This is a genomic window from Noviluteimonas lactosilytica, assembly GCF_020866925.1.
In the GTDB taxonomy this organism is placed as follows: Bacteria; Pseudomonadota; Gammaproteobacteria; order Xanthomonadales; family Xanthomonadaceae; genus Noviluteimonas; species Noviluteimonas lactosilytica.
The window spans coordinates 673,162-730,832 of the sequence record NZ_JAJGAK010000001.1; the positions used below are offsets into that span (position 1 = coordinate 673,162).

The following is a 57,671-nucleotide window of genomic DNA, read 5'->3' on the forward strand; positions in this document are numbered from 1 at the left end:
CGCGTCATCGTGGCGGCGGAATGGATGAGCATGGCGGCGTGGAGTTCGACCAGTTCCTGATCGGCAGCTGGTCGCACGGCCGCTTCCTCGAACTGCGCGAACGCAGCGTCGAAGGCAAGGGCCCGGGACGGCTGCTGTCGGTCGCGATCACCGACGTCGTCGAGAACGCGTTGTCCGCCGTGTACACGTTCTTCGAACCCGACCTCCCCGAACGCGGCCTCGGCACACTGTCGCTGCTCAAGCAGATCGAGTGGGCGAAACGCGACCACCGCGCGCACCTGTACCTCGGGTACTGGATCGAAGGCCACGACAAGATGGACTACAAGCGGCGCTTCCGGCCGCTGGAGGCCTTCGACGGGCGCGGGTGGCGCGCCATGCCCGTTTGAGGTCTGCGCGGAAGCGGGATAAAAAGCAAGAACAGGGGTCAGAGCACTATTTCGCGCACGAAATAGTGCTCTGACCCCTGTTTCTCCGCTCAGCCTTCGGGCGGCAGGTCGGTTCGCTCGGCTTTCTCGACCGCGGGCGCTTCGCCCGACTGCGGCACCGCCTGCGTCGGCGTCTGCGGCGCGGGCGCGCTGCCCGCGACAGGCGGCAGCACGGCCATCAACGCGGGAGCGACGCGCGGCGCGAAGCCGAACGACGCGTCGCTGCGCGCCGACACGACCATCTTGACCATGCTCTGCGGGAACATCAGCTCGAGCGCGACCGTGCGTCCGTCCTGCGTCTGTGCCTGGATCGTCAGCTCGATCAGCGAACCGGCCGTGTCGATCTCGTTGCACAGCAGGTGCGGGCCGCCCGGCCCTTCGCGCAGGTAGGGCTTGATCGCGTCGCCCAGCGCTTCGAGCGCCTGGTCGAACAGGTAGACGACGTAGCCTTCGGATTCGTTCATCGACTCATTCTTCCAGACGGACCGTGATCGCTGCAGCGGCATCGCGTGCGCGGATGCGCGCATCGTCGAGGTCGCGCCCGCGTGCGAGCGTCACCGCGACGCGGCGATGGCCCGCCACGCGCGGCTTGCCGAACAGGCGCAGCGCCGTGTCGGGTTCGCGCAACGCGTTGCCGACGTTCCCGAACACCGGCACGCCGTGGCCTTCGGCGACGATCGCGCACGACGCGGTCGGACCGAGTTGGCGAATGGCGGGGATCGGCAGGCCGAGGATCGCGCGCGCGTGCAGCGCGAACTCGCTCAGATCCTGCGAGGCGAGCGTCACCAGGCCGGTGTCGTGCGGGCGCGGCGAGACTTCGGAGAACCACACTTCGTCGCCCTTCACGAACAACTCGACGCCGAACACGCCCCATCCGCCGAGATCGTCCGTCACCGCCTTCGCGATCTCCTGCGAGCGCTGCAACGCTTTCGTCGACATCGGTTGCGGCTGCCAGCTTTCGCGATAGTCGCCGTCGCGCTGCAGGTGGCCGATGGGATCGCAGAAGCTCGTGCCGTCGACGTGGCGCACGGTGAGCAGCGTGATTTCGTATTCGAAGTCGACGAAGCCTTCGACGATCACGCGGCCCGCGCCGGCGCGGCCGCCGGTCTGCGCGTACTCCCACGCGCGGTCGATGTCGTCCTCGGTGCGCAGCGTGCTCTGGCCGTGGCCCGAGGAAGACATCACCGGCTTCACCACGCACGGCAATCCGATTTCGCGCACGGCGGCGCGATAGTCGTCGAGCGTGTCGACGAACTGGTACGGCGACGTCGGCAGTTGCAGCGTTTCCGCGGCGAGGCGGCGGATGCCTTCGCGATCCATCGTCAGGCGCGCGGCGCGCGCGGTCGGGATCACGCGCAGGCCGCCGTGCGCACCGGCGCGTGCTTCGTCTTCGATCGCGACCAGCGTGGGCGTGTGGATCGCTTCGATCTCCGGCACGACGATGTGCGGGCGTTCGCGTTCGATCAGCGCGCGGATCGCGGCGCCGTCGAGCATGTCGAGCACGTGGCTGCGATGCGCGACCTGCATCGCGGGTGCGTTCGCGTAGCGATCGGCGGCGATGACTTCCACGCCGAAACGCTGCAGTTCGAGCGCGACTTCCTTGCCGAGTTCGCCCGAGCCGAGCAGGAGCACGCGCGTGGCGTGCGGGGACAACGGGGTGCCGATCATGGGCATCGGACGCAGGTCTCGCTGGCGGGCGCACAGTGTACCCGCGGGGCCGCGCGGGCCGCTTTCGACATGTGCGAAGCTGCGCGCCCATGCGCCTGCGCACCGCCCTCGCCGCCCTCGGCCTGTCCTGCCTGCTCGCCGCGTGCGGCGGCGGCGACGAGCGCCCGCGACCGCGCCTGGCCGGCCTGATCCTCGACGGCGCGCTCGACGAAACGAGCGGCCTCGCCGCATCGCCGACCCATCGCGACACCTTGTGGCTGTTGCAGGACGGCGGCAACGGCCCCTACGTGCATGCAATCTCGAAGCGTGGTTCGCGCATCGCGACATTGCGCGTGGAAGGCGTGCGCAACACCGACTGGGAAGACCTCGACGCATTCGCATGGCGCGACGGACGCTGGCTGCTCATCGCCGACACCGGCGACAACGGCGGCCTGCGTCGCACGCTGCAATTGCACGTCGTGCCCGAGCCGGAGAAGCTCGCCGATGGCGCCACGTTGCGGCCCGCGTGGTCGATCGCGTTCCGCTGGCCCGACGGCCCGCGCGATTGCGAAGCCGTCGCGGTCGACCCGAACGCCAACGAAGTGCTGCTGATCTCGAAGAAGCGAAATCCCGCGCAGTTGTTCTCGGTGCCGTTGCGGCCCACGCGCGGCGTGGCGACCGCACGATTGCTCGCGACGCTCGCGCCGCCGGCCGACGCGACTCCGACATCGACCCAGGCCGACGCGCGTCGCGACGCACTGGGCCGACAGGTGACGTCGGCCGGACTTTCGCCCGACGGCCGCACGCTCGCGGTGCTCACCTACGACCGACTGTTGCTGTATCCGCGCAGCGAAGGCGAATCGTGGGCGCGAGCGGTGTCGCGTCCGCCACGCACGCAAGCGCTACCGTGGCTCCACCAGGCCGAAGGTCTCGCGTGGATGCCCGACGGCAAGGGGCTGATCGCGACCGGCGAGTTCAGTCCCGCGCCGCTGGTCTGGTTGCCCGCCAACCCCTGAGCCCGCGACCCCCCACTTCGGGGACGACGCGCCGTTCGTCGCCTGTCGCTTGCGGCGACTGATATCACAGTGATATCACTTACTGGCACCCCAATCCCGGGGTCCAGCGAGGCCTTTGATGAAAGAGAACCCCATCCGTTCCGCCGCCGGCATCCCCATGTTGCTTGCCCTGCTGGTGGCGCTGCTCATCGGCGCATACCTGTGCTTCAACGGGGTCCGCACCGACGCGCCGGCATGGATCGTGGCCGGCCTGCTCGTCAACGTCGTCGCCTTCGTCTGCCTGTTCGGCCTGTACATGGTCGAGCCCAACCAGGCGGCGGTGGTGAGCCTGTTCGGCAAGTACGTCGGCACCGTCAAGGAAAACGGCCTGCGCTGGAACAACCCCTTCTATTCCAAGCGCAAGGTCAGCCAGCGCGTGCGCAACTTCGAGAGCGGCAAGCTCAAGGTCAACGAACTCGACGGCAGCCCGATCGAGATCGCCGCGGTGATCGTGTGGCAGGTCGTGGATTCGGCCGAAGCCGTGTTCAACGTCGACGACTACGAGAGCTTCGTGCACATCCAGTCCGAGTCGGCGCTGCGCGGCATGGCGACCAGCTTCCCGTACGACCAGCACGAGGAAGGCCAGTTGTCGCTGCGCAGCCATGCCGCCGAAATCAGCTCGCACCTGCAGCAGGAGTTGTCCGATCGCCTGGCCGACGCCGGCGTGCAGGTGCTCGACGCGCGCATCAGCCACCTCGCCTACGCCCCGGAAATCGCGCAGGCGATGCTGCAGCGCCAGCAGGCCAACGCGATCATCGCCGCGCGCACGCGCATCGTCGCCGGCGCCGTGAGCATGGTCGAAATGGCCCTGGCCGAGTTGCAGAAGAACGATGTCGTGAAGCTCGACGAAGAGCGCAAGGCGCAGATGGTCAGCAACCTGTTGGTCGTGTTGTGCGGCGAGCGCGGTACGCAGCCGATCGTCAACACGGGCACGCTGTACTGATGGCCGAGAAGAAGGCCTATCCGCTGCGCATCAACGCCGACGTGCTCGGCGCCGCGCAGCGATGGGCCGACGACGAACTGCGATCGCTGAACGCGCAGATCGAGTACGTGTTGCGCGACGCGCTGCGCAAGGCGGGGCGCCTCCCGGCGCCGCCGCCGTCGAAGGACGAGGAGGAAGACAATGGCCGCGGGTGATCGCTGGAACTACGTGGTGGAAGTGAAGCCGGGCTTCATGGGGCTGTCCCGGGAGGCCGTGCAGGAAAAGCTGGTGCAACTCGGCCTGCAGGGCTGGGAACTCGTGAGCGTGGTGCAATCGCATCCGTTCAAGGCCGTGCAGCTCTACCTCAAGAAGCCCATCTGAACAGGAGGCGCGCAGTGAACGCTGCATCGCATCGTCCCTTCACCACCGTCGCGGCGGCGGTCTTCACCATCGTCGCGCTGCTGCAAGCCTGGCGAGCGTTCGCCGGCATCCCGCTGGACATCGGCGGCACGGCGATTCCCGTCGCCGCATCGTGGGTGGCGGCCATCGTCGCTGGCGCCCTCGCCTTCTGGGGCTGGCGCACGCGCTGAGCGCGTCGGTACCCTTGGCGGATGCGCAACGTCGCCAGGGTACTGCTCAACACGCCGGACATCGAAGTGTGGCCCGGCGGCCTGCTGCGCGCGCGCAGCAACCATGACGCACGCGTGCTCTCGCGCGCCACGCGCGTGCTGCGCCGCAAGCGCGACGGCCGCTATCTCGCCGCGGAGTTGCCCGAAGGCCTGATGCCGATCGTGGAGCGGCTGACGCGCGAGGACGGCATCGACGCCGCGCTCGACGCGCTCGAGGCCTTCGCCCCGCACGAACGCGCCGGGCTCGAACGCGTCCGCGATCTCCCCCTCACCCGCCTGCGCGAACGCCTCGACCTGCTCGGCATCGACGACGACTACGCGCAGCGCACCGGCCTGCCGCTGGTCGCCGAACCCGATCGCCTCGACTTCGCGGGGTTCGATCGATTCCGCCGCCCGCTGTGGCTGCTGCCGGGTGCCGCACGCGCCTGGCTGCACATGCAGGCCGAGGCGATGCGCGACGGCGTCGTGCTCGAATCGATCAGCGGCTATCGCTCGCACGATTACCAACTCGGCATCTTCGAACGCAAGCTCGCGCGCGGGCTCACCGTCGACGAGATCCTCCAGGTCAACGCCGCGCCGGGCTACAGCGAACACCACGGCGGTCGCGCGCTCGACATCGGCACGCCCGACGAACCGCCGGCGGAGGAATCGTTCGAACAGACCGCGGCGTTCGAGTGGTTGCAGCGCAACGCCGAGGGACACGGCTTCGTGCTGAGCTACCCGCGCGACAACCCGCACGGCATCGTCTACGAACCCTGGCACTGGTGCTGGCGTGGCTGAAGTCGCGGGGCCGCGCACCATCGCGCACGCCTGGGACTCCGGGCGCAACCACTTCAACATCCTTCGACTGGTCGCCGCGTGGCTGGTCATCTACGGGCATGCGTGGCCGATCACCGGATCCCCGGGCGGCGACCTGATCGGCAAGTTCACGACGATCAAGTTCGCCGGCGCGGTCGCCGTCGACGTGTTCTTCGTCGTCAGCGGGTTCCTCATCGCGGCGAGCCTGCAACGCAACAGCGTGCGCGGCTACCTCGCCTCGCGCGCGTTGCGCATCGTGCCCGCGCTGGTGGTGTGCGTCGCGCTGACGGTGTTCGTGCTCGGGCCGTTGTTGACGACTTCGCCCGACTACTGGCGCGCGCCGGAAACGTGGCGCTACCTGTGGTCGAACGCGACGCTGTGGCGCGCGGAATTCTTCCTGCCCGGCGTGTTCTCGACGCTGCCGCAGACCGCGGCGAACGGCTCGTTGTGGACGCTGCCGATCGAAGCGCGCCTGTACATCCTGCTGCTCATCGCCTCGATGCTCGGCGCGCTGACGACGAAGCGCTATCTCGTGCCGTGGCTGCTCGCGTTGTTCGGCGCAGCGGTCTTCGCCTGGTGGCGCGCGCCGCTGCCGGACTGGGTCGAGAACGACATCTGGTGCGCCGCGTTCTTCATCACCGGCACGGCGTTGTGGCTGTATCGCGACCATGTGCGGCTGTCGTGGATACCGGTCGCGGTGTTGTTCGTGCTGGCGGCGCTGACGCGCGGTACGCCGTGGTTCGTGGCGCCCTACTTCATGCTCGTGTGCTACGGGACGCTGTGGATCGCATTCTCGAAGGCGCCCGCGCGCATGGCGCACCACGACTTGTCGTATGGGCTCTACTTGTATGGATGGCCCGTCGCGCAGGTCGTGCAGACCTTCTCGCCGGGCGGTCCGTTGCACAACGTGTTGTGGACGACGCTGATCGCGCTCGCGCTCGCGGCGATGTCGTGGTTCCTCGTCGAGCGGCCCGCGTTGCGGGCGAAGCGGCGCTTCGGCACGCGTACGCCGCAGGCATCGCCGGCGAAGGCTGGGTAGCCCGCTTGGTTGCGCTACGCCTTCCTGGTGTAACCGCCCGCAACCAGCACATGGCTTCCGCGACTACCCCTGCGACCGCTTCACCGGCTTCGCGGTCGGATCGCGTTTGGCTTCCGTCGCCGCATCGGCAATACGCCACAGATAGAGGCTCGCATACGTGCGATACGGCCCCCACTTCTCGCCGCGCGCGAGCAACACCTTCGGCGTCGGAACTTCTTCGAGCTTGTCCACGATCTGCGCGCCCTTGCGCACGCCGAGGTCGTCGACGGGCAGCACGTCGGGGCGGCCGAGGCGGAACATCAGCATCATCTCCACCGTCCAGCGACCGATGCCGCGGATCGGCACGAGCGCGTCGATGATCGCGTTCTCGTCCATCGTCGCCATCTGCCGCAGCGTGGGAATCTCGCCGCGTTCTTCGCGCGCCGCGAGATCGCGCAGCGCGAGCGTCTTGTTGCCCGACACGCCGCACGCGCGCAGCGCAGGGTCGTCGACGCGCGCGAGCGTGTCGCAGTGGAAGCGGTTGTTGTCGATCGCGACTTCCACGCGGCCGACGATCGTCGCCGCGGCCTTGCCGCTCAACTGCTGGTAGAGGATCGCGCGCGCGAGTGCATCGACCGGATCGAAGGGCTTGCGCCAGCGCGGATCGGGCTCGATCGGGCCGATGCGTTCCATCCACTTGCCGAGCTTGCGGTCGCGTTTGGCCAGATGCGCCCACGCCGCTTCGGTATCGAAACCACGAGAGACCCGCGCCATCGCGCCTCCTTCAGCGTCGCAGCGAATAGAGGGCAAGCATCAGCCAGCCGGCGATCGCGAGCATGCCACCGATCGGCGCCAGCGCGGTCGAGGCATGCGCGAACACGGCGCCGACTAGGCTGCCCGCGAACAGCAGCGTGCCCGCCATCAACGCGATCAGCGAGAGGCCGCCGAACCAATGCGCGCCGTGGCGTGCGAGCGCCGCGAGCGCAAGGCCGTGGCCGAAGGCGAACAGCGTCGCAGTGATCAAGCGTTCGCGCGCCTGCGGTTCGAGCACCGCGTGCGCGGCGTAAGCCGACAGCGCGACCGCGGCGGCTGCGAACAACGCGCCCGCGAATCCCGCGAGGCGAATGGTGGCGTTGCGTTCTCCGGTGCGCATGCGTGTCCTCCGTTTGCGTCCCCCTGAAACGACGAACGCCGCATGGGCGGCGTTCGTCTTGCAACTTGCAGCTTGTCGCGAAAGCTTACTTCAGCTGCCACATGAGCTGGTAGGTGCCTTCGTCGGTGAAGCCCGAATCGACGCCGTTGGTCCAGATTTCGAACGGACGGCCCGTGGTCTCGTAACCGCGCGTCATCGTCCAGGCGCGCAGCGAATCGCGGATCTTCGCCAGGTTGATCATGTGGCCGGTGAAGCCGGCGGTGGCGAAGCGCGCGGGCTGCGTGCGCACGAACTGCACCTGCTGCTCGAGCTTCGGCGCCGGGATCTCCGTGGCCGGGCCCGTCTCGCCCTTCTTGCGCACCGGCAACGCGGTGTCGAAGGAGTAGGCGTCGGCGGCGAATTCGGTGGTGATCACGCGCACGGGGCCGGCGGCTTCGAGGCCGTTGGCGTCCATGACCTTCTTGATCCACTGCAGGTTGGCGTTCATCGCCTGCTGGATCTTGTCGGGGTCGCGTTCGACGGTGGCCGGGGCGAACAGCAGGTTCTCGGCCGGCAGTTCGACGACCTTCGGCAGGTTCGCCGGATCCTTGCGGCCGAAGTCGGAGGCGTAGTCGTAGTTCGGGATGCCGGCGAGGTTGTTCACCAGCTTGCCGAGGCCGAGCTTGATGTCGTCGCCGACGGAGTGGATGTACAGGCCCTTGTAGCGGCCCATCAGATCCCAGCCGTAATCGACGTCATACGTCTGCGTGATTTCGACGTTGCGGTTGTTGCGACCGGTCGGCTTCAGGGTGAAGACCGCCTTCTTGTTGGTGCCGCGCGTTTCGTCGGTGATGTCGTATTCGAGGCGATTGCCTTCCGCCTTCGTCAACGTCCACTTCCCGGTGCCGACCTGCTTGTCGTTCGACGCGTATTGGAAGCCGGCGCCCTGGCCCGAATCGGGGCCGAAGAACGTCCACTCCATGCGCGGGTCCTTCAGCGCAAGGACGTTCCAATCCTTGAAACGGCGCGGGCTGCTCAGCGTGTCGCGCACGATCGTCATCTTGCGATTCGTTTCGACGCTTTCCTGCACGTGACGCGAGGACGGCAGCACGATGCCGATGATGACGAACAGCGCGGCGACGATCGCCAGGGAAATCAGGATCTCGATCAAACGGGTCATTCGGTAACTCTCCAGACCGGGCCGCCACCGGGCGGGCCGCACAGACCGGCGATGCTAGCAGCCGGCGGGCCTTCCCTGCCAGCGGCCGCTTGGCAAAAAGATGGGCTTGCGAAGCGGGGATTCAGACGAGCTGCAGCTCGAAGGCCTTCAGCACGGCACGCGTGCGATCGCGCACGCCGAGCTTCGACAGGATGTTGGACACATGGTTCTTGATCGTGCCCTCGGCCACGCCAAGCGAATTGGCGATCTCCTTGTTGGAGAAGCCGCTGGCCATCAGGCGCAGGATCTCGGTTTCGCGGTCGGTGAGCGGGTCCGGACGGTCGAGGCTCACGAAATCGTTGCGCATGTGTTCCAGGCCCGACAGCAGGCGCTGGGTCACGGCCGGCTGCACCAGCGAGCCGCCGGCGGCGACGGTCTGGATGGCGCCGACGAGTTGTTCGAGCGTCACGTCCTTCAGCAGGTAACCCTTCGCGCCGGCCTTGAGGCCGGCAAGGACGAGCTGGTCGTCGTCGAAAGTCGTGAGGATGATGGTTGGCGGCAGGGTATTCGTGCGGCCCAGCGCCTGCAGCGCCTCCAGGCCCGACATCACCGGCATGCGCATGTCCATGAGGACCACGTCGGGCTGGACCTGCGGAATCATCTCGACGGCCTGCTTGCCGTCGCCGGCCTCGGCGACGACTTCCATGCCCGGGGCGAGGGCCAGCAGCGAACGGATGCCCTGCCGCACGAGGGTCTGGTCGTCGACCAGGCAGATGCGGATGGTGCCGGTGCTGTTCATGACGCGGTGGCTCCTTCGGGGGTGGTTTCGCCGCCTTCGGGCGGGTTCGAGGGGTTGGACAGCGGCGCGTTCGCGCCGTTCGGGATCGTTCCGCCCAGGGCGATGGGGGAAATGGTGGTCGGTACCGCCAGGCGAAGGCGGAAGCCCGCGCCGGGCCGGCAATCGACCTGCAGTTCGCCGCCGTGCTGGGCCAGGCGCTCGCGCATGCCGCGCAGGCCGTTGCCGGGGATGAGCGCTTCGGCGCCCGCGCCGTCGTCGCGCGCTTCGATGACGATGCCGCCGTCGATGCGCCGCGCGTCGATCCACAGGTTGTGCGCGCCGGCGTGGCGCACGGCGTTGGTGATGATTTCCTGCGTGCAGCGCAGCAGCACGTGCGCGCGCTCGGGATCCTCGAGGGTCAGCGGCTCCTCGATGTCCATGTGGATCGCGAGCGAAGGCACGTTCTCGGCGAGCGGACGCAATGCGGCGCCGAGGTCGATCGATCCGCCCTCGCGCAGCTGGCTCACCGCTTCGCGCACGTCGGTCAGCAACAGGCGCGCGAGCGTATGCGCCTGCTGCACGTGTTCCTTGACGCGGCCTTCGGAGAGATGGCCGGCGACTTCGAGGTTCAGGCTCAGTGCGGTGAGGTGATGGCCGAGCAGGTCGTGCAGTTCGCGCGAGATGCGCGTGCGCTCGTTGACGCGTGCGCTTTCGGCGAGCAGCGCACGCGTCGCGCGAAGTTCGGAGTTCAGGCGGCGTTGTTCCTCGCGCGCTTGCGCCTGCTGCCGCGCGACCAGGCTGGTGACGAACACGAATCCGGAGAAACCTGCATACAACACGGATTGCATGAGCGCTTCGAGCAGCGGGAAGTTCAACCCGTGCACGAACACCGGCACGACGGCGAGCTGGCTGAGGACCAGCCACGCCACGCCCAGCGGGAGCGGGAGCAGCCACGGCAGCACGCACGCGGCCACCATCAGCAGCACGCTGCCCAGGCCGCTCTCGTTCCAGTAGCTCACGCCCACCGCGGCGAGCGTGAGGATGAGCAGGAGTGCGAAGTCGCCCACGGTCCGGCGCCGCACCCCCAAACCGCGCGTCAGCCAGGCGTAACTGACCCCGAACGCGAAGTACGACACCCACCCCTGCCAGGGCATCGGGCGCAGGGCGAGCGCTTCCTCCGCCCCCTCGCCGAACAAGGGGACGAGCCACGAATACAACAGGGGCAGGCTGACGACGGCCCAGGTGAACAGGCCGGCATAGCGGAGCAGGCGGTCGTGGCCGAATCTGGCGAACATGCCCAATCCTAGCCCTCTTCACCACCCACGGCGGGGAGCCGAAAGTCATGCCCCCGGCACGTCGGTGCGTGCGATAATCCGCGCCAGCGCCGGGGGGCAGCGCTCCCCCGCCCTTTGCAGAGCAGAAGAAAGACCGGAGTCTTCAATGTCGATTGTTGTCCGCGACGTGCGCGAGCACGAGCTGGATTCCGTCCTTGCCCTCAACAACGCCGCTGGCCCCGCGATCCTGCCGCTCGATGCGGCAAAACTCCGCAGCTTCTTCGATTCCGCCGAATATTTCCGCGTCGCCGAGCGCGACGGAACGATCGCCGGCTTCCTCGTCGGCTTCGGATCGGATGCGGCGCACGACAGCGACAACTTCGCGTGGTTCCGCGGGCGCAGTGCGTCGTTCTTCTACATCGACCGCATCGTGGTCGCGAGCCGCCGTCGTGGCGGCGGCGTCGGCCGCGCGTTGTACGCCGATGTGCAGAGCTACGCCGAACTGCGCTTCCCGCAGCTCGCGTGCGAAGTGCTGCTCGAGGAAGGCACCGACCACGCGCTGCTGTTCCATGGCTCGTTCGGCTTCCGCGAAGTCGGCCAGAACGTCATGCACAACGGCCACCGCGCCTCGATGCTGATGAAGGACCTGTGCTCCTACGCCTGGGTGCGCGACACCTACGGCGACGCCCTCCCCACCGCGTCCTGGATGCCGATGCCGCGCCCGCAATCGCGCGCCGTCCCGCATCGCCCGACCGGGACCTGCGCGTGAGCTCGGCCATTGATTACGAACAGGCAGGCGAACTCAAGATCGGCCAGGTCGGCATCGCCAACCTGCGCGTGCGCACGCTCGACGTCGCGCAGCTCGCCGCCGAAATGCGCGACCGCGTGCAGCGCGCGCCGAAGCTGTTCGAACGCGCCGCGGTGATCCTCGACTTCGGCGGGCTCACGAAGACCCCCGACGCCGCCACCGCGCGCAAGCTCGTCGAAGGCCTGCGCGAAGCGGGCGTGCTGCCCGTCGCGCTGGCCTACGGCACGCGCGAGATCGAGGAACTCTCGGTCGCGATCGGCCTGCCGCTGCTCGCGAAATTCCGCGCGCAATACGAACGCACCGGCGATGCGCCCGTCGAACAGGCGCCGCCGCCGCAACGCGTCGCCGCGAAGGCGGCCGCACCTGAACCTCCGCCCGCGCCCGCCGCATCGCAGCAAGCTTCCGCGCCCGGCATGATGCAAGCTTCGCCGGTTCGCAGCGGGCAGCAGGTGTACGCGGAGAACAGCGACCTCACCGTGCTCGCCACCGTCGGCGCAGGCGCGGAAGTGATCGCCGACGGCTCCATCCACATCTACGGTGCGCTGCGCGGTCGTGCCCTCGCCGGTGCGCAAGGCAACGAGAAGGCGCGGATCTTCTGCCGCGAATTCCACGCCGAGCTGGTCGCCGTCGCGGGTCACTACAAGGTGCTGGAAGACATTCCGAAGGACCTGCGCGGCAAGGCCGTGCAGGTGTGGCTCGACCAGGGGCAGCTCCGCATCGCGGCGCTGGACTGATACAACAACAAGAATTAGAACCTCGGAGGACATCACTTGGCCGAAATCATCGTAGTCACCAGCGGCAAGGGCGGCGTGGGCAAGACCACGACCAGCGCGAGCCTGGCCTGCGGCCTGGCGCGCCACGGCAAGAAAGTTGCCGTCATCGACTTCGACGTCGGCCTGCGCAACCTCGACCTGATCATGGGATGCGAGCGCCGCGTGGTGTACGACTTCGTCAACGTGATCCACGGCGAAGCCTCGCTCAAGCAGGCGCTGATCAAGGACAAGCGCTTCGACACCCTCCACGTGCTGGCCGCTTCGCAGACGCGCGACAAGGACGCGCTCGCGAAGGAAGGCGTCGAGAAGGTGTTGAAGGAACTCGCCGACGAAGGTTTCGACTACATCGTGTGCGACTCGCCGGCCGGCATCGAGAAAGGTGCGTTCCTCGCGATGTATTTCGCCGACCAGGCGATCGTCGTGGTGAATCCGGAAGTGAGCTCGGTGCGCGACTCCGACCGCATCCTCGGCCTGCTCGCGTCGAAGACGCGCAAGGCGGAGAACGGCGAGCGCGTGAAGGAATTCCTGCTGCTCACGCGCTACAGCCCCGGCCGCGTGGAAAATGGCGAAATGCTTTCGATCACCGACGTCGAGGAAGTCCTCGGCCTCAAGACCATCGGCGTCATCCCCGAATCCGGCGACGTGCTCAACGCGTCGAACAAGGGCGAGCCGGTGATCCTCGACATGGAATCCAACGCAGGCCAGGCCTACGACGATGCCGTCGCGCGCCTGATGGGCGAGGAACGCCCGATGCGCTTCACCCAGGCCGAGAAGAAGGGATTCTTCAGCAAGCTGTTCGGAGGTTGACGCATGTCCATCTTCGACTTCCTCAAGCCCAAGAAGAACACCGCCGCGGTCGCCAAGGATCGCCTGCGCATCATCATCGCGCAGGAACGCAGCGCACACGGTGGTCCCGATTACTTGCCCCTCCTCCGTCGCGAGTTGCTGGAGGTGATCCGCAAGTACGTCAACGTCGACGCGGAAGCAGTGAAGGTCGACGTGGTCAAGGACGGCGAACACGACGTGCTGGACATCTCGGTGGCCCTGCCGGAGGAACGCGCGGCGGTGGGCTGACGCCGTGTCGGTCCTGACGCTGGGCGACATCGAGCGCAGCGAAGTGGCTGCGCTGCTCGGTGCGTACGGGTTGCAACTGGTGCACGTCGACGACGGCGCACCGATTCCAGGCAGCTACTGGGGCGAGCCCGAAGCCGGGCTCGTCGGCGCGACCGTGTACGCGCGCGACGACACCCCGATGCATTCGTTGCTGCACGAAGCGGCACACCTGATCGTGCTGCCGCCGGAAAAGCGCGCGGCGGTGCATACCGATGCAACGGACTCCATCGCCGAAGAAGATGCGGTGTGCGTGCTGCAGTCACTGCTGGGGGATGCGATCCCCGGCGTCGGCGCAGCGCGCGTGTTCGCGGACATGGATGCGTGGGGTTACACGTTCCGCCTCGGCTCCGCGCGCGCGTACGTCGAGCAGGATGCGACCGAGGCGTGGGAATGGCTCGCCGAGCGCGGGTTGATCGACCTTCGGTCGAAGTCGCTGACGATGCCCCAGGTCTGCGCGTAGGAGCAAAACAAGGGCCAGCAAAAACAGGGGTCAGAGCGCTATTTCGCTGAAATAGTGCTCTGACCCCTGTTTTTGCCTGTTTTGCTGCCCCATCCGCGTTGCGAGTAGTCACGGTGACGTTCGTCACTTCGCGGGCTCGACGCGTTCGCCCCATCTTGGCGGCATGCAACTGACCCTCCGCGACATCTGCAAGACCTATCCGAACGGCGTGCAGGCGTTGACGAATGTCAGCCTGACGATCCCGGTCGGCATGTACGGCCTGCTGGGACCCAACGGCGCCGGCAAGTCGACGTTGATGCGCACGCTGGCGACGCTGCAGGAAGCCGACAGCGGCACTGCCATGCTCGGCGACATCGACGTGTTGCAGTGCAAGGACGACGTGCGCAGGACGCTGGGCTACCTGCCGCAGGAGTTCGGCGTGTATCCGCATGCCAGCGCCCTCTCGCTGCTCGATTACTTCGCGGTGTTGAAGGGCATCGGCGGTCGTGGTGCGCGTCGCGACGTGGTCGAGTCGCTGCTGCACCAGGTGAACCTGTGGGACGTGCGCCATCAAAAGCTGCGCGGCTACTCCGGCGGCATGCGGCAGCGCTTCGGCGTGGCCGTCGCGCTGCTGGGCAATCCGAAACTGCTGATCGTCGACGAGCCCACCGCGGGGCTCGATCCGGCCGAGCGCGTGCGCTTCCTCAACCTGCTGAGCGCGCTCGGCGAAACCAGCGTCGTCATCCTCTCCACGCACATCGTCGAGGACGTCTCGGAGTTGTGCACGCGCATGGCGATCATCGATCGCGGCCGCATCCTGCTCGAGGCCGAGCCGCTGCAGGCGGTGACGGACATCCGCGGTCGCATCTGGCGTCGCGTGGTCGCGCGGGATGAACTGCCCGCCGTGCAACGCGACCACGGTGTGATTTCGACGACGCTGCTCGGCGGACGCACCGTCGTGCACGTGTACGACCAGGCGTTGCCCGGCGCCGGCTTCGAAGCCGTCGAACCCGACCTGACCGACGTGTACTTCAGCACCATGGCCGGGCACATCGGCCAGCATCGCGCGCTCGCATGAAGCTCGGCACGATCTTCCGGTTCGAACTCGCCTACCAATTGCGTCGCGTTGCCACGTGGCTGTATTTCGTCGCGCTGTTCTGGGTGGCGTGGAGCATCATCCAGGGCAACTACGTCGACGACGCGCGCAACGGGTGGATGTTCCTCAATTCGCCGTTGGTGATCGCGTCGACGACGGTGGTGTGTTGCTTGTTGTGGTTGTTCGTCGGTGCGTCGGTCGCCGGTGACGCCGCGTCGCGCGACATCGAATCGGGCATGCATCCGCTCGCCTACACCGCGCCGGCCAGCAAGTTCGAATACCTGGCCGGGCATTTCCTGGCCGCCTTCGCGCTCAATGCGCTGATCCTGCTGGCGGTGCCGGCAGGGATGTTGCTCGGCATGCATTGGCCCGACGTGGAGCCGGAAATCCTGGGCGAATGGCGGCCCGCCGCGTTCGTGCTCGCGTACCTGGCGATCGCGCTGCCGAACGTGTTCATCGCCACGGCGGTGCAGTTCGCGTTCGCGGCGCTCGGTCGTCGCGCGATCGTCGCTTACTTCGGCAGCGTGGTGGTGTTCTTCGCATCGATGGGCCTGGCGACGTTCGTCGCGACGGTGCTGCACCAGCAGGACCTCGCGCGATGGCTCGACCCGATCGGCATGAAGACGATCCTCAGCGATCTCTCGGACACGTGGACCACGACCGAGGTGAACACGCGCCTCGTCGGCTTGCAGCCCGTCTTGATCGTCAACCGCCTGGTGTGGCTGTGCGTGGGCGCCGCGGTGCTCGCGTGGACGTATCGACGCTTCCGCCTCGCGCATCCGGCGGAGGGTCGCCGCGCGCGTCGGCGCAAGGCACGGGCTGCGCTGCAGGAACAGACGACGGCGACTTCGATGGTCTCGCGACCGATCGAGATGTTCTCGCTCGCCGTCGATCGTCGCTTCGGCATGGCGACGCACCTGCGCCAGTTGCGCGCCGTCACCTCGCGATCGTTGCGCACGCTCGCGAAGGGTTGGACCGTGTTCGCGCCGCTGATCGCGATCGCCTTGCTCACCTGCGTCGCGGTGCCTGCGCGCATGGAGTTCGTCGGCGTCCCGTTGCTGCCGCGCACCGAACATGTGCTGACCTTCCTGACGGCCGCGCTCGCCAATCCCGCCAACCGCGTCTGGATGATCGTGCCGTTGCTGATCCTCTTCTACGCCGGCGAACTCGTGTGGGGCGAACGCGATGCGCGCATGGGCGAGATCAGCGGCGCCGCGCCGGTGCCGGACTGGGTGTACTTCCTCGGGAAGTTCCTCGCGCTCGCGTTGCTGCTCGTCGCGTGGATGGTCGTGCTGGGCGTTGCGGGAATCATCGGCCAGGCCGTGTTGGGCTACACGCACTTCGAGATCGGCGTCTACGCCCGGGTGCTGCTCGGACTGCAACTGACCGACTACCTGCTGTTCGCGCTGCTCGCGCTGACGGTGCACGTGGTGGTGAACCAGAAACACCTCGGCACGCTGGCGGCGCTCGCGTTGTATGCGCTGATCGCGTTCGCGCCGCTGCTCGGCATCGAGCACAAGCTGCTGGTGTTCGGCGCCAGCCCGGACTGGTCGTACTCGGACATCCGCGGTTTCGGTGCATCGCTGCTGCCGTGGCTGATGTTCAAGGCCTGGTGGATCGCGTGGGCGGTGCTGCTGGCAGTGCTTGCGCGGCTTGCCTGGGTGCGCGGCCGCGAGTGGGACGTCGGTGCGCGACTGAAGCTCGCGCGCACGCGCCTGACGCGACCGACCGCGACCGTCGCCGCGTTGGCAGGGATCGCGGCGCTGGGTCTCGGTGCGAGCCTCTTCTACAACACCAACGTGCTCAACCAATACGAGTCGCAGGATGCGCGTCTTGGTAACAGGGCCGCGTACGAACGTCTCTACGCGCGCTACGCGGACGTGCCGCAGCCGCGCGTGGTGGCATCGCGGATGCAGGTCGAACTTCATCCGCAACGACGCGCCGCGGAATTTCGCGGCACTTATCGGCTGGACAATCCGACCACGCAAGCAATCGATGCCGTGCACGTCGCGACCGCGACGGGCGATGGCATCGCCACGCGCAGCGTCGTCTTCGACCGGCCCGCAACGACGCTGCTGGACGACGCCCTGCTCGGCCATCGCATCTACAAGCTCGCCACGCCGCTGCAGCCGGGCGAATCCATGCAACTCGATTTCGACGTCGACTTCGCGCCGCGCGGTTTCGGCAATCGCGGCGCGGACGACACCGTCGTCGGCAACGGCAGCTGGATCGACACCGCGAACTTCCTGCCGACCATCGGCTACCAGCCCACGCGCGAATTGCGCGAAGCCGGCGACCGGCTCACGCAGGGCCTGCCCGCGCGTCCGCTGGTGCCGGTGCTGGAAGACATGCGGGCACGCAACGAAGCGCCCGGCGACATCGGCATCCAGTTCGACGCCATCGTCGGCACCGACGACGACCAGGTCGCGATCGCGCCGGGCGCATTGCGCCGCAGCTGGAGCGACAACGGTCGCCGCTACTTCCACTACGCCAGCAACGCGCCGATCCGCGAACACGTTCGGTTCTTCTCGGGCCGTTACGCGGTGCGTCGCGCGCAATGCCACGGCGTGGCCGTCGAAGTGTTCCACCACCCGACGCACGACAGCATCGTCGGGGACATGGCGCGCAGCGCATGCGCTTCGCTCGCGCTCTACACGCGGCTTTTCGGCCCTTACCCGCATCGCACGATGCGCCTGGTCGAGAACGCCATGGGCGACATCGGCGCGCACGCCGAGCCCAGCCTCGTGGATTACGGCGACGGCTTCTCGTTGCTGGATCCGGCGCGCGAATCCGGCGGCCTCGACCTGGTGTTCGTCGTCACCGCGCATGAAGTCGCGCACCAGTGGTGGGGCCAGAAGCTCGCGCCGGCACGCGTGGAAGGCGCCGGCCTGCTCGTCGAAAGCCTCGCGACGTATTCGGCCACGCAGGTCGTCGAACAGTCGCTCGGCCCCGACCAGTTGCAGGCCTACCTGGACATGATGCGCCGCGAATTCCAGGTGCCGCGTTCGCGCGCATCGCCGCCGCTGCTGCGTGCCTTCGACCAGTTCCTGAACTACCGCAAGGGCCCGTTGGCGATGTATGCGCTGAGCCAGTATGTCGGCCGCGACAACATCAATCTCGCGCTGCGCCGCCTGCTCGAAGCGCATCCGCCCGGCCACACGCCGCGCGCGACGACGCTCGACTTGTATCGCGAACTGAAGGCGGTCACGCCCACGCGTTATCGACCGGTGCTGCACGATCTGTTCGCCGCCAACACCTACTGGGAGTTCTCGGCCTCGCAAGCGCGCGCGGTCAAGACAGCCGACGGCCGTTGGCAAGTCACGCTGGATGCGCGCGCGCGCAAGCTTGTCGTCGACGATACCGGCGCGGAGATCGAGCGGCCGCTCGACGAATGGGTCGAGATCGGCGTGTTCACCGGCCCGGCGCGCAGGGAGAACGGCGAGGTGATCCCCGGCAAGCCGATCTACCTTGCGAAGCATCGGATCCACCAGGCAAACCAGGCGATCGTCGTGACGGTCCCGGAAGCGCCGGGTCACGTCGGCATCGATCCCCGCGCGCTGCTGGTCGACGTGAAGCCGCGCGACAACTTCGCGGACATCCGCTGACCGCGTGAAAGCAGGGGCGCCGAAGCGCCCCTGCCTGCCACCCGATGCGAAACACCGGTTCCTCAGTCGAGGAACTCACAGCGCCCGAATTTCGCACCCGCGGCGACCTTGCTCTGCAACCCGCCCGGGAAGCCCGTCAGCACGGACTTGCCCTTTTCGCAGACATAGACCTGGTCGGCTTCGATCATCCAGGAGAACTGCGCGCCGGCGATGCCGCCGACGATCTCGCTGCCCGATGCACTGACCGCCAGCGGATTGTCGAACGGCACGTCCTGCGCTTCGACCACGCCCTGCTTGCGCAGGAACTCGGACATCGTCATCCAGCCCAGGCCTTCGATCCAGATGCCGCCCGAGAAGCCGGTGAAGAAGCTGCCCGCGCGACCGAGGACGATGTCGCCCTTGTCGGTCACCGCCGCGATGGTCATCGGCGCGGTGCCCAGTTCTTCGTACAGGAACTCCTCGGTGTACAGCGCGCAAAGGTCGTCGCCGAAGGACGACGTGAACGGCACATCGCGGCAGTAGCGCAGCCCATCGATGTTGGTGAACGCGTTCTGGCCCGTGCCGCGCATCGCATTCCACAACACCATCTGCTTGCGCGTGCTGCTGTACATCGGCACGCGCGTGCCGTCGTAGTTGGACGCGTACAGATCATCGGCGCCGATCACCTGCTGCAGGTCGATCATCTTGCCTTCGTCGACCCACGCGACCGCCGCCTGGAAGTTCGCGGTGCCGACGATCACGCGGCCGTTGCCGGAGATCCCCGCAGCGCGGGTCCACGGTGGCGCATTGGCGAAGTCGACGTTCAACTCGCGCACGCCGCGCCTGGCATCCCAGACGAACGGCACGGTCTCGCTGTCGCCGAACCCGCATTGCCCGTCGCCATTGCGGTCGACGTAGGCAAAGCCCACCGCCTTGCTCGCCGAGTCGTCGATGTCCCAACCGCTGGCGTTGATGCCGTCGATGTTGCACTTGCCGCCGCTGAGGTCGCCCAGCATCGTCAGGCCGCCGGGCCCGAGGATCGCGGGCGTCCCGACGCCATCACCGTCGGGATCGGCCGACACCAGCGTGCGCTGGCCGTTGCGATCCATCGCGCCGTGGCTGGCGAGGATGCCTTCGGGGAGCAGTTCGAAGCCCTTGTTCCTGTCCCAGAAGAAGCCGGTGTCGATGCCGACCATGCCGGATGCCTTGTGCCCGCTCTTCGACAGCTGCAACAGGTTCGCGGCCACGATCGGCGTGAACTGCACGCCTTTCAGGTAACCGTTGTACGTGATGTCGGCGGTCTTGGTGACGCCGGCCTGCGCCACGATCGGCGTGGCATCGCACGCGACATCGGTCGCCGGATCGTTGCTTTCGGCCGCGTTCCAGTACTCACCCTGCGACATCATCATCTGCGGCGTCGTCGGATAGCCGCCCGACGTGATCTCCTCGATGTGCACGACGTACTGCTGGCCCGGCGTCAGGTTGTGGATCGTGTATCGGCCATCGGGACCGACCATGCCCTGCGTCTGATCGCCCGTCATCGCCGACACCGCATCGCCCATCAGGTTGTTGACGTTGCGCGCGACGACGTTGATGCCGCTGTACTCCGTCGCGCCGTCCTTGAGGTGCAACACGCCAGTGATCGAACCGCGGCTGCTCGCGTAGTCGGCGGTCGGATACAGGTTGGAGATCGCGGCGATGTCGTCGGCGTTGTCCACCGTCGACTGCTCCTGCGCAGCGTCGCCCCATGTGTCGATGAAGGGGAACATCGTCTCCAGCGTCGCCGGATCGGCGGGCGTGGCGCCGAGGCCATCCGGATAGTCGTAGCGATGCACGGGCGCCACGCAGCCTTTGACGCCCGGCTGATACGGCGCGTACGTGTAGCTCTGGTAGATCATCGGACCGTTGACCTGCGAGTGCGACAGGTTCACCGCGTGGCCGAATTCGTGGGTGAACACGCCGGCGATGCGGTTGCCTTCGGTGTCGTCGACCTGCACGGCCCAACCGTTCATCACGGCGGTGGCTTCGATGATGTGGCCCTGGTCGTCGGCCCACTCGGGGAACGCGATGCCGAGCACCGCATCGCGCGGGACGCCGAAGTACTCCTCGAGGATGCTGCCGTCGGTGTCGTACAGCACCCAGAAGCCGTAGCCGTTCTCGACGTTGTAGACCTCGCCCGCGTTGGCGGCGGTCACGTCGGCGATGCCGGTGCGATCGGCGATGGTGCCGGCGATCTGCGCGCGGAAGGTCGACGTCGGCACGCTGCTCCACTGATCGAACGCGAATGCGGTGATCTCGTTCGCGCGCTCGATGGTGATGAACGGCGTGGTGCCGTCGAAGTCGTAAGTGAAGGCGCCACCGCCATCCACGTACACCGGGATGGGGCCTTTGCTGGTGTCCCAGACCAGCGGACGCAATTGGCCCGAGTCCGTCGACAGGTACAGCGGGCCGGCCGCATTGGCGGCGCCGGCAGCGGCGAGCGACAAACCGAGCAACAGGGAAAGTTTCGTCGTGCGCATCACTTCATCTCCCCGTTCTCGATCCAGCGCTTCTCGATCGTGCGACCGACCAGGCCCATGAAGGTGCGCATGTCGACCGGACCGGCCGAGCGGAGCATCGCCTGCTCCTCGCGCGTGAGCAGCTTCGCGTCGATGTCGACGCCTTCGAACAGGCCGGCGTTGTTGAAGTCGTTGACCATGCGTTCGTTGGCCAGCGAGAACTTGCCCTGCGCAAGGCCGACCGTCGTCTGCAGGCCGGTGCGCGACGCGGGGCGGAACAGGAAGGCGACCACGTACTCGCCCTTGCGCCAGGTCGGGAAGGCTTCCGGCGTCATGGCCAGCAACTTGTGGCCGTTGGGATACGCGCGCGGCTCGAGCAGGCCGAACTGGCGGAAGGTGTAATCCTTCTGCGTCTTGATCGTGCCCTTCGCGCTGGCACCGACGGCGATGGTGATCTCGGTGTACGGGACGCCCTTGTCGTCGATCCCGTCGCTGACGTTCTTCACCGTGCCGGCGATGATGCTGTCGGACTGCGAGATCAGGTCGATCAGGTTCTGCTTCTTCAGCTTGGTGGCGTGGGCCACGGGCAATGCCAGCGCCAGCGTCGCGAACGCCAGCACCGCGGCGCGCGAAACGCGCCGGGCCAGAGGGAACAACTTCATCGTCGGTACTCCCTTGCGGAGATGGATGGGTTGTCGCCCCCTGTAGCGACGACGCAACCGTAGGGCGGCACCGGCCACGGAGGCACCGGGCCGGGCCGCAGGAGCCCCTAAGGGTTTCCCTGAGTCAGCGCGATTCGTGACTCAGGTCGACTCGGCCGACACCAGCCCCACCCGGATCGCGAAACGCACCAGCCCCGGCACGTCGTGGATGTCGAGGCGGTCCATCAGCTGCGCGCGATGGCTTTCCACGGTCTTGCCGCTCAGCCCCAGTCGCTGGGCGATGTCGCGCGTGCTGTGGCCTTCGGCGACCAGTTGCAGGATCTCGCGCTGGCGCGGCGTCAGCGGATCCAGCGAGGCGCGATCGGGCGGAGGGCCGCCGGTGCGCAGGTAACCCTGCAGCACCGACTGCGAAATCGCGGGACTCAGGTAAGGCCGGCCCGCGCGGATCGAATCGAGCGCCACGCGCAGTTCGTCGACCGCCGAATCCTTCACCAGGTAGCCTGCCACGCCCGCGCGCAACGCCTGCCCGACGTATTCGGCGCCGGTGTGCATCGACAGGATCAGCACGCGCGTGTGCGGGCTCAGCTTGGGCACGCGCCGCGCGACGTCGAGACCGTTGAGGCCGGGCAGCGTGATGTCGAGCAGCAACACGTCCGGTTGCGTGCGATCGACCAGCGCGAGTGCTTCGTGCCCGTCGCCGCATTCGGCCAGCACCTGCACGTCGACGAAGGTCTGCAGCAATGCGCGCAACCCGGCGCGTACGAGTTGATGATCGTCAGCCAGCAACACGCGCATGGCATTCCCCTTGTTCGATCGGAATGAGTGCGGAGACGTGCGTGCCCTGCCCCGGCGCACTGTCGAGGAAGAACCCGCCGCCCAGTTCGTGCACGCGCTCGCGCATGCCGAACAGGCCGAAGCCGCCGTCGTTGGCGCGCGGCACCGTTGCATCGAAGCCGCGACCGTCGTCGCGCACGTTGATCGCGATGCCGTCGGGCGTGACGGCCACCGCGACCTCGAGCTGCGAAGCCGCGGCGTGACGCAACGCATTGGTGACCGCTTCCTGCACGATGCGGAACACCATGATTTCGCGTTCGATGCCGAGCGCCGGCAAGTCCGGCGCGATCGCGACGCGAATCGGTACGCCGCTGCGGTGCGCGACGGCGTTGAGGTGGCCTTCGAGCGCGGGCGCCAGGCCCATTTCGTCCAGCAGCGGCGGGCGCAGATCGAGCGACAACGCGCGCACTTGCGAGATCAGGCCGTCGACCAGTTGCACGGTGTCGGCGATGCGCGCGTCGGCGCCCTGCGCGGCCGGATCGACGAGCGCGAGTTGCAGGTTGATCTTCGCCGCGGTCAGCGCCTGGCCGAACTCGTCGTGCAGTTCGCGCGCGAGGTGCTTGCGTTCCTCTTCCTTCGCTGCCTCGAGGCGCATGGTCAGCCTGCGCAACTCGCGGTTGTGCCGGCGCAGACCGCGCACGCGCCAACCGAACGCGGCCAACAACGCCAACAGCAAGAGCAACAGCGCCACGGCCTGCACTGCGGACTGCCGCCACCACGGCGGCACGATCGACAACTGCAACGGCGCTGCGCTCGTCCACGCACTGCCGGCGCGACGACCGCGCACCTGCAAGTCGTAACGCCCGGGTGCGAGCGCGTGCAGCGTGAGCTGGCCGCGATCGTCGAGTCCGGTCCACGCAGCGTCTTCGCCCAGGCGATATTGGTATTCGGGATCGCCGCCGTCGTAGCCGAGCACCGCGAACTCGAGCGAGAACGGTTGTCCGAGCGGCACGTCGAGCGCGCGCGTGTTCCATGCGGGCGTTGCGGGTTGTCGATCGATCGGCAGGCCGTCGATCGACGCGATCACGGTGGGCGGCGCTGCATGGCGCGGCGGGCGCACGCCGGGATCGAATGCGAGCACACCTTGCTGCGTGCCCCAATACAGTCGACCGTCGATGGTCGTGACCGCCTTCGGGTTGAACACGGTGGTGGGCAGGCCGTCGACCGGGCCGTAGTTGTCGATGCGCTTGCCCTTGCCTTCGATGCGCGAGAAGCCGCCGCGCGTGGACACCCACAACGCGCCGTCTGGCGCATACGCAAGGGCCATCACCATGTCGTCCATCAGCCCGTCGCTGCGCGAGATGCGCGCGACACCGGAGACGTTGCCGTCGGCGTCCAACATCAATCGATCGAGCCCGCCGCCCGCGGTACCGACCAGCACCGAACCATCCGGCGCTTCGAGCAACGCGCTGACGTGATCGTGGCTCAACGCATGCCCCTCGCCCCGCGCCGCGACGCGCTCGCAGTCCAGGCGCCTGTCGCGCAGCGTGCACACGTTCGCGCCGCCCGAACGCGTGCCCACCCACAACCGCCCACGACGGTCTTCCATCAGCACGGTGACGAAGTCGCTCGACAACGAACGCGCGTTGCCGGGATCGGGACGGAACTGCGCGAACTCGTCGGGCTCCGGGCGATGCAGCATCAAGCCACCGCCGCCGGTACCGACCCACAATCGGCCGCCGCGATCGCGCAGCATCGAGTAGCTGTAGTTCGTCGCTGCTTCGGGGTGCAGGTAGTGGCGGAACGCGCCGGTGCGCGGATTGAATCGATAGACGCCGCCCGACGTCGCGACCCACAGCGTGCCGTCCGCTTCCGCGCGCAGATCCAGCACGCCGTTGATCACGCCGGCTTCGACGCCTTCCGGCAACGGCAGCGGCACGACCTTCCCCGACGGCAACAGATGATCGACGCCGCCGCCGAACGAACCGAGCCACGCACCGCCCGCGCCATCGGGCGCGACCACGTACACGTCCTCGCTGGCCAGGCGCTCGCCTTCCGCGCCCTGCTCGTTCCATTGCCTGATCGCCAGCGACGGCGAACGCATGCGCAGCAACCCGCCGCCGAACGTGCCGACGAACAACCCGCCGTGCGCATCCAGCGCCATCGCGCCTTGATCGACGTGCTGGCCGTCGGGGCCGTCGATGCCGAGCGGCGTGTAGGCGATCTTCCGCCGCGTCGGATCGACCCGATACAACCCGACGCCGAAGGTGCCGACCCACAGCCCGCCATCGGGCGTCGGTTCGATCTCGGTGACGTTGGTCAGCGTGTCGCCCGTGGCGCCGGGGGTGAGTGTCGACGCCTGCAACTCGCGGCCATCGGCGGACAACTGCATCAACCCTTCACGTGTACCGACCCAGATGCGGCCATCGGCATCCTCGGCGACGGTGAACACATCGTCCGGCTCGACGCCGCCGCCCGCGCGCGGAATGCGCTGGAACGATCGCCCCTGGTCGTCGCTGCGATACAGGCCGAGGCCGAGCGTCGCCACCCACAACCGATCGCGACGATCGCGGTAAAGCGCCATGACGAACTCGCCGCCCTTGTTCAACGGCACCGCACGGAAACGCCCCGTCGAAGGGTCGAACAAGTCGAGCCCCGCCTGCGTGCCGACCCACAAGCGACCGCCATCCGCTTCGGCCAGCGCGAACACACCATCGTGGCTCGGTCCGCGATCACCGGCGCCGGTGCGCCAATGCGCGAAGCGCCAATGCGCGCGGTCGAGCAGGTTCAGCCCGCCGGTGATCGTGGCCACCCACAGCCGGCCCTGCCCGTCCTCGAGCAACGAACGGATGCCGTTGCTCGACAACGAGCCGTCGTCCTGGACGCTGTGTTCGAACTTGCGGAAGCGCTGGCCGTCGTGGAGGAACAGGCCTTCGCGCGTGCCGATCCAGAGAAAACCGACGCGATCGCGCAGCACCTCGGTGACGACTTCACTCTGGAAGCTGCGCGCCAACCCGAGCTGGCGGAACTCCATGGCCGACGCCGCGTCGCTCGCGGGCGCGGCAGGCGGTACCTCCGCGCGCGCGGAGGCGCCCGCCAGCAGGAGCAGGCAGCACGCCACCCGACAAGGAAGGGATCCGCGCATGGGCACCGATGTAACCACGAACCCGCGCCTGGTGCAGCGACTACTCCGACGAAAGCAACCAGGCCAGCGCCGGCGCCTCGTCCCCGAAATGCTTCACCCGCATGTTGCGCACGACGCCCGCGAGTTCGGCCGCGCGCGCGTGATCCGGCGGCAGCCCGATCAGCGCGACGTCGGCTTCCTCCAGGCTCGCGGCGGCGATCGCCTTCGACAGGTAGTCCTGCCGACCGGCGCTGTCGCCCGCGTCGCCGAGCGTCGCCTGCGTGTAGTTGGCCAGGATGCGGCGGACGCCGCTGTCGTTGACCGCGGACGCCATGTCGTCGAGCGCGGCCATGCGCGCGGCGTAATCGACCACGCCGGTGTAGCGCAATTCGATCCAGCCTTCGCGGACCGCGATGGTGTGGGTCACCCCATTCCCCTGATGCGTGTCCCCACACGCGTGGGGAGGATCATGCCCGTTTGCGGGGGCGGTGCGATAGGCGTGGCGCGGGTGCGGCCTCCTGCGCCGCCCAATTCCGTCAACCCAATGGAACCCGATGAGGCCTGCCATGAAAAAGCACACGGTCAAGGACATCTCGCTGATCGCATCGATCGCGAGTTGCTTTACCCAGATCGGCGCGCAACTGTTCGCCATCCTCGTCATCGTGCGCACCGCCATTGCAGCCCCGCCCCGCTCCCTCGCGATGTTCGAAGGCGAGTACGGCTACGACAGCAGCCTCTTCTGGCAGACGGTGCCGAACATCACCCTCGCGCTGCTCGTCGTGGCGATCATCGCCAACTGGCGGACCACGCGTCGCAACCTGCTGCTCCTGTCGCTCGCGCTCTTCCTCGCCGGCTCCGCCGTTGCGGCACTCGTCGTGCAGCCTGGTTTCGGGAAGCTGTTGGCCAATGGCTACAGCAACGTCGTCGACGCCACGCTCCAGGGGCATGCAGCCACGTTGTACACGTACGAATGGGGACTCTGGTTCATCGCACTGGCGGCGGGCATGACGCTGCTGGTTGCGCTGTCAAGACCGGTCGCAGCTCGATGAGCAGCGCAGTCGTACTCGTCAGCTATCGTGCGCGCCCGGAATGCACGGAACTCGCCAGGCGCGAAATCGCAAGCCTCATCGCCGCCGTCCAGGCCGTCGAGCCGGATTGCGGCGGCATCACCCTGCTCCAGGATGCAGGCGACCCGACACGCTTCATGCTGATCGAGCATTGGCCGAGCCGGGAGATTTTTTTGGGGCCGCACATGCAGCAACCGCACATCCAATCCTTCATCCAGGGCGCCGGCGCTTTTCTCGAAGGGCCACCGGAGATCTCGTTCTGGCATCCCGTCGGCGCCTGACGACTTATTGCAAAGGAGAGAGCATGTACCTGCCGAAATGGCTTGTTGTGCTGGCGTGTCTATTGATCGTGGCGCTTGCAGCGTGGACCTACCTGTTGGCGTCCGAGCGCAATCCACTCCCGTTCCCAGACCGTGGATCGCGCATTTTCAGCACACCTTCGCCTGAGGCAAAGGAGGCGGTGGTAGCGCTCCTTTCCCGTTATGGCGTCAAGGAGCGGTTCCAGGCCGATAGCAGCGGAATACGCCGTTCGATCATGTGGGACGGGACAATCATCAACCATGCCCCGCCGGACGTTCTGCAAAAGCTCGGTCATGCCTCGGCAAGCATCGGACTCGTCGTGGACGACCCCATTGCAAGCGCCAACGATGCGGCTGAGTTTTTGCGGGCTCGCGGCTTTGAAGCCAAGGTTGTCCTGGACGTTGAACCAGACCTCCCCATCGCGTTCGTCGTGACCAACGCGACATCAAGCACTGTATTGAACTTCCGCAAGCATTTGATTCATTTTCCCAAGCCCACCCCTGTCGAAACACAGCGCGGGTGACGTCAAAGATTGCTTGACCTCAGAGTTCCAGCAGTCGAACACGAAACCGTTTTGCCTTGATGCGGCCTTGCTGGAGCCGCGCCAAGGCGCGTCCGGCGTGGGCGCGCTGGATGGCGACATAGCTGCGCGTGGCGAAGACGTCGATCTTGCCGATCGCATCGCTGGTGAGGCCCGCCTCGCCGGTGAGTGCGCCGACGATATCGCCCGGGCGCAGCTTGTCGGTGCGGCCTGCGTCGATGCGCAGGGTCGCCATCGGGGCGCGGGTCGCGACGTTCTTGCGCAGCAGCGCCAACGGTGGACGGCGCAGGTCGATGCGCAGGCCGAGCGTGTCCCGGATCGCGTTCAGACGCGGTAGTTCGCGGCTCGTGCACAGGGTGGCCGCCACGCCGCCGCGACCGGCGCGGCCGGTGCGGCCGATGCGATGGAGGTACGTGTCGGGGTCGTTCGGGACATCGTGGTTGACCACGGCCCCCAGGTCCTCGATGTCGAGGCCACGCGCCGCCACGTCGCTCGCCACCAGCACGTTGCAGCTGCGATTCGCGAATTGCACCAACACTTCCTCGCGATCGCGCTGCTCCATCTCGCCGTGCAGCGCGAGCGCGGAGAATCCGAGGTGCAACAGCGACGAGACGACCTCCTCCGTATCCCTGCGCATGTTGCAGAACACCAGCGCGTGGTTGGCGCCGTGTTCGATCAGCACACCGGCGAGGGCTGCAGGCTTCTGCGCGGCATCGACCTCGTAGAAGTGCTGCTCGATGGGCGTCGCATCCGCGTGCGCCTCCACGCTGACTTCCCGTGCGTCGCGCATAGTTGCGCGCGCCACGTTTCGCACCGGCTCGGGAAACGTGGCCGAGAACAGCAACGTCTGTCGATCCTTGGGCGCCGCCTTGGCGATTTCGCGAATGGGTTCCTCGAACCCCATGTCGAGCAAACGATCGGCCTCGTCGAGGACCAGCACCCGGACATCGCGCAGGTTCAATGCCTTCTTGCGAAGCAGTTCCTGCACGCGGCCCGGCGTGCCGACCACGACGTGGGGCGCGTGCGTCTCCAGCGAGGCGAGCTGCGGACCGAGCGCAACACCGCCCGTCAGCGTCAGGAGTTTGAGGTTGGGCATGCCCGTGCCGAGCTTGCGGATCTGCTTGGCGACCTGGTCGGCCAACTCGCGCGTCGGACACAGCACGAGCGCCTGCGTGCGAAACAGGCCGAGCTCGACGCGATGCAAGAGCGCGAGACCGAACGCAGCCGTCTTGCCGCTGCCGGTCGGCGCCTGCGCGATCAGGTCATGGCCCGCGAGCAGCAGCGGCAAGCTGCGCGCCTGGATCGGCGTCATGCGCACGTGACCCAGGGCGTCGAGCCCCTGCAGCAGCATGGGTTCGATCGGAAGATCGGTGAATTCGACTGCGTCGTTCATGCGTCACGGGGTGGCGGCGGCCGGGCGGCGAGGATACCAAGGGGCCTGTGGGTGGAGTCCCGGTCATGGCAAAAACAAGCAAGCCCCCAACATTCTTGTCATCTGGGGAGATGACATCGGCGTACACAACATCAGCCCCGGCGTGATCCCTGCATGACCTGCCGTCCGGCATGCTGGCGGCTCGCTTCTGGCCGACGTTCATTCAAGCCGGCGTACACCAAGGCCGCAGGAGTTGGCCCAAATGAAGAAGTTCTTCGTTGCTTGTTGTCTGTTCCTGTGCGTCGCATCCGCCGCCTCCTTGGAACGACAACGACGAGGCATGGATGGTGGTCAGGTCACCCCCATGTCCGAGAACGTATTGCGCAGACAGCTAATCAACGGTTAGTGGGCCGAACTTCGGTGTGCATCGTCGTCGACTGGTACAGCATGGGGGAAAGTCCATTGGCCATCCAGCACGGCTTGGCGCGCGCGATAAAGGCGGACGATGTAGTTCCAGCCAGGAAAGATGGCGAGAAAATTCGAAGCCTTCTCATCGCCGCCGAAATGAATCGTGTAGGTTCCGTCGGCGTCCTTCTTGCCAGTGATGTTGTTGAGCGAAACGGCGTTGGACACTGACTTCTCCATGTAACCGTCACTGTTGTAGATCGTGATCGACCAACACCCATCGACTGGGACGTCCTTGACTTTCAGGACGTACGGCGTCTTTCCGTCGTTCGATGCGGGCGTGACGTTGATGTAGTAGGCCGCGGATTGCGGGCCGCCTGCCCACCCCCCTGCAGTTCCAATGAGATGACGCACAGGGTCGATGTCGTTTTTTGATCCGAACATCTTCGCGCTATCTGGAACAAAAGGTCCCAGGCCGAGGATCGCCTTGCGAATTTCCGCGAGTTGCCGTTGATCCCAATCGGGCAATTCCAACTTTCCTGCAGCGCTCTGCAGCCAACGAATCTGGTCCTGCAGCGCATGTGCTGTTGCAAGGTCATTTGGATCGTCTGGGTTCACCAGCGTGCGAACCGCCAGATACAGATACCGCGTGCCAACGGCGTCCTGCGTAAAGACGTGGTCGCCCTCACTGTAGGTATTGCTGACGATGTAATGGTCCTGGTTGATCGCCCTGAGCGATTGGAACCGTCCTTTCGCATCGGGCATGGTGACAGTCACCGGCGTGGTCAGGTCGAAGACGGCATAGGAAAGCAGGAAGTCACGACTGACGCGCACGACCGGCTGGTTGTCGACGCTGACGGGCTCACGGATGTGCTGGATTCGCCCGTAGAAGCCGTTGTCGGCTCGGAGCTGCAAATAGTGGTCGGTTTCGGCGCGCACGAAATTATCGATGTTGACGGGGGTCGGCATACGAGGCTCCGATGCTTGTGACAAATTTGCCGGCGTCCGCGCTCATCCCATCGGCTGCGGTTCGGGGAACCGCCACGAACCTTCGACAACATCTTTGCGCGGGCGATACATTCGCCATGAGGATTCTCGAACATGTACCCGTCAGCGTCGTAGACGGTGATCGACCAGAACCCATCGACCGGTACGTCCTTGACCCTCAATGTGTGTACGGTTCGCCCGTCGTTCGCGCTCGGAAAGACGGTCTCGTAGATCGCCGCTTCCTCAGCCTCCCGCAACTAACTGGTCGGGTGTAGCGACTCCAACTCCTTCAAGCGCTTCATCGCGTCGGTCTGTTTGATCAGCCCATAGTTGATCGATCCGGCGTTGAGCGAGCTGCCCGCTTGGTATGGGTAATCCATGAAGTCGGAGAAGAACGCCTTGATGGCACCCATCACCGGGACGATCAGCCACATTTGACGTGCGAGGAAATCGATCGCACCGCCGCCATCCTCGAGCCCGCGTTCGTAGGGGTCCATGCGCAGGTTGGCGATCCCTGCCCAGTTCGTGACCGTGCGCGAGCCCGTCGCGATGTTGCCGTGTGCCTGCACGGCGAAGCTCAGCTTCCAGTCCTGGAAGCGCACGGCGTTGAGGTTGCCGCCCTGGTCGAAGTAGAAGATCGAATCGCGCGGGCCCTTCTTCTCCTTGCCCTGGAAGTAGGGCATGAAGTTGAAGCCGTCCAGCTTCACCTTGAACTCCTTCTTCCCGAGCTTGGTCCCCTTCGCGAGTTGCGCTTTGATGTCAGGCGCGCCCGCGGCTGCGCACAATGTCGGGAACATGTCGAGGAGCGAGATCGGATCGTTGTACACGGTGCCCGGCTTGATGACGCCAGGCCAGCGAATTGCCATTGGGATGCGGAAACCGCCTTCCCACGTCGAACCCTTCTCGCCGCGGAACATCGTCATCGCACCATCGGGCCACAATGCGATCTCCGCGCCGTTGTCGGTGGTGTAGACAACGATGGTGTCGTCGTCGATCTTCAACTCGTCGAGCAGCGCGAGCAGTTGGCCCACGTGGCCGTCGTGTTCGACCATGCCGTCGGCATGCAGCCCCTTGCCCGTGACGCCCACCGATTCCTTCTTCAAGTGGGTGAACACGTGCATGCGGGTGGTGTTGAACCAACAGAAAAATGGCGTATCGGCCTTGACGGCGCCCTGGATGAAACTCTTCGCGGCGCCGAGGAATTCCTCGTCGACGGTCGGCATGCGCGCGATGTTGAGCGGGCCGGTGTCCTCGATCTTGCCGCCGGCATGCGAATGGATGACGCCCCGCGGACCGAATTTCTTCTTGAACGCCGGGTCCTTCGGATAGAAGTAGCCCTCCGGCTCCTCCTCTGCATTGAGGTGGTAAAGGTTGCCGAAGAATTCGTCGAAACCGTGGTTGGTGGGCAGGTGTTGATCCTGGTCCCCAAGATGGTTCTTACCGAATTGTCCTGTGGCATAGCCCTGCGATTTCATGGCATCGGCGATGGTGGGCATCCAGTCGGTGATGCCGTGCGGATCGCCGGGCATGCCGATGGTCAGCAATCCGGTACGGAAGGGCTCCTGCCCGAGGATGAAAGACGCCCGACCGGCCGTACAGCTCTGCTGACCGTAGGAGTCGGTAAACAGCGCGCCTTCTTTGGCGATTCGGTCGATGTTCGGAGTTTCGTAGCCCATCAATCCGCGCGTATAGGCGCTGATTTGCGGGATTCCGATGTCGTCGCCGAAGATCACCAGGATATTCGGCTTCTTCTCTGAATTGGCCATGGCGCTAGCTCGCAAGGTAGAACGTTGATGCTCTCCTTCATTGCGCGAGACCGCGACGGAAAAACAACTGGCCTGCAGTCCGTAAATCTACGTAGGTCGCCGGTTAGGCCAAGTGTCCGCTCTGTCGTAAGCGGACATTAGGCATCCCCGTCCAACTGCCGAGGTGACAGCCGGTCACTGAGTGACGGCGGGGCTTGTGCTCGCTCCGGGACATGGCCCAACGCGGCACCCGCGGGAATCAATGGCTCGCGGGCGACGCTGTCATGGAAGTCGCGCAGGAGTCGACCGAAGTGCGCCATCGTCCATGAGTGCAGGTAGACGGGATTGAATGGCTCGCGTTCCTTGGGATCGACGATCAGGTTGATGACGTGCGGCGAGTTGAGTGGCAACGCGGGATCGGTTGCGTACTTCTGGTCAACCAGCACCATCTTGAAGTTCTGCCACTTGACGCCGTACATCCGTTCGCCGTTCCAGAAGATGAAGCCATCGCGGTTCGAGTGTTCCTGTTCTCCGCGCAGGAATGGCGCCTGGTCTTTCCCGTCGATTTCGCGATCGCCCGGCGCCGCGATACCGGCGAGGTTGAGCAGCGTGGTGAACCAGTCGGTGATATGGACGATCTCGTTGCTGGTCCGATTCACCGCGATGCGTCCGGGCCAACGCACGATGCAAGGCGTGCGCAGCGATGCTTCCCTTCCAGTGAAATAAGACCCGTCGAAATAACCGCCCGTGCCGCGGTTCAGCAACATCTCCTCGTTGCCGTTGTCGCCGGCGAATACGACGATCGCATCGTCGCGGAGGCCGAGCGCATCAATCTTGTCCAGGAGGTCGCCGAAGTCGCCATCCAGTTGCATCAGGCTGTCGGCCCAATCGCCGTTGCCGCTTCGGCCGCGGTATTCGTCGCGCGGCACGACCGGCATGTGCATCAGCGAGTGGTTGAAGTAGAGCAGGAAGGGACGCGACGCGCGCGCAGCCGCTTCCATGAAGGCAAACGCCCGGCGCTTGTACTCCACGTCGACATTGCGCTTGAGATCCCAGGTCAGGCGATCCGCTTTCCTTGTCTTCTCACCCTTGCGGCCTTCCATCATGTACGACACAGGGTCGCGCTCTGGGTCGTACCAGGGATCGGTCTCCCAAAACGCTTCGTCGTAGGAATGCGGCGGTCCGTACCACTCGTCGAACCCATGGTCGGTGGGCCAGCGCCCGTCGCTGTCGCCGATGTGCCATTTCCCCATGCACATGGTTGCATAGCCGGCTTCGGAGAACAGATCGCCTAGCGTGCGCTCCCACGCGACGATGCCCGCTTCCGTGCCGGCCAGCGCCACCGTGTGATTGCCGGTGCGAATGGCATATCGCCCCGTCATCAACGCCGTACGCGACGGCGTGCATTGCGCCTCGGGCGCGTAATTCGTGAGTCGAAAGCCTTCCGTCGCGAAGCTGTCGATGCGCGGCGTTGCCGCGCCCCGAAGGATGCCGCCGCCGTAGCATCCCAACTCGCCATAGCCGAGGTTGTCGACATGGAAATAGACGACGTTGGGAGGACGGAGCGACGCCATGGTCCAGCACCGGGGAGGGACACGCCCAGTGGACTCGTTGGCGCAATCCCGGGAAACCGAAAAACCAAGGGCCGGGGTTCAGTAGAACTACTGATCGGTTCAACTTGAGATGGTGAATGGATGTCCAGGCGACCATGGTTATGGCTGGGATGTCCGCTTTTGGCCGATAGCGGACATTGGATCCGCGTAATCGCCGCCAAATCTTCGTCCCGATGCAAAACCGAACCTGTCGTCGGCCCGCTGTATAGCGTTCCCATCTCGCCGGAAGGCGTTGCAAACCCCTTCGGAGTCCTTGCGAACCTCTCCGGAGTCATCGCGGACCTCTCCGTAGTCGTCGCGAACCTCTCCATCGATGCGTCATCGCCCGTCGCCCGCGTCGTCCTGCCTCGTGTACTCGCGCACCTGCCCACCGGCATCGACGAGGCGCATGCGCTCCGGGTCCAGCGCCATCGTGTAGCGCTCCTCGAAGTCCAGCGTGGCGCCATTGCCGAGCGATTTGCCCGTCAGCACGAGCGCATCGCCTTCGAGGCGCCAGCGCTCGTGCTGCAGCGTGGCGGTGTTGATCGACTCGGCCGTGCCGTCGTCGCGCAGGGTGAACCCTTGCACTTCGCCCGGCAGGCCGGGGATGGGCTCGATCCAGGTGCCGACGGGCGCGTCGGGTGCGATGGCAGGCTCGCTGCTGCAGCCGGCGATGAGGGCGAGTGCGAGCAGCGAGGCCGCCGCAAGGGAATGTCGCGCGTTCATGAATGCTCCGCAGATTGGGTGCGCCGATGCTTCCGTTTGTGCGCAGAGCGCTCAAGACGAGCTTTCCCGCGCACGCACCGCCCGTCTCCTTCCCGCCCACACGGCCGCTTTGCTAGCCTCCCCCGGTCGCGCCTTCGGGCGCCCGCACCCAGGATCGTCCCGTGAAGCCACGTCATCTCCTGCTCGCCGTCGCCGTGACCGCGGCCGTCCTCGCGATCGCCGGCTGCAAGAAGCAGCCCGCCGAACCGGCGCAGCCCGGCGTGACCGCGGCGCCGGAAGGCGAGACCGCGGACGAGTTCGTCGCGCGCGTCAACGACGAGATCCGCAAGGGCTACCCCGAACTGACTTCCGCGCAGTGGTTGTCGTCGACGTTCATCAACGACGACAGCGAGCGCGTGTCGGCCAAGGCGAACGAACGCTTCCTCACGCAGCTGCGCGGATGGATCGAGCAGTCGCGCAAGTACGAAGGCCAGGAGCTGAAGCCCGACACCGCGCGCGCGATCCTGTTGCTCAAGCAGCAGGCCGCGATGCCGCCGCCGAAGGATCCGGCGAAGCTGGAAGAGCTCACGACGCTCGCCACGCGCATGGAAGGCATGTTCGGCAAGGGCGAGTATTGCCACGGCGAAGGCACCGCGCGCCAATGTTCCAAGCTCGGCGACCTCGAAGACATCCTGCGTAGCAATCGCGACTACGACGCGCAGCTCGATGCGTGGAAGGGCTGGCACACGATCGCGCAGCCGATGCGCAAGGACTACGTGCGTTTCGTCGAACTGGTGAACACCGGCGCGCGCGACATGGGTTACGCCGACACGGGTGAACTGTGGCGTTCGGGCTACGACATGACGCCGGCGGAGATCGCAGCGGAAACCGATCGCCTGTGGGGCCAGGTCAAACCGTTGTACGAACAGCTGCATTGCTACGCGCGCACGCAGTTGCAGGCGAAGTACGGCGACCGCGGCACGGTGCCCGGCGCCATGCTGCCCGCGCACCTGCTCGGCAACATGTGGCAGCAGGACTGGAGCAATTTGTGGGACATGATGGCGCCGTATCCGAATGCCGGCGACCTCAACGTCAGCGCGAAACTCAACGACCTCGCGACGCAGGACTACAACCTCGCGCTCGCGCAGCATGACGGCTCGCCGACGGCCGAAGACCTCGCCGACATGCGCCAGGCCGGCCGCCTCGCCACCGCGAAGCACATGACCGAACGCGCGCAGGACTTCTACACGTCGCTCGGCATGCAGAAGCTGCCCGCGAGCTACTGGGACCGCACGCAGTTCATCCAGCCGCGCGATCGCGACGTCGTGTGCCACGCCAGTGCGTGGGACATGGACATGGCCGGCGACGTGCGCACGAAGATGTGCATCAAGCCGAACGAGGAAGACTTCACGACCATCTACCACGAGCTCGGCCACGTCTATTACTACCTGGCGTACAACAAGCTGCCGCCGCTGTTCCAGACCGGCGCGCACGATGGCTTCCACGAAGCGATCGGCGACACCATCGTGCTCGCGATGACGCCGCAGTACCTGCAGTCGATCGGCCTGATGGGGGAACAGCAGCAGAGCGAACAGGCGCTGATCAATTCGCAGATGCGCATGGCGCTGGCGAAGGTGTCGTTCCTGCCGTTCGGCTTGATGATCGACCGCTGGCGCTGGGGCGTGTTCGACGGTTCGATCAAGCCGGAGAACTACAACCAGGCGTGGTGGGAACTGAAGGCGAAGTACCAGGGCGTCGCGCCGACCACCGCGCGCGGCGAGGAGTTCTTCGATCCGGGCGCGAAGTACCACGTGCCGGCCAACACGCCGTACACGCGCTACTTCCTCTCGCACATCCTGCAGTTCCAGTTCTACAAGGCGCTGTGCGACACGGCCGGCTTCAAGGGCCCGCTGCACGAGTGCAGCTTCTACGGCAACAAGGAAGCCGGCGCGAAGTTCCAGGCGATGCTCGCGCGCGGCGCGAGCCAGCCGTGGCAGGCGACGCTGAAGGAAATGACCGGCAGCGACAAGATGGACGGCGCCCCGGTGCTCGAATACTTCGCGCCGCTGCAGGACTGGCTCAAGAAGCAGAACGAAGGCAAGACGTGCGGGTGGAATGCGCGGCCGATGGCCGCGGCGCCGGCCGCTGCCTCGACGAAGTAAGAAAGGGGGTCAGAGCACTATTTCGAAAAGGTGCTCTGACCCCTGTTTCCAGTCGTCAGCATCCGCTGCTGCGCGTCGTCCCATCGGCTTCGAGTGCCTTCGCGAGATCCTGCGCGACGGCTGTGGCGGTCTTCGCGTCCGACGAGCCGAGGCTGATGTGGCCCCTGATGTCGAACTTCAGGTTGACCACGTCGTCCTTGAACTTGATCGCGCCTTTCACGCCCGCGAAGTCGCCGGTGCCGTCCACGACTGCGTGTTCGCATCGACCATGGATCTCCTCCGTGAACGTTGCATCCGTGTACTTGCCGGTGAACGTGTAGGTCGTCTCGAACGTGCCGCAGGTCGTGCCGTTGAGGCAGCCGACGAAAAGCTCGGTCCCCTGTTCGATGTACGTGCCGCTCGGGTTCAACCTCGACGCGGAGACGTACGTGTACCAGCAACCGACGAGGCTCCCGGACAGATCGATCGGCGGGTAATCGCCGAGGTTGGCGGGCGGCGTGCCGATGGGCGGTTGGCACGCGTCGTTGAAGACGCCGACGGCGGAGATCTGCGTGGTGCCCGCAGTGGTTGGCATCGCGAGGATGGCAAACGTCAACGCAGTCAACGCAGCCGTGATCGATGCGACTCGGTGCGCTCTCATGTCGCTTCTCCTGGTGGATGGGGTCGCGCGAACGCGCGACGCCGCGATTCTCCCGGCCGCCTGGCGATGCGTCGTTCCCCAAGGCGGGGGGAGGCCCGAAAGGGGCACGCGCAAAAAACAGGAGCAAAAACAGGGGTCAGAGCACTATTTCGTTGAAATAGTGCTCTGACCCCTGTTTTTTCTCTCTGTTTTTGCTCTCCTGTTTTTGCTCTCACAGCCCGAAGGGATAGGTATCGGGCACCGCGCCTTCGCGCGACGCCGCAGGCATCGCCTCGACGGCGCGCGTTTCGTCGAACCACACGTACGCATCGAACTGTGCGGGCATCACCGCCTGCGCGTAGTGGCTGTAGCGCTCGGTTTCGGGGCGATACACGACACCGATGAAACGTTCGAGGCGCGGCGTCGACAACGCTTCGCGCAACTTCTCGTGGTGGCCTTCGCGCAGGTCGAGCAGGTAACGCGACACGCGCGCACCTTCGTGGCCCGCTTCGTGGCACTGGCGCTCGTAGCTGTCGGGCAACGACGGGCGCACCGCCATCACGTCCATCGGTGCATCCCAATCCGACGCGGCGGCCACTGTGCCTTGATGCGTGCCGAAGCCGATGGTCGCAGCCTCGCTACCCCACCGCTCCTTGCACAACTGCCCGAGGTTGAGTTCGCCGCGCATCCCCATCTCGGTATGGCGCGCGTCGCCGATGTGCGAGTTGTGCGCCCACACCACCGCGCGCGCGTGCGGGCCGCCAGCGCCGAGCAATTGTTGCAGCGTCTCGAACATGTGGCGGTCGCGCTGGTTCCAGGACTCGGCGGCGCCTTCGTACATCGTGCGGTAGTACTTCTCCGCGTTGCGCACGAGGCGGGCGTTCTGGGTGGCGTCCAGCCAGCTCGTGGCGTCGTCGCCGGCCTCGTCGCCGTCGTCTTCGGCGAGATACGCCTGCCGCTTCTGCAACAAATCGATCAACATCTCCACCGCCGCCTTCTCGCACAACGCATGCCCCGCGTGCACCGACATGCGTCCGTACTCCGCGGGATCGCGCACCCATGGCACGAGGCATGAATAACGATGGCGCGCGACACGCGCTGCTTCCGGATCGACCGAGTCAAGGTAGTCGATCACCGCGCGCATCGACGCGCCAAGGCTGTACAGGTCGAGGCCGAACAGGCCCGCGCGATCGTCCGCGGGACGCCCGTCGTTGTACGCATGCAGCCACTGCACCAGGGCCTCGAACTCGCGATTGCGCCACATCCATGTCGGGAAGCGCTGGAACGGCGCCTCCGCACCTGCGCGCGGTGGGCGATGGCGCACGAATCGATCCAGCGCCGCCATGTCCGGCCAGTCCGCTTCCGCTGCGACGATGCGGAAACCATGCGCCTGCACGAGACGCCGCGTGATCGCATCGCGCGCACGATAGAACTCCGACGTGCCGTGGCTCGCTTCGCCGAGCAGCACGACGCGCGCGTTCGCGAAGCGATCGAACAGTTCCCCGAATCGCGCGTCGCCGAAATCGGGCAGCGCTTCCGCAGCCGCGGCGATCCTCGAAGGCAACGATGTCACCGGCGCATGATCTCGATCGTGCACCACCGGCATCGGCCGCGAGCCATCCTCTGCCCAGCCGTACGTCCCGATCAACGGGACGAACGCGACGGCGTCGAGATCCTGCTGCTCGAAGCGGAACTCGTCGACGCGCGTGACGCGCACGAGCCGCTGGTGATGCAACGACTCCCCCACCGGCATGACGAGTCGCCCGCCAAGTGCAAGTTGCTCCTTCAGCACATCGGGCACATCGGGTCCGCCGGCCGCCGCGAGGATCGCGTCGAACGGCGCAGCCTCCGGCCAACCGCGCGTGCCATCGCCGGTGCGCACTTCGATGTTGGTGTAGCCGAGTTCGCGGAAGCGGCCGCGCGCGAGTTCGCTCAACGGGTCGAGACGCTCGATCGTGAACACGTCATCGGCGATCTGCGCCATCACCGCCGCCGCATACCCGGAGCCCGTGCCGATCTCCAGCACCCGATCGCCGGGCGCTATGCGCGCAAGTTCGATCATGCGCGCGACGATGTACGGCTGCGAGATGGTCTGCCCCGACGCGATCGGCAGCGGCGCGTCTTCGTACGCGTACTCCTGCATCGCGTCGTCGACGAAGCGTTCGCGCGGGACCCGGCGCATGGCGTCCAGGACGTGCGGCTCGTCCACGCCACGCGCGGCGATCTGCCTGCGCACCATCTGTTCGCGTTGGGGGCCGAAATCCTGCATGGCGTCTCGTTCCACGGGCACCTTAACCAACGCGGAGTGGAAGCCCCGTGACCCGGCCGCGCGCGCAGGCCGCGCCGGGTTCATACTCGGCGGCATGAACGAAACGAAGTCCTTCGCTGCCGTGCCGGCGCCGCCGTCCGATCTCGCCCCGCAGCCGCTCGAACACGCGACCGCCCTGCCCGCGCGCTTCTACGCCGATCCCGCGTTCGTCGCGGTGGATCGCGCGCTGATCTTCGATCGCGGCTGGCAACTCGTCGCGCACGTGTGCCAGTTGCGCAACGCGGGCGACCACGCGATCGCGGATTTCGCCGGCTTGCCGGTGATCGCGGTGCGTGGCGCGGACGACGTTATTCGCGTCTTCCACAACGTGTGCCGCCATCGCGCCGGTCCGCTCGCGCAATGCGACGGCCTGGGTGCGAAGGCGTTGCGTTGCCGCTATCACGGCTGGACGTACACGCTCGACGGCACGCTGCGCTCCGCGCCGGAGATGGCGAGCGCGCCCGACTTCAACGTGTCCGACGTGAAGCTGCCGCAACTCGCCGTGCGCGTGTGGCAAGCCATGGTGTTCGCCTGCGTCGACGAATCGCACGCGCCCGCGTTCGATGCGTTCGTCGAAGGCATCGACGCGCGCATCGGTCCGGATCGCAAGCTCGAGGACTACGGCCACCACCATCGCGTCGGTTACGACGTGCCGTGCAACTGGAAGGTGTACGTCGACAACTACCTCGAGGGCTACCACGTCCCGCACATCCATCCGGGGCTCAACCGCCTGCTCGACTACCGCAGCTACGTCACCGAGACGCACCAGTGGTATTCGCACCAGTGGAGCCCGCTGGAAAGCGACGAAACGCTCTACGGCGGCGGCGACGCGCTGTACTACTGGATGTGGCCGAACACGATGCTCAACATCGTCCCCGGCCGCATGCAGACCAACAAGATCATCCCGAAGGGCGCCGACCTGTGCCGCGTGGAGTTCGACTTCTACTACGCGATGGACGAAAGCGACGCCGGCAAGGCACGCCGCGCCGCGGACCTGACGTTCAGCGACGAGGTGCAGGTCGAGGACCTGACGATCTGCGCGGACGTGCAGCGCGGGCTGTCGTCGGGGTCCTACGTCCCGGGGCGCCTGAATCCGTTGCGCGAGAACGCCGTCCACCATTTCCACGAACTGCTGCGAGCGGTCTACCGCGGGGGCAAGTAAGCTCGTTCATGCGGGGGAACCCGCCTCCTCCGTAGAATCCCCGCTTCGTCCCACACCTCCAGGAGCGATCGCCATGCGCATTGCCCCCATTGCCCTCGCCCTCTCCGCGGTCCTGTTCGCCGCGTCCGCGCACGCGCAGGACGGACGCAAGACCTTCACCGGCAGCGGCGCCTCCGAGAAGGCCGCATGCGATGCGGCCAACAAGGCCGCGCGCGACTGGGTGAAGCAAGGCAAGTCCGCGGGTCGCGCGCGCGAACTGCTCGAAGACGCGCAGTGCGCGTGCACCGGGTCGGGCGGCGCGCAGTCGTGCAAGCTCGATGTCGCCGTGCGCGACGAGCAGCACGAGGAAGAAGAGGAACGCTGAGCGTGGACGCGCCAAGGAAGGCTGCCTCCCACATCTCGCTTCGCCGCCTCGCCCTGCTGCTGGGCGGGCTGGCGATGTTCGGCCCGTTCTCGATCGACACGATCTTCCCCGCGTTCCCGCAGATGGGTGCGCAGTTGTCGGCCGACAAACTCGCGATGCAGCAGACGATCAGCGTCTACCTGGTCGCGTATGCGTTGATGAGCGTCGTGCACGGGCCGTTGTCCGATGCGATCGGACGGCGGCGCGTGATCCTCGGCGGGCTGTTCGTGTTCACGCTCGCGTCGGTCGGTTGCGCATTGGCGCGCGACCTGCCCACGTTGCTGTGGTTCCGCGCGTTGCAGGGACTGAGCGCGGGCGTCGGCCTGATCGTCGGTCGCGCGGTGATCCGCGACGTGCTGCATGGCGACGACGCGCAACGCCTGATGAGCCACGTGTCGATGATCTTCGGCATCGCGCCGGCGATCGCGCCGGTGATCGGCGGCTGGATCCTCGGTTGGGCGGCGTGGCCGGTGATCTTCTGGTTCCTGGTCGCCTTCTCGATCCTGCTGTGGTTCGCGACGTTCTTCGGCCTGCCGGAAACGCATCCGAAACCCGCGCGCCTGCCGTTGCGCGCCAAGCCCCTGCTGCGCGACTACGTTGCGATCTTCCTCAACCCGCGCTTCCAGCGCCTCGCGGCCGCGGGCACGTTCAACTTCGGTGCGCTGTTCCTGTACATCGCGTCGGCGCCCGCGTTCGTGCTCGACCTGCTGAAGCTCGACGAGCGCAGCTTCGCGTGGTTCTTCGTGCCGATGATCGGCGGCATGATGTTCGGCGCGTATCTCTCGGGCCGCATCGCCGGGAAGATCAAGGGCATGACCCAGGTGTGGATCGGCTTCGCCTGCTGCGGGCTCGCGGTCGCAATGAACGTCGCCTACAACCTGCTCGTCGCCGAACCGAGCGTGCCGTGGGCCGTGCTGCCGATGATGCTGAACTCGTTCGGCATCGCGCTGGTGTTCCCGATCCTCACGCTCGCGATCCTCGACATGTATCCGCGCCAGCGCGGCAGCGCGTCGTCGTTGCAGGCGTTCACCGGCCTGGTGTCGAACGCGGTGATCGCCGGCGTGCTGTCGCCGTTACTCAGCCACGCCGGCATCCACCTCGCCCTCGGCGCCGCGACGTTCACCTTCCTCGGGTGGGCGTTCTGGCGCTGGGAGATGCATGTCAATGCGCGATTGCCGAAGTGCCCGCCGGGTGAAGCGGCGGCGCTGGAGCCGACGGAGCGGTTGTGAAGTAAGGCCGGGAAACGGGAAACGAAACGCGGGAAACGGGAGATGAACCCCGCTTCGGCTCGGAGGTCTGTCGGCCGAAGTGAATGCGTCCCTCCCGTTTCCCGGGTTTCCCGCTTCTCGTTTCCCGATGCATCAGGCCGGCTGCAACCCCGCGTCAATCGCCTCCCCCCGCACGATCGCCGGCGAATCGCGCCGCACCCGATACGCCCACGCATACAACGTCGGCAGCACGATCAGCGTCAGCAGCGTCGCCACCGACAGGCCGCCCATGATCGCCCACGCCATCGGGCCCCAGAAGGTCGAGCGCGTCAGCGGGATCATCGCGAGGATCGCGGCGAGCGCGGTCAGCACGATCGGGCGGAAGCGGCGCAGCGTGGAGCCGACGATCGCTTCCCACGGCGCGATGCCCTGCGCGAGGTCCTGGTCGATCTGGTCGATGAGGATCACCGAGTTGCGCATGATCATGCCGGCGAGCGCGATCGTGCCGAGCAGCGCGACGAAGCCGAACGGCACGCGGAAGATCGCGAGGATCAGCGACACGCCGATCATGCCGAGCGGCGCCGTGGCCACCCCCAGCGCGGTCTTCTTCATGTCCTGCAACTGCATCATGAGCAGCACGAGGATGATGCCGATCGCGAGCGGCACCACCGCGCCGATCGACTGTTGCGACTTCGCGCTCGACTCCGACGCGCCACCGACTTCGATGCGATAGCCGAGCGGCAAGTCGTCGACGATCTTCTGGATGTCGGGCCACACGCGCGCGGTGACGTCCGGTCCTTCCGCGCCGACGACGTCCGCACGCACGGTGACCGTCGGCACGCGGTTGCGGCGCCACAGGATGCTCGACTCGCTGCCGAGTTCGATGCGCGCGACTTGCGACAGCGCCACGTACTTGCCGTCGCGCGTGTACAGGCGCACGTCCTTGATGTTGTCGAGGTCGGTGCGTTCGCCGATTTCCAGGCGCGTGACGACATCGATCAGCTGGTCGTCTTCGCGGTATTGCGTGCTCGCATGGCCGGAGAGCGAGTTTTGCGTGGTGTCGGCGATCTGCTTCGACGACACGCCGAGCGCGCGCGCCTTGTCCTGGTCGACGATCAGGCGCACGGTCTGCAGGCGTTCGCCGAGATCCGAATTGACGTCGCGCGTGGCCGGGTCCTTGCGCAGCACGGCTTGCACTTGCTCGACGATGGCCGCGAGTTTTTCGGTGTCCGGCCCGCTGATGCGCAGGCGCACCGGATAGCCGACCGCGGGGCCATTCTCGAGGCGCCCCACGCGACCGCGGAGGTTCGGGAAGTCTTCGCGCATCATCTTCTCGATGCGCGCGTACACGCGCTCGCGCCCTTCCTCGCCGTCCTTCGTCATCACCATGACCTGGCCGAAGTTGGTGTTCGGCAGCTGCACGTCGAGCGGCAGGTAGAAGCGCGGGCTGCCCATGCCGATGTAACCGGTGACGGCTTCGACGTCGGGATCCTTGCGCAGCTTTTCTTCCAGGCGCGTGACGGCGCCTTCGGTGGCTGCGATGCTCGCCGCTTCCGGCAGCCACAGGTCGACCATCAGTTCGGGGCGGCTCGACGCCGGGAAGAACTGCTGCGGCACGGCCTGGAAGAGCGCGAGCGCACCGACGAACATCGCCGCCGTCCAGCCGAGCACGAGACCGCGACGCTTCAGGCAGGCTTCGAGCAGGCGGCGGAACATGCCGTAGAACCCGCGATGCGTGTCGATCGCATGGTCGTGCGCGTGCGCGCCCTGCTTGTTCGCATTCTTCTTGTGTTCGGGCAGGAGCTTGTAACCGAGGTACGGCGTGAACAACACCGCGACGAGCCACGACAGGATCAGCGCGATGCCGACGACCTGGAAGATGGAGATCGTGTATTCGCCCGCGCTCGACTTCGCAAGGCCGACCGGCAGGAAGCCGACGGCCGTGATCAGCGTGCCGGTGAGCATCGGGAACGCGGTGGCGGTGTAGGCGAAGCTCGCCGCGCGTACGCGGTCCCAGCCCTGTTCGAGTTTCAGCGCCATCATCTCGACCGCGATGATCGCGTCGTCGACGAGCAGGCCGAGTGCGATGATCAGCGCGCCGAGCGAGATGCGCTGCAGATCGATGCCGAGTGCGTACATGACGAGGAACGTCATCGCCAGCACGAGCGGGATCGACAACGCGACCACGATGCCCGTGCGCCAGCCGAGCGAGAGGAAACTCACCGCGAGCACGATGACGATCGCTTCGGCGAGGCTCTTGGTGAACTCGTGCACCGAGTCCTGCACGACCTTCGGCTGGTTCGACACGGCGTGGATCTCGACGCCGACCGGCATCGCGGCCTGCACGCGCGCCACCGCCGCGTCGAGGTCGCGGCCCATGCGGATGACGTCGCCGCCTTCGCGCATCGCGATGGCGAGGCCGATCGCGTCCTTGCCGTCGAAGTGCATCTTGCTTTCGACCGGATCGGTGTAGCCGCGATAGATGCGCGCGACGTCGCCCAGGCGCACGCTGCGCCCGTTGGCCTGCAGGCCGATGTCGGCGATGGCTTCGACCGAATCGAACTCGCCGGTGATCTTCAGCGCGACGCGCTGCGGGCCTGCCTGCACGATGCCGGCCGGCGCCATCGCGTTGGTTTCGCGCAGCGTATCCTCGACGATGCGCGGGTCGAGGCCCAGCGAGGCAAGCTTCGCGGACGACGTCTCGACGAAGATCTTCTCTTCCTGCATGCCGATGTACTGCACCTTGCTGACATCGGGCACGCGCAGGAATTCATCGCGCGCCTGATCGACGAACTTGCGCAGCTCCGCGTACGAGAACCCATCGCTCGTGAACGCGTACAGGTTGCCGAAGGTGTCGCCGAATTCATCGTTGAACGCAGGACCCTGCACGCCCTCGGGCAACTCGCCCTTCGCGTCGCCGAGCTTCTTGCGGATCTGGTACCACACGTCCGCGACGCGCTCGGGCGGCACTTCTTCGCGCAGGCTGACGGTGATCTGCGAGTAACCTGGCTTGGAGAAGCTCGACAGGTAATCGACTTCGGCGACTTCCTGCAGCTTGCGTTCGATGCGGTCGGTGACCTGCTGCGCGACCGCATCCGCGTTCGCACCCGGCCACTTGGTCTGCACGACCATCGCCTTGACCGTGAAGCTCGGGTCTTCCGCCTGGCCAAGATGGTGCCACGCGAAGAGGCCGCCCGCGCCGAACAACAGCATCAGGAACAACACGAATTGCGGATGGGCGATCGCCCACCGCGAGAGGTTGAAGGACTTGAGCATTACGTGCGCTCCGGCTGGCGCTTCGGCGCGATGTCCGTGCGCACCTTCTGGTTCGGATGCAGCATGTGCACGCCCGCGGTGACGACGAGTTCGCCGTCGGCAAGACCGCGGCTGACGAGCACGCCGTCGTTCTGCGCCTGCGCGAGCACGACCGGACGCAGCGACACGCGCGAGGTCTTCGGATCGACCACCCACACATTCGGCTTGCCGTGCGGATCGTAGATCGCGGTCAGCGGAAGATGGCGCAGCGTGCCGGTGACGGGGAGCGAGACGTGCAGCTTCGCGGTCATGCCCAGGCGCAGCGCGTCGTCGGCGCCGAGCACGGTGATCTTCGCGGTGTAGGTGCGCGTCGCGGCGTCGGCGTCGGGCGCGAGTTCGCGCAGGCGGCCGACGTAGCGATGGCTCGGATCGGCCCACAGCTCGACCGACAGCGTGCGTGCGGTGCGCAGTTCGTCGACGCGCGATTCGGCGACGTTGACGAGCAGCTCGCGTTCGCCGCGTTCGGCGACGCGTGCGACGACCTGGCCCGGCGACACGACCTGCCCCGCTTCGCCTTCGATGCTCGTCACCACGCCCGCGACGGTCGAACGCAATGTCGTGTAGCCGGCCTGGTTGGCGACGACGCCGTTGTTCGCCTGCGCTGCACGCAAGGCTTCCTGCGCGGTGCGCAGGTTCATGCGCGCCTTGTCGAGTTCCGAACGCGAGACGTATTGCTTGTCGGCGAGTTGCATGAAGCGCTGGTAGTCGCCGCGCGCCTGTTCGTACTGGCTCTGCGCGGACGCGACCTGGCTGCGCGACGCGTTCGCGTTGAGCACCGCGTCGGTCGGATCCAGGCGGAACAACACGGTGCCCGCCGCGACGGTGTCGCCGACTTCGACCATGCGTTGCTGGATGCGACCCGACACCATTAAACCGAGCGCGGCTTCGCGGCGCGCGCGGATTTCACCGGAGTACGTGGCGCCGACGCCTTCGCCCGCGGCGCCGATGCGCACGGCGCGCACGGGGCGGATGTCTTCGGCGGGTGCGGCTTCGCTCGCGCAACCGGCGAGCGTGGCCAGGGCAATGACGACGGGAACGACGTGGGCGACACGGAACATGGGGGAACCTGCGAAAGGAATCAGTCGGCGGAAGGAGGAGGGACCTCCGGGCGCGCATCCCTGCGCGGCCCGCCACGCTGCGCGGGGGAACGCAGCACGGCCCAGAGTTCGGCGATGGAGTGGAACGGCCGCGCTTTCCCGGTCCGCACGTCCTCGACGACGCCGTCGACGCCGTCGCGGCCTTGCCGATAGATGCGAACCACGAAGGAACGGATGGGGGAGGTCACGCCGGGGCTCCGGGGAGGTCACGGAGAGGGTGGATGGGCGTGGGAGATTTATTGGCTACGGATTGGAAATAGGCGGGGAAACGGGAAACGAAGAGCGGGAAACGGGAGGGTGAGCGCCGCTTCGGCTGATGGTCCTGCGAGCCGAAGCGAAGGCCTGCTCTCCCGTTTCCCGCTCTTTGTTTCCCGTTTCCCCGCTCTTGCTACTGCTTCACCGCCTGGAACAGCCGCTCACTCACCGCCGACGGCTGCAATCCCAACGTGATCGACAGGATCTGCCTCAGCCGTTGATACGCGGCGATCGCCTCGCTGCGCCGGCCCTGGCGGTCGTAGCAGCGCATGAGGCCCTGGTAAAACGATTCGATGGCGGGGTCGGCATCGATGCCGCGCATGTAGGCGGCGATGGCCGCGTCGTCGTTGCCCTCGCGCTCGAACTTCTCGGCCTGGCGCGCGAGCGCGTGGATGAAGCGGCCGCGCAGGCGCTCGCGTGCCGCGACGGGCCAGGCTTCGCCTTCGTCTTCGACGAGGAAGGCGCCACGGTAGAGTTCGAGCGCGCGCTGCAACGGTTGCTCTTCCGCGTTCGCGTCGTGGCGATGCGCGGCCGCCTCCGCCGACGCGAGCGCCTGGTCGAATGCGAACACGTCGACCCACATGCGATCGGCCGCCAGCGAAATACGCCCGCCGCGTTGTTCGATCGCCGCCGCATCGCCGAGCAACATGCGCAGGCGCAGCACCGTCGCATCGAGCGCACGCGCGCCGGCATCGCCCTCCTCGTCCGGCCACAACGCATCCAGCAAGCGTTGCTCCGACACGCTGCGCCCGCCGAGCGCGATGATCGCCTTCAGCAATGCGAGCGTCTTCTTCGGCACCTTGCGCGAGAACGCGAGCGGTTGGCCGTCGCGCAGGACTTCGAAACGGCCGAGCGTGCGCACTTCGAACGGCCACGGCCAGCAGCGCGCGTCGGGGTCCGGTGCGCGCAGGTGGAATTCGCGAATCGCACGGCGCGCCTCGCCTTCCGCGATGCCGAGCTGCAACGCGGCGCCGTAGACCTCCGACAGCAAGGTGGGGTGCGTGCGCACCATGAACGCGCCCTGGTGCGCGTTCCGACTGGCGACGCTGCGTTCGATCAACGGACGCGCCTGTTCGATGCCGAATCGACGCAGCGCGATCCAGGCCTCCAGCGCATCGCAACCGAAGAGGTGCCGGTGGAGCGACGTGCCTTCGACGATCTCCCGCGCACGCGCGAGGATCGGCGCGACGTCCGCGTCGTGGTCCGCTTCGAACTCGCATACCGCGTGCAGCAGGCGCGCGCCGAAGCGCAGCCACACCGGTCCGTACTCGTCCATCTGCGGCACCATCTCGCGCGCGATGCCGACGGCCGATTCGTATTCCTGGCGGTGGATCGCGATCCAGGCGCTCACCGCGGCATCCAGCGCGCGATCGAGCTTGCGCGCGAACGTCCAGTACGAAGCGGCCTGCACGCGCTCGGCCTCGGCGGTTTCCGGATCGCCGGCGCACAGCGCGACGATCGAACGACCGAGATGGATGAAGATACGCAGCGGCGGCAGCAACAACGCGTTCCTGTCGGCGATCGTCCGCGCTTCGTCGTAGTGCCGCATCGCTTCGACGTCGCGGCCCTGCTTGTCGCGGAAGTGCGCGAGTTGCAGCAGCCACAACGCGTGGTAGGTGGGCGTCAGCGTCTCGTCCGCGATCCACGGCGCGACCATCGCGGTGATGCGCTCGGCGTCGTCCGACAATCCGCTGGTCTGGTAGTGCGCGAGCAACAACGTCGCCGCGTCGACGCGCGGATTCACGGGGATGTCGTCGCGCTGCAGCAGCACGTTGATGCGATTGATGCAGGCGTCGGTCAGCGCGGCGTCCGGTCGCTGGTAGCTCAGCGCGAACAGCAGCGCGGCGTTCACGCGCAACTCGGCGGCCGCCGCGGGAAATGCGGGCGGATCGTCCAGTTCCGGCAGCAGCAAGTCGATCCAGCGGTCGACCTGCCCGTGGTCGAACTCCAGGTAATGCGTGGCGAGCACCGCACCGATCGCGAGCACGCGTCCCAGGCGCTCCGCTTCGCCGAAGCGCGCATGCGCGACTTCGAACAATGCGCGCGCCTGCAACGCCGCGAACGGCGACAGGGCGACGCCATGCCACAACACCAGCCACGGCGAGGCATCCTGCACCTGCGGCGGCATCACGTCGAACCACGCCTTCAACGTCTGCACGCGCCCTTGTTCGAGCAGCAGCGGCGCGAAGCGCAGGACGAGCGCCGCGGCGGTCTGCCAGTCGCGGCCCGCCGCGGCGCAGTCGAAGGCGGCTTCGATCTGGCCGCCCTCGGCGAGCAGCGCGACGGCCTCGCGTCGAACGGCGAGCAGCGCGTCGGGATCGAGCGCGTGTTCGAGTTCCTGCACGAGGTAGGCGCGGAACAGGTCGTGGAACTGGTAGGCATCGCCGCGTCGTTCGACGAACAGGCGCTTGCGATAGAGTGTCTCGAGCGTGTGCTCCGCGTTCGGATCGTTGGCGATCATCGCGGCCTGCGCGGGCGTCGCGCGCGGCAGCAACGCAATGCGCATCAATTGTCCGCGCACGCCTTCCGGCAAGGCCCCGACGATCTGCGCGGCGAAGTACGCGAACAACACGTCGCGCCCCTCCCCGTCCGGCACCGACACCTCGGCGCCGTTGCGCTTCACCTGTTCGAGCGTGAGCACCAGGCCGACCGGCCAACCGTCGGCGTGCGCGTGGACGCTGCGCAGCGTCGCTTCATCGAGTTGCTGGCGCATCGATGCGATGCCGCGCGTCTCGTCGAAGGTCAGCCGCAGTTCGTCCCAGTCGAGCATCGCGATGCGGTCCGTCGCGCGCAGGCCCGCGCACTCGGGCGGCGGTTCGCCGCGCGAGGTCGCGACGATCACCACGCGCTCGGGGACTTCGCGCGCGATCGCTTCGAGCAACGCATGCAGCGGGGCGCCGGCGGGAAGCTCGTGGTAGTTGTCGAAGACGATCGCCGCGGGCACCTTCAAACGTTCGAACAGCGAACGGAAGTACACGCGCGCGAAGCCTTCCGGATCGGCCGCATGCTCGGTCGTGAACGGCGGCAGCGGTGCGTCCTTCTTGCGCGCGGCGGGCACCGCGCGACCGAGGTAATGGAAGAACGTCGCGAGGTCGCGGTCGCCGGAATCGACCTGGTACCAGATGCCGCCGACCTTGTGCGCCTGCAGCCAGCTCGCGACCAGCGCGGTCTTGCCCGCGCCGGGCGGACCGACGACCCACACCACCGGGCGTTGCGCGTCATCGAGGCGCGCGAACAGGCGTTCGCGCGGCAGCACCTGGTGGATCTTCGGCCGGGTGAGTTTCGCTAGCGGCACGTCGATCCCCTCTCCAGGACCAGGCCGCGATGATACGCCTCAGTGCGCTTTCGGTGGCGGGGCCATCTTGACCCCCGCGTCGGCGAACGCGCCCAGGATCATCAGGCGCAGGTCGCTCGCGATGCGTCGCCGATCCATGCCGGGCACGAGCTCGATCCAGTAGATCAGCGCGAAGCGCAGCCCGTTGTCGGCGAACTCCTCCAGCAGCACCGTCGGCTCCGGATCGTCGCGCAACTGCCCGTGGCGTTCGGCCGCCTCGCGCATCGCGTCGGACACCGTGCGCGGATCCGAATCGCCGTCGACGACCACCGCGAGCGACTGGCGCTGCACGCGCGTCCGGAAGGTCACGTTCTTGACGTTTTCCTCCATCAGCACCGAGTTCGGAATCAGCGTGTCGGCGCCGTCGGCGTCACGCACCACCGACGTGCGCAGGTCGATGTCCACGACCTGCCCGCGCAACGCGCCCACTTCGATCACGTCGCCGAGCCGGAACGGGCGCTCGAGGAGCACCAGCACGCCGCTGATGAGATTCTTGAACAGCGATTGCATCCCGAAGCCGATGCCGATCGCGACCGCGCCGCCGATGAACGCGAACGCGGCGAGCGGAATGCCCGCGATCACGAGGCTCCCGAGCACGCACGCGGCGATCAGCAAGGCCAGGATCCAGCGCCGCATCAAGCGCACGCGACCATCGTCCATGCCGCTCCGGCGACGCCAGCGTTCCCACCACTTCGTGAGCTTCACCGCGAAAAACAGGCCCACCACCAGCAGTAGCGGCGCCTGGATCACCTTGCCGACGATGACGCCGCGCGGCGCCTGGGTCTTGCGCCCGTCGACCTCGATTTCCTGGTTGACGGTGAACAGTTCGAAGTTCCAGAACCGCGACACTCCGTCGCGCACGAACGCCCAGCCCAAACGGAGGCGTTCGCGCCAGCCATAGATGCTCGCGCGTTCGTCGAAGTCCGCGCGCATGCGTTCGACGAGATCGATCAGGCGGTTCTCGTCGAAGCGCGCGAGTTGCACCATGCGGATGCGTTCGTCGAAGACATCGCGCAACGCGCGTTTGTCCGCGGCGTCGGGCGCGTCGGGGTTCTGCGCGAGTTCGGTCGTCAATCCGCCGCTGCGCGCGAGCAATTGGTCGGACAGCGTGTCGAGGTAATCATGGCGACGCTGCAGGCGCTGGATCAGCTCCGGGCCGTGGCGCGCCGCATCGACGAGCGCGCTCTCGTCGTGGTCGCGGTAAAAGCGCAATGCCGTCTGCCAGGCGATCTGCTCGGTGGAGAGGTTGAGGAGCGCTTCGCGTGCGAGCTCGAGGTCGATGTCGGCGTTGGCGATGCGTTCCTTCAGGAGTTCGAGTTGCAGCGGCGGCAGGCTGGGCGGTGCGCTAGCGAGTTCGTTGCGCGCGCGCTCGCGGGCGACGACGGTCGCGCCCATGTGGCGGCGCAGTTCGTCGCCGCGCGCGCGCAGGCGCGCGTCGACGGCCGCGGCGTCGGCAGGCGTGACGGCCACTTCGCGCCCGCGCGTCTGCGCAAGCCGCGCGGCGATGGCGTCGCGTTGCGCTTTCGCGTAGGCCTGCTGCACTTCGCCGAGGCGGATCATCATGTCGACTTCGGCGGTCGCCGATTCGACTAGTTCGGCTTCCAGTTTCATCAACGCCTGCACGTCGGGTGCGGCCCCCTGGTCGGCCAGCGTGCGCTGCGCGGCGACGCGGTTGGCGAGCTGCGTGGCCATCGACGTGCGTTCCTGCTCGAGCAGCGCATGGCGGCGCTCGCCGCTCGCAAGCTCCTCGTCGATGCGCTGGAGGTCGCGTCGCAGGTCGTCGAGCGCCAGCACGCCTTGCGGCGGCGGCGCCTGCGTGCGTGCGGGATTCTCGCTGAGGCGTTGCACGTCGCGGATCGCGAGCACCATGTCCTGGCGACGCTCGAGCGAGGCGAGCAGCTGGCGGCGCAGGAAATCGGCGCGGTCCTGGGAGAGGGATTCGGTCGAGGGGCCGAGCTGAGCGCGCAAGGCATCGACGCGAATGGCGAGCGCGTTGGTCGATGCCGGCGCTGGCGCTGGTGCCGGCGCGGACGGTGGTGTTTGCGCGTGCGCGAGACAGGCCATCAGGCCCAGTGCGAGGCCAATGATCCAGCGGGGAAAGACGTGCTCGGTCATGGTCGCCAAGCCTGGAGTCAGCGCGACAACAGATTGCCCACTTATAGGGAAACGGAGAATGGCGGGGAAACGGGAAACGGGAAACGGGAGGTCACGCCCCCTTCGGCCGATGGTCCCACCGGCCGAAGCGAAGCCCTCCCTCCCGTTTCCCGCTCTTCGTTTCCCGTTTCCCGCGCTTGCTTATCCCGTTTCCCGCTGTCGGAGGCGCTCAGCCCCCCTGCTTCTCCAACCACGCATCGATCTCGCCCATGCGCTCCTTGCGGACCTTCACGCGGTACTCGATGTTGGCGATCGCGGTCTCGGTCGGGCGACGCGAGCCGGCGGCGATGTGCTGGTCGGCGTAGGTGCGCAACTTGCCGACCATCGCCGGGTCGAGCGACGAACTCGCCAGGCCCGGGAAGTAGCGGCTCTGCGACGTCGTGTCGACGCGCTTGCCGACCGCATCGCGATTGGCGAGCGCGAAGTCGAACGCCTGGTCCGGGTGCTGCTGCGCGACGTAGGAAATCATGCCCGCACTGTTGGTCTCGCCCGGCTCGTCGGTGAGCGAGAGTTCGAGCGCGCGCTGCGCGATCTTCGGATCGTCGGCGATCGACAGCATCGTGTAGAGCTGGTCGCGCACGAGCGGCGTCTTCTCGGACTTCGCCATCGCGTGCAGCTTGTCCCACGTCGCGTCGTCCGCGTGCTCTGCGACGACGCCGAGGATCGTGCGACGCAGCGGCGCGGGCATCGCATTCGCATCGGTGGCCGACGCGGCGAAACGACGACGCGCTTCGGCGATCACCGCTTCGTCGCCCAGCTGCGACAACGTGCCGATCAGCTGCGTGCGCAGGATCGCGATCGGATCGGCTTCACCCGCCTTGGCTTCCCAACCCACGCGATCGAACGCCGGACGCAGCGTCTTGATCGCGAACGCGCGGAAACGTTCCTGGCGCTTCGCATCGTTCGCATAGTAACGGTCGAGCGACCCCATGCTGTCGGCGACGTCGCCCCAGATCTGCGGATCGGCATCGGCCGGCACGCGCATGGCGAGGTCGAGGTAATCCGACGCCGGCTGCAAGCCCCCCATGCCGAGCGACCACACGTCGTTCATCATGCCGAGCTGGTCGATCGGCGCGAGCTGCGCGAAGCCGTCGCGCAACTGGCCGAACTGTTCGCGCGTGTAGAGCGTGCGGTAGTAACCGCTCTGGCCCGCGTTCAACACCACCGGGCCGCAACCCGGCACCTGCAGCGTGCCCGCACCGCCCTGCACCACCGTGCGCGCGGGTTCGTGGCCGGCGGTCTGCGCGATCACCGGCACGCGCCAGGTCAGCGCCTGCTTGTTCGGACGATCGCGCGTGAACTCGCCCTGCTTCAGTTGCAGCGTCGTGTTGCCGTTCGTGCACGTCGCGGATTCGACGCGGATCAGCGGAATGCCCGCCTGCATCGTGAAGTCGTGCGCGATGTCGACGATCGGCACGCCCGACGCATCCTGCACCGCGCGCCACAAGTCTTCCGACTTCGTGTTGCCGTACGCGTGGCGCTTCATGTATTGGCGCACGCCTTCGCGCCACGCATCGCCGCCGACGTAGCCTTCGAGCATGCCGATCACGGCGCTGCCCTTCTGGTAGGTGATCGCGTCGAATGCCTGCGCGGCCTGCTCGACGGTCTCGACCTTCTGCACGACCGGGTGCGTCGTCGCGACCGCATCGAGGCCCATCGCTGCTTCACGCGCGCCGACCTTGCCGAGCACGGTGTTCCATTCCGGGTGCAGCTTCTGCGTGGTGCGCGCGGCCATCCACGTCGCGAACCCTTCGTTGAGCCACAGGTCGTCCCACCAGCTCATCGTCACGAGATCGCCGAACCACTGGTGCGCGATTTCGTGCGCGGCGATCGAGAACACGCCCTGCTTGTCGGACTGCGTGGAGATCGTCGGATCGAGCAGCAGCGCGTATTCGAACGTGTAGATCGCGCCCCAGTTCTCCATCGCGCCGAAGAACTGGCTGCGACCTGGCGAAGCGACGTTGTCGAGCTTCGGCAGCGGATACGGCGTGCCGAAGTAGTCGTTGTATTCCTTCAGCACGTCGGCCGAAGAATCGAGCGCGAACTTCGCCTGGTCGGCCACGCCGCGCTGCGTCACGACCCCGACTTCGGTGGGACCCTGCATCTTCGTCGCGCGGTCGAAGTCGCCGACGCCGAAGAACAGCAGGTACGTCGACATCTTCGGCGAGGTCTCGAACGTCACGCGCTTCAGCCCGTTGCCGACGTCCTTCGAGTCCTTGACCGGCATGTTGCTGACGGCCATCTGCTTCGACGGCACGTCGGCGGTGAGATCGAACGCGGCCTTGTGGTTCGGCTCGTCGAACGAAGGAATGAACTTGCGCGCGTCGGAGGCCTCGAACTGCGTGTACAGCGCGCGCTGCTTGCCGTCCTTGTTCTCGTAGTCGATCGCGAACAGGCCGTTGGCCTGCGTGCCGATCTTGCCCGTGTAGTCGGTCGACAGCACGTAGCTGCCGGGTTCGAGCGGCTTGTCGAAGGTGAAGGTGACCGTCTGCGCGTTCGCATCGATCGCGGCCTTCGGCACGAGCGCGGCGCCCTTGGCCTTCGCGGAGACGAGCCTCGTGTTCGCGAACGTCATGTCGACCGCGTTGAGCACCACCTTGTCGGTCGGTTCGAGCACATCGATGTCGATCGCGATCTTGCCGTCGAACTTCAGCGCCTGCGCATGCGGCACGACCGCGATCGTGTAATGCGTCGGGCGCACGTTGCGCGGGAGCTGCGTCGTCGCATCGACGACCGGCGGTGCGACATGCGGCGTTGCGGCCGCGGCCTGCGCAGAAGCATCGAGGGTGGCGCCCGCGAGGGCGATCGCGATGGCGGAAACGAGGAGGCGACGCATGCGGTGATCCTTGGGCGGGGCCGCCCGGCGGGCGGAACGCATCGATGGTGCAGGCGTCGCGGGGTCGGCCCCACTCCCGGAAGTCATGGAATCGGGTCGGGGTCGTCACGGGGTCGTCACCGTGTGCGGTTCGCCGGGTCGCAAATCGCAACGCGACGGTTCCCGCATGATGTTGAACAGGTTGCCGGGGGGCGCCATTGCGACTCAACGTCGGTGCGTCGCAATGACGCGGCGAAAGAAGGGAGAGCCCCATGGGCAGCAACCTGCGATTGATGAGGCGCATCTCCCGGATGCTCGGCATCGGCATCCTGGCTGCGGCGTCGGTCGCGCATGCCGGCAAGCTGTCGATGGTGGAAGGCTTCGCAGCCCTTCGAGTCACGGATGACGGAACCCTTGCGCAAGGTGTCCGGCTTGCCGAGCTTGAGCGGCGCTACTCCGAGCGCATTGCACCGGGCCTCGCGACGCCGGGTTCGCTCTCCAACGAGGATCTCGCAGCGGCCTTCGAGGCGACCGACATGCTCGCGTTCTACGCATTGCAAGGAACGCAGGCGCAATTGGAGCGCTACACCGAGGCGATGTCGCGTGTGTTTGACGCGATGGCGGCGCAACGTGCCGTGACACCGAGGCACGTCGGGATGATGTTCGATGCGTTCGTCTCGAGCCGATCGTTCGATGCGGCCAGCCGCCTGCTGGAGCGCTACCCGGTGGAGCTGCTCGACAGGAGCGTCCCTCGCGTCGTGTATGCACCGCATTTCGAAGCAAGCCGGCCCGCCGTCCTCGCGCTCCAGGGAGATGGAACGTTGCTGGCACGCAACGTCGACCGAAGTGGTGAGCACATCATTGTGGTCGTGGGTTGCCGCGCTTCGCGCAATGCACTGGATGACATCAATGCGTCGCGCGACCTCGTGGACGCGTTCTCGCGATCCCGCACCTATTGGCTGATGCCGGCCGACCGGATGACGGATGCGTCAGCCCTGCAGGAATGGAATGCGCGCAATCCGGAGCAACCTGCGATGTTCGTCTATGCCAACGCGGCATGGACCAACGTTGCGTTCGGCTCGATGCCGCACTTCCAACGCTTCGACGGTGAACATCGGATCGCGAACGTACGAGGCTGGGAGCGTGGCGGAAGCGCCGCGCAGTCGGCGGCGCTCTTCGATCCGGTGGAATGAGCGAACGGTCGCGCTGCATGATGCAGCGCGACCGCCTTGAAACACTTACAGCATCAGGTTCACGTCCACGCTGACCGGGAAGGTCTGATTCACGGTCGAGTTGCCGAAGCTGCGCGCCTGCACGTTGAACTTCGCGGCGTAACGCGTGTCGTAGGCCAGCGACGGGTTGTCGATCGGGTCGAACCAGATGTTGAGGACCGACGACTGGTCGGTACCGCACGGCATCGCGTTGTTCATCTCGACCGGGGCGCAGCTGCCCCCACGTACGCGCTGCGCACGCAGCTTCAGTTCGGTCGGCTGCTGGGTGATCGCATTGCGACCCTGCACGGTAATGATCGTATGACCGAGCTTGGTGTTGCGGAAGCCGCTGGTCGGGCCCGAGGCCGTCGCCTGCGTCGGCACGCTGAAGTAAACGCCGACGTTTGTCGCCAGGTTCTTCGAACGGTAGTCGAACCCTTCCTGCGGCGCACCCACGACGGCAATGTCCAGATCCAGCTTGGCCGTCGGGTGGGTGCCTGCCGGAGTGACAACGTCGAGGCTGACGCGTCCCTTCCACACGCCGGGCGGCAGCGCCGTGTTGTTCGCGTCGATGAACTCGACGATAAGGGTCTGGCTGCTCTGATACGAGTGACGGGACGGGGTCAACGCGACCGAACGGGTCACGCCCGTTTCAAGGTTCGTGACGGGCACGGTGATCACGGAACCCGGGTCTGCGATCGAGCCCGAGACGATGACGTCGGGCTGGCCTTCGGACGCGAAAAACGACACGGGCCGTGTATAACGGAGATCGAATCGATTCGAGTTCGTGACCTCCGCGTCATCGAACACCGAGGCATTCCCTTCGCTGACGAGTCGCGCGGCCGGGAAGAGGTCGTTGATCCATGACGCATATCGCGACATGCGCACACCCTTCGGGTGGCCGGCGACGCTACCGCTGCTCATGGCCACGACCTGCCAATGACCGTTGTGCTGCTGCCACCAAGCGCTGCCGCGGTCCGTCGGCTGCAGCTGCGCCCAATGCGTCGAGCTCCCCGCCTTGAAGCCTTGGAACAGCGCGTTGCCTGCATCGGCGGCGCCATCGATGAACGACTGGGCCCAATAACGCCGAGTTGGGGCGTTGAGGATCTTTTCGCTGTTCACGCCGATGGCACCGTAGGACACGAAGGACACGGGCAGGTTCGATTCCGCGTGTACGTCGTTGAGCAATGGACCGCGGAGAGGCGC

The 57,671-nt window shown here is 66.7% G+C and carries 49 protein-coding genes and 1 pseudogene (2 of these 50 only partly in view); 23 read left to right on the forward strand and 27 right to left on the reverse strand.

Annotation, left to right across the window (positions count from 1 at the left end; translation table 11 throughout):
* Positions 1 to 386, forward strand: partial view of an arginyltransferase gene (locus tag LK996_RS03365; protein WP_230525742.1) — the 3' portion only. 361 nt of this gene lie to the left of the window's left edge; only the last 386 of its 747 coding nucleotides appear in the window; the start codon falls outside the window, past its left edge; the stop codon is at positions 384 to 386.
* A gap of 89 nt (positions 387 to 475) precedes the next feature.
* Here LK996_RS03365 and LK996_RS03370 read toward each other — a convergent pair whose 3' ends face one another.
* Both LK996_RS03370 and purT read right to left on the reverse strand, forming a co-directional pair.
* Positions 476 to 889 (reverse strand): hypothetical protein, encoded by a 414-nt coding sequence (locus tag LK996_RS03370; RefSeq protein ID WP_230525743.1) that lies wholly within the window; start codon positions 887 to 889, stop codon positions 476 to 478.
* A gap of 4 nt (positions 890 to 893) precedes the next feature.
* A complete protein-coding gene (purT, locus tag LK996_RS03375) occupies positions 894 to 2,099 on the reverse strand; it encodes a formate-dependent phosphoribosylglycinamide formyltransferase (protein WP_230525744.1) in 1,206 nt (401 codons plus the stop codon).
* Positions 2,100 to 2,182: 83 nt separating this feature from the next.
* Between purT and LK996_RS03380 the strand changes: the two genes are divergently transcribed.
* The 7 genes from LK996_RS03380 to LK996_RS03410 all read left to right on the forward strand — a co-directional run bounded on the left by LK996_RS03380 (position 2,183) and on the right by LK996_RS03410 (position 6,515).
* The gene (locus LK996_RS03380) at positions 2,183 to 3,088 is read left to right on the forward strand and encodes an SdiA-regulated/phytase-like domain-containing protein (protein ID WP_230525745.1); all 906 of its coding nucleotides are present in this window, start codon (positions 2,183 to 2,185) and stop codon (positions 3,086 to 3,088) included.
* A gap of 118 nt (positions 3,089 to 3,206) precedes the next feature.
* On the forward strand, positions 3,207 to 4,070 hold the full coding sequence (locus tag LK996_RS03385; protein WP_230525746.1) for an SPFH domain-containing protein: 864 nt from the start codon (positions 3,207 to 3,209) through the stop codon (positions 4,068 to 4,070).
* Positions 4,070 to 4,264, forward strand: coding sequence for a type II toxin-antitoxin system antitoxin (locus tag LK996_RS03390; RefSeq protein WP_230525747.1), 195 nt, complete (start codon positions 4,070 to 4,072; stop codon positions 4,262 to 4,264). The genes LK996_RS03385 and LK996_RS03390 overlap by 1 nt, the downstream gene beginning before the upstream one ends.
* Positions 4,251 to 4,430: a hypothetical protein gene (locus tag LK996_RS03395; protein ID WP_230525748.1), complete on the forward strand. Its 180-nt coding sequence runs from the start codon at positions 4,251 to 4,253 to the stop codon at positions 4,428 to 4,430. Before LK996_RS03390 ends, LK996_RS03395 begins: the two co-directional genes overlap by 14 nt.
* A gap of 14 nt (positions 4,431 to 4,444) precedes the next feature.
* Positions 4,445 to 4,639: a hypothetical protein gene (locus LK996_RS03400; protein WP_230525749.1), complete on the forward strand. Its 195-nt coding sequence runs from the start codon at positions 4,445 to 4,447 to the stop codon at positions 4,637 to 4,639.
* A gap of 21 nt (positions 4,640 to 4,660) precedes the next feature.
* On the forward strand, positions 4,661 to 5,458 hold the full coding sequence (locus LK996_RS03405; protein WP_230525750.1) for a M15 family metallopeptidase: 798 nt from the start codon (positions 4,661 to 4,663) through the stop codon (positions 5,456 to 5,458).
* The gene (locus LK996_RS03410; protein ID WP_230525751.1) at positions 5,451 to 6,515 is read left to right on the forward strand and encodes an acyltransferase family protein; all 1,065 of its coding nucleotides are present in this window, start codon (positions 5,451 to 5,453) and stop codon (positions 6,513 to 6,515) included. The genes LK996_RS03405 and LK996_RS03410 overlap by 8 nt, the downstream gene beginning before the upstream one ends.
* A 63-nt stretch (positions 6,516 to 6,578) precedes the next feature.
* Here LK996_RS03410 and LK996_RS03415 read toward each other — a convergent pair whose 3' ends face one another.
* The 5 genes from LK996_RS03415 to LK996_RS03435 form a co-directional block, all read right to left on the reverse strand.
* On the reverse strand, positions 6,579 to 7,268 hold the full coding sequence (locus LK996_RS03415) for a DNA-3-methyladenine glycosylase family protein (RefSeq protein WP_230525752.1): 690 nt from the start codon (positions 7,266 to 7,268) through the stop codon (positions 6,579 to 6,581).
* Between the two features lie 10 nt (positions 7,269 to 7,278).
* Positions 7,279 to 7,647, reverse strand: coding sequence for a DUF423 domain-containing protein (locus tag LK996_RS03420; RefSeq protein ID WP_230525753.1), 369 nt, complete (start codon positions 7,645 to 7,647; stop codon positions 7,279 to 7,281).
* A gap of 85 nt (positions 7,648 to 7,732) precedes the next feature.
* Complete coding sequence (locus tag LK996_RS03425) at positions 7,733 to 8,806, reverse strand: polyketide cyclase (RefSeq protein ID WP_230525754.1); 1,074 nt, start codon at positions 8,804 to 8,806, stop codon at positions 7,733 to 7,735.
* Positions 8,807 to 8,927: 121 nt separating this feature from the next.
* Positions 8,928 to 9,584 carry a response regulator gene (locus LK996_RS03430; protein ID WP_230525755.1) on the reverse strand — a complete coding sequence of 219 codons (657 nt, stop codon included), beginning with the start codon at positions 9,582 to 9,584 and terminating at the stop codon, positions 8,928 to 8,930.
* On the reverse strand, positions 9,581 to 10,858 hold the full coding sequence (locus LK996_RS03435; RefSeq protein WP_425493698.1) for a sensor histidine kinase: 1,278 nt from the start codon (positions 10,856 to 10,858) through the stop codon (positions 9,581 to 9,583). The genes LK996_RS03430 and LK996_RS03435 overlap by 4 nt, the downstream gene beginning before the upstream one ends.
* Positions 10,859 to 11,003: 145 nt before the next feature.
* On the opposite strand from LK996_RS03435, the gene LK996_RS03440 reads away from it, so the two are divergent.
* The 7 genes from LK996_RS03440 to LK996_RS03470 all read left to right on the forward strand — a co-directional run bounded on the left by LK996_RS03440 (position 11,004) and on the right by LK996_RS03470 (position 18,671).
* Positions 11,004 to 11,606, forward strand: coding sequence for a GNAT family N-acetyltransferase (locus tag LK996_RS03440; RefSeq protein WP_230525756.1), 603 nt, complete (start codon positions 11,004 to 11,006; stop codon positions 11,604 to 11,606).
* Positions 11,603 to 12,379 carry a septum site-determining protein MinC gene (gene minC / locus LK996_RS03445; RefSeq protein ID WP_230525757.1) on the forward strand — a complete coding sequence of 259 codons (777 nt, stop codon included), beginning with the start codon at positions 11,603 to 11,605 and terminating at the stop codon, positions 12,377 to 12,379. The genes LK996_RS03440 and minC overlap by 4 nt, the downstream gene beginning before the upstream one ends.
* Positions 12,380 to 12,415: 36 nt before the next feature.
* Entirely contained in the window at positions 12,416 to 13,225 is an 810-nt protein-coding gene (gene minD, locus LK996_RS03450) for a septum site-determining protein MinD (RefSeq protein WP_230525758.1), read from the forward strand.
* A gap of 3 nt (positions 13,226 to 13,228) precedes the next feature.
* A complete protein-coding gene (gene minE / locus LK996_RS03455) occupies positions 13,229 to 13,492 on the forward strand; it encodes a cell division topological specificity factor MinE (protein WP_156641446.1) in 264 nt (87 codons plus the stop codon).
* 4 nt (positions 13,493 to 13,496) lie between these two features.
* On the forward strand, positions 13,497 to 13,991 hold the full coding sequence (locus tag LK996_RS03460) for a hypothetical protein (protein ID WP_230525759.1): 495 nt from the start codon (positions 13,497 to 13,499) through the stop codon (positions 13,989 to 13,991).
* Positions 13,992 to 14,154: 163 nt separating this feature from the next.
* The gene (locus LK996_RS03465; RefSeq protein WP_230525760.1) at positions 14,155 to 15,048 is read left to right on the forward strand and encodes an ABC transporter ATP-binding protein; all 894 of its coding nucleotides are present in this window, start codon (positions 14,155 to 14,157) and stop codon (positions 15,046 to 15,048) included.
* Positions 15,045 to 18,671 (forward strand): ABC transporter permease/M1 family aminopeptidase, encoded by a 3,627-nt coding sequence (locus LK996_RS03470; RefSeq protein WP_230525761.1) that lies wholly within the window; start codon positions 15,045 to 15,047, stop codon positions 18,669 to 18,671. Before LK996_RS03465 ends, LK996_RS03470 begins: the two co-directional genes overlap by 4 nt.
* A gap of 62 nt (positions 18,672 to 18,733) precedes the next feature.
* Here LK996_RS03470 and LK996_RS03475 read toward each other — a convergent pair whose 3' ends face one another.
* The 5 genes from LK996_RS03475 to LK996_RS03495 all read right to left on the reverse strand — a co-directional run bounded on the left by LK996_RS03475 (position 18,734) and on the right by LK996_RS03495 (position 26,135).
* Positions 18,734 to 21,169 carry a matrixin family metalloprotease gene (locus LK996_RS03475; RefSeq protein ID WP_230525762.1) on the reverse strand — a complete coding sequence of 812 codons (2,436 nt, stop codon included), beginning with the start codon at positions 21,167 to 21,169 and terminating at the stop codon, positions 18,734 to 18,736.
* A complete protein-coding gene (locus LK996_RS03480; protein ID WP_230525763.1) occupies positions 21,169 to 21,810 on the reverse strand; it encodes a hypothetical protein in 642 nt (213 codons plus the stop codon). Before LK996_RS03480 ends, LK996_RS03475 begins: the two co-directional genes overlap by 1 nt.
* Positions 21,811 to 21,951: 141 nt before the next feature.
* Complete coding sequence (locus LK996_RS03485) at positions 21,952 to 22,605, reverse strand: response regulator (RefSeq protein ID WP_230525764.1); 654 nt, start codon at positions 22,603 to 22,605, stop codon at positions 21,952 to 21,954.
* On the reverse strand, positions 22,586 to 25,618 hold the full coding sequence (locus LK996_RS03490) for a sensor histidine kinase (protein ID WP_230525765.1): 3,033 nt from the start codon (positions 25,616 to 25,618) through the stop codon (positions 22,586 to 22,588). The genes LK996_RS03485 and LK996_RS03490 overlap by 20 nt, the downstream gene beginning before the upstream one ends.
* A gap of 151 nt (positions 25,619 to 25,769) precedes the next feature.
* On the reverse strand, positions 25,770 to 26,135 hold the full coding sequence (locus tag LK996_RS03495; RefSeq protein WP_230525766.1) for a hypothetical protein: 366 nt from the start codon (positions 26,133 to 26,135) through the stop codon (positions 25,770 to 25,772).
* 139 nt (positions 26,136 to 26,274) lie between these two features.
* Between LK996_RS03495 and LK996_RS03500 the strand changes: the two genes are divergently transcribed.
* From LK996_RS03500 to LK996_RS03510, 3 genes are read left to right on the forward strand one after another with little or no spacing between them, the layout of a single operon-like run.
* The gene (locus tag LK996_RS03500) at positions 26,275 to 26,757 is read left to right on the forward strand and encodes a hypothetical protein (protein WP_230525767.1); all 483 of its coding nucleotides are present in this window, start codon (positions 26,275 to 26,277) and stop codon (positions 26,755 to 26,757) included.
* Positions 26,754 to 27,056 (forward strand): putative quinol monooxygenase, encoded by a 303-nt coding sequence (locus LK996_RS03505; RefSeq protein ID WP_230525768.1) that lies wholly within the window; start codon positions 26,754 to 26,756, stop codon positions 27,054 to 27,056. The genes LK996_RS03500 and LK996_RS03505 overlap by 4 nt, the downstream gene beginning before the upstream one ends.
* A gap of 23 nt (positions 27,057 to 27,079) precedes the next feature.
* Positions 27,080 to 27,598, forward strand: a complete 519-nt coding sequence (locus tag LK996_RS03510; RefSeq protein WP_230525769.1) for a hypothetical protein — start codon at positions 27,080 to 27,082, stop codon at positions 27,596 to 27,598.
* Between the two features lie 19 nt (positions 27,599 to 27,617).
* Here LK996_RS03510 and dbpA read toward each other — a convergent pair whose 3' ends face one another.
* The 6 genes and pseudogenes from dbpA to LK996_RS03540 all read right to left on the reverse strand — a co-directional run bounded on the left by dbpA (position 27,618) and on the right by LK996_RS03540 (position 34,443).
* Positions 27,618 to 29,009 (reverse strand): ATP-dependent RNA helicase DbpA, encoded by a 1,392-nt coding sequence (gene dbpA, locus LK996_RS03515; RefSeq protein WP_230525770.1) that lies wholly within the window; start codon positions 29,007 to 29,009, stop codon positions 27,618 to 27,620.
* A gap of 381 nt (positions 29,010 to 29,390) precedes the next feature.
* The gene (locus LK996_RS03520; protein ID WP_230525771.1) at positions 29,391 to 30,362 is read right to left on the reverse strand and encodes a DUF1214 domain-containing protein; all 972 of its coding nucleotides are present in this window, start codon (positions 30,360 to 30,362) and stop codon (positions 29,391 to 29,393) included.
* A gap of 122 nt (positions 30,363 to 30,484) precedes the next feature.
* Positions 30,485 to 30,637, reverse strand: a pseudogene (locus tag LK996_RS16560) (carboxylesterase); the annotation flags it as partial.
* Positions 30,638 to 32,113 (reverse strand): arylsulfatase, encoded by a 1,476-nt coding sequence (locus LK996_RS03530; RefSeq protein WP_230525772.1) that lies wholly within the window; start codon positions 32,111 to 32,113, stop codon positions 30,638 to 30,640.
* 170 nt (positions 32,114 to 32,283) lie between these two features.
* A complete protein-coding gene (locus tag LK996_RS03535; protein WP_230525773.1) occupies positions 32,284 to 33,699 on the reverse strand; it encodes a sulfatase-like hydrolase/transferase in 1,416 nt (471 codons plus the stop codon).
* A 357-nt stretch (positions 33,700 to 34,056) separates the two neighbouring features.
* Entirely contained in the window at positions 34,057 to 34,443 is a 387-nt protein-coding gene (locus LK996_RS03540; protein ID WP_230525774.1) for a lipocalin-like domain-containing protein, read from the reverse strand.
* 161 nt (positions 34,444 to 34,604) lie between these two features.
* Between LK996_RS03540 and LK996_RS03545 the strand changes: the two genes are divergently transcribed.
* Entirely contained in the window at positions 34,605 to 36,584 is a 1,980-nt protein-coding gene (locus tag LK996_RS03545) for a M2 family metallopeptidase (RefSeq protein WP_230525775.1), read from the forward strand.
* A 55-nt stretch (positions 36,585 to 36,639) separates the two neighbouring features.
* Here LK996_RS03545 and LK996_RS03550 read toward each other — a convergent pair whose 3' ends face one another.
* Entirely contained in the window at positions 36,640 to 37,224 is a 585-nt protein-coding gene (locus LK996_RS03550) for a hypothetical protein (protein ID WP_230525776.1), read from the reverse strand.
* A gap of 211 nt (positions 37,225 to 37,435) precedes the next feature.
* On the reverse strand, positions 37,436 to 39,472 hold the full coding sequence (locus LK996_RS03555) for a protein-L-isoaspartate(D-aspartate) O-methyltransferase (RefSeq protein WP_230525777.1): 2,037 nt from the start codon (positions 39,470 to 39,472) through the stop codon (positions 37,436 to 37,438).
* A 94-nt stretch (positions 39,473 to 39,566) separates the two neighbouring features.
* Between LK996_RS03555 and LK996_RS03560 the strand changes: the two genes are divergently transcribed.
* From LK996_RS03560 to LK996_RS03570, 3 genes are all read left to right on the forward strand, one after another.
* Positions 39,567 to 40,673, forward strand: coding sequence for an aromatic ring-hydroxylating oxygenase subunit alpha (locus LK996_RS03560; RefSeq protein ID WP_230525778.1), 1,107 nt, complete (start codon positions 39,567 to 39,569; stop codon positions 40,671 to 40,673).
* A 73-nt stretch (positions 40,674 to 40,746) separates the two neighbouring features.
* On the forward strand, positions 40,747 to 41,037 hold the full coding sequence (locus LK996_RS03565) for a hypothetical protein (protein ID WP_230525779.1): 291 nt from the start codon (positions 40,747 to 40,749) through the stop codon (positions 41,035 to 41,037).
* 2 nt (positions 41,038 to 41,039) lie between these two features.
* Positions 41,040 to 42,305, forward strand: coding sequence for a multidrug effflux MFS transporter (locus LK996_RS03570; RefSeq protein WP_425493699.1), 1,266 nt, complete (start codon positions 41,040 to 41,042; stop codon positions 42,303 to 42,305).
* A gap of 132 nt (positions 42,306 to 42,437) precedes the next feature.
* Here the strand turns inward: LK996_RS03570 and LK996_RS03575 are convergent, their stop codons facing one another.
* From LK996_RS03575 to LK996_RS03600, 6 genes are all read right to left on the reverse strand, one after another.
* Complete coding sequence (locus tag LK996_RS03575; protein ID WP_230525780.1) at positions 42,438 to 45,560, reverse strand: efflux RND transporter permease subunit; 3,123 nt, start codon at positions 45,558 to 45,560, stop codon at positions 42,438 to 42,440.
* The gene (locus LK996_RS03580) at positions 45,560 to 46,657 is read right to left on the reverse strand and encodes an efflux RND transporter periplasmic adaptor subunit (protein ID WP_230525781.1); all 1,098 of its coding nucleotides are present in this window, start codon (positions 46,655 to 46,657) and stop codon (positions 45,560 to 45,562) included. Before LK996_RS03580 ends, LK996_RS03575 begins: the two co-directional genes overlap by 1 nt.
* Positions 46,658 to 46,677: 20 nt before the next feature.
* Positions 46,678 to 46,884, reverse strand: coding sequence for a hypothetical protein (locus LK996_RS03585; protein WP_230525782.1), 207 nt, complete (start codon positions 46,882 to 46,884; stop codon positions 46,678 to 46,680).
* A 200-nt stretch (positions 46,885 to 47,084) separates the two neighbouring features.
* Positions 47,085 to 50,246 carry an AfsR/SARP family transcriptional regulator gene (locus LK996_RS16665; protein WP_230525783.1) on the reverse strand — a complete coding sequence of 1,054 codons (3,162 nt, stop codon included), beginning with the start codon at positions 50,244 to 50,246 and terminating at the stop codon, positions 47,085 to 47,087.
* 39 nt (positions 50,247 to 50,285) lie between these two features.
* Positions 50,286 to 52,400, reverse strand: coding sequence for a mechanosensitive ion channel domain-containing protein (locus tag LK996_RS03595; protein WP_230525784.1), 2,115 nt, complete (start codon positions 52,398 to 52,400; stop codon positions 50,286 to 50,288).
* 208 nt (positions 52,401 to 52,608) lie between these two features.
* The gene (locus tag LK996_RS03600) at positions 52,609 to 55,275 is read right to left on the reverse strand and encodes a M1 family metallopeptidase (protein WP_230525785.1); all 2,667 of its coding nucleotides are present in this window, start codon (positions 55,273 to 55,275) and stop codon (positions 52,609 to 52,611) included.
* 251 nt (positions 55,276 to 55,526) lie between these two features.
* On the opposite strand from LK996_RS03600, the gene LK996_RS03605 reads away from it, so the two are divergent.
* Entirely contained in the window at positions 55,527 to 56,447 is a 921-nt protein-coding gene (locus tag LK996_RS03605) for a hypothetical protein (RefSeq protein WP_230525786.1), read from the forward strand.
* A 45-nt stretch (positions 56,448 to 56,492) separates the two neighbouring features.
* On the opposite strand, the gene LK996_RS03610 is transcribed toward LK996_RS03605, so the two are convergent.
* Positions 56,493 to 57,671, reverse strand: partial view of a hypothetical protein gene (locus LK996_RS03610; protein WP_230525787.1) — the 3' portion only. 468 nt of this gene lie beyond the right edge of the window; 1,179 of the gene's 1,647 nt are visible here — the last part of the coding sequence; its start codon lies off the right edge, out of view; its stop codon occupies positions 56,493 to 56,495.

Excerpts from the sequence above, each read along its gene's own strand:
- LK996_RS03440 (WP_230525756.1), top strand. The coding sequence starts at position 11,004 with ATGTCGATTGTTGTCCGCGACGTGCGCGAGCACGAGCTGGATTCCGTC.
- LK996_RS03540 (WP_230525774.1), bottom strand. The coding sequence starts at position 34,443 with ATGAACGCGCGACATTCCCTTGCGGCGGCCTCGCTGCTCGCACTCGCC.
- purT (WP_230525744.1), bottom strand. The coding sequence starts at position 2,099 with ATGCCCATGATCGGCACCCCGTTGTCCCCGCACGCCACGCGCGTGCTC.
- LK996_RS03470 (WP_230525761.1), top strand. The coding sequence starts at position 15,045 with ATGAAGCTCGGCACGATCTTCCGGTTCGAACTCGCCTACCAATTGCGT.
- LK996_RS03600 (WP_230525785.1), bottom strand. The coding sequence starts at position 55,275 with ATGCGTCGCCTCCTCGTTTCCGCCATCGCGATCGCCCTCGCGGGCGCC.
- LK996_RS03385 (WP_230525746.1), top strand. The coding sequence starts at position 3,207 with ATGAAAGAGAACCCCATCCGTTCCGCCGCCGGCATCCCCATGTTGCTT.
- LK996_RS03560 (WP_230525778.1), top strand. The coding sequence starts at position 39,567 with ATGAACGAAACGAAGTCCTTCGCTGCCGTGCCGGCGCCGCCGTCCGAT.
- LK996_RS03555 (WP_230525777.1), bottom strand. The coding sequence starts at position 39,472 with ATGCAGGATTTCGGCCCCCAACGCGAACAGATGGTGCGCAGGCAGATC.
- LK996_RS03565 (WP_230525779.1), top strand. The coding sequence starts at position 40,747 with ATGCGCATTGCCCCCATTGCCCTCGCCCTCTCCGCGGTCCTGTTCGCC.
- LK996_RS03535 (WP_230525773.1), bottom strand. The coding sequence starts at position 33,699 with ATGGCGTCGCTCCGTCCTCCCAACGTCGTCTATTTCCATGTCGACAAC.
- LK996_RS03520 (WP_230525771.1), bottom strand. The coding sequence starts at position 30,362 with ATGCCGACCCCCGTCAACATCGATAATTTCGTGCGCGCCGAAACCGAC.
- LK996_RS03370 (WP_230525743.1), bottom strand. The coding sequence starts at position 889 with ATGAACGAATCCGAAGGCTACGTCGTCTACCTGTTCGACCAGGCGCTC.
- LK996_RS03425 (WP_230525754.1), bottom strand. The coding sequence starts at position 8,806 with ATGACCCGTTTGATCGAGATCCTGATTTCCCTGGCGATCGTCGCCGCG.
- LK996_RS03395 (WP_230525748.1), top strand. The coding sequence starts at position 4,251 with ATGGCCGCGGGTGATCGCTGGAACTACGTGGTGGAAGTGAAGCCGGGC.
- LK996_RS03500 (WP_230525767.1), top strand. The coding sequence starts at position 26,275 with ATGAAAAAGCACACGGTCAAGGACATCTCGCTGATCGCATCGATCGCG.
- LK996_RS03465 (WP_230525760.1), top strand. The coding sequence starts at position 14,155 with ATGCAACTGACCCTCCGCGACATCTGCAAGACCTATCCGAACGGCGTG.
- LK996_RS03580 (WP_230525781.1), bottom strand. The coding sequence starts at position 46,657 with ATGTTCCGTGTCGCCCACGTCGTTCCCGTCGTCATTGCCCTGGCCACG.
- LK996_RS03415 (WP_230525752.1), bottom strand. The coding sequence starts at position 7,268 with ATGGCGCGGGTCTCTCGTGGTTTCGATACCGAAGCGGCGTGGGCGCAT.
- LK996_RS03420 (WP_230525753.1), bottom strand. The coding sequence starts at position 7,647 with ATGCGCACCGGAGAACGCAACGCCACCATTCGCCTCGCGGGATTCGCG.
- LK996_RS03405 (WP_230525750.1), top strand. The coding sequence starts at position 4,661 with ATGCGCAACGTCGCCAGGGTACTGCTCAACACGCCGGACATCGAAGTG.
- LK996_RS03550 (WP_230525776.1), bottom strand. The coding sequence starts at position 37,224 with ATGAGAGCGCACCGAGTCGCATCGATCACGGCTGCGTTGACTGCGTTG.
- LK996_RS03595 (WP_230525784.1), bottom strand. The coding sequence starts at position 52,400 with ATGACCGAGCACGTCTTTCCCCGCTGGATCATTGGCCTCGCACTGGGC.
- LK996_RS03430 (WP_230525755.1), bottom strand. The coding sequence starts at position 9,584 with ATGAACAGCACCGGCACCATCCGCATCTGCCTGGTCGACGACCAGACC.
- LK996_RS03575 (WP_230525780.1), bottom strand. The coding sequence starts at position 45,560 with ATGCTCAAGTCCTTCAACCTCTCGCGGTGGGCGATCGCCCATCCGCAA.
- LK996_RS03480 (WP_230525763.1), bottom strand. The coding sequence starts at position 21,810 with ATGAAGTTGTTCCCTCTGGCCCGGCGCGTTTCGCGCGCCGCGGTGCTG.
- LK996_RS03475 (WP_230525762.1), bottom strand. The coding sequence starts at position 21,169 with ATGCGCACGACGAAACTTTCCCTGTTGCTCGGTTTGTCGCTCGCCGCT.
- LK996_RS03505 (WP_230525768.1), top strand. The coding sequence starts at position 26,754 with ATGAGCAGCGCAGTCGTACTCGTCAGCTATCGTGCGCGCCCGGAATGC.
- LK996_RS03605 (WP_230525786.1), top strand. The coding sequence starts at position 55,527 with ATGGGCAGCAACCTGCGATTGATGAGGCGCATCTCCCGGATGCTCGGC.
- minE (WP_156641446.1), top strand. The coding sequence starts at position 13,229 with ATGTCCATCTTCGACTTCCTCAAGCCCAAGAAGAACACCGCCGCGGTC.
- LK996_RS03390 (WP_230525747.1), top strand. The coding sequence starts at position 4,070 with ATGGCCGAGAAGAAGGCCTATCCGCTGCGCATCAACGCCGACGTGCTC.
- LK996_RS03435 (WP_425493698.1), bottom strand. The coding sequence starts at position 10,858 with ATGTTCGCCAGATTCGGCCACGACCGCCTGCTCCGCTATGCCGGCCTG.
- LK996_RS03485 (WP_230525764.1), bottom strand. The coding sequence starts at position 22,605 with ATGCGCGTGTTGCTGGCTGACGATCATCAACTCGTACGCGCCGGGTTG.
- LK996_RS03380 (WP_230525745.1), top strand. The coding sequence starts at position 2,183 with ATGCGCCTGCGCACCGCCCTCGCCGCCCTCGGCCTGTCCTGCCTGCTC.
- dbpA (WP_230525770.1), bottom strand. The coding sequence starts at position 29,009 with ATGAACGACGCAGTCGAATTCACCGATCTTCCGATCGAACCCATGCTG.
- LK996_RS03510 (WP_230525769.1), top strand. The coding sequence starts at position 27,080 with ATGTACCTGCCGAAATGGCTTGTTGTGCTGGCGTGTCTATTGATCGTG.
- LK996_RS03490 (WP_230525765.1), bottom strand. The coding sequence starts at position 25,618 with ATGGAGTTCCGCCAGCTCGGGTTGGCGCGCAGCTTCCAGAGTGAAGTC.